53 protein-coding genes and 3 pseudogenes (1 of these 56 cut by a window edge) are annotated in these 55,355 nt (G+C 72.6%); 29 read left to right on the plus strand and 27 right to left on the minus strand.

All coding sequences use genetic code 11. The features are described from left to right. The 3 genes from ABZZ79_RS10215 to ABZZ79_RS10225 all read left to right on the plus strand — a co-directional run. Nucleotides 1-546: the 3' portion of a succinate dehydrogenase/fumarate reductase iron-sulfur subunit gene (locus ABZZ79_RS10215; protein ID WP_356688461.1), read on the plus strand. It extends 201 nt beyond the left edge of the window; only the last 546 of its 747 coding nucleotides appear in the window; its start codon lies off the left edge, out of view; the stop codon is at nucleotides 544-546. A 333-nt stretch (nucleotides 547-879) separates the two neighbouring features. Further along, the gene (locus ABZZ79_RS10220; protein ID WP_356688462.1) at nucleotides 880-1,653 is read left to right on the plus strand and encodes a GNAT family N-acyltransferase; all 774 of its coding nucleotides are present in this window, start codon (nucleotides 880-882) and stop codon (nucleotides 1,651-1,653) included. Next, nucleotides 1,653-2,465, plus strand: coding sequence for a lysophospholipid acyltransferase family protein (locus ABZZ79_RS10225; RefSeq protein ID WP_356688463.1), 813 nt, complete (start codon nucleotides 1,653-1,655; stop codon nucleotides 2,463-2,465). Before ABZZ79_RS10220 ends, ABZZ79_RS10225 begins: the two co-directional genes overlap by 1 nt. Before the next feature lie 58 nt (nucleotides 2,466-2,523). On the opposite strand, the pseudogene ABZZ79_RS10230 reads toward ABZZ79_RS10225, so the two are convergent. Continuing rightward, a pseudogene (locus tag ABZZ79_RS10230) lies at nucleotides 2,524-2,811 on the minus strand (ABC transporter); the annotation flags it as partial. A gap of 174 nt (nucleotides 2,812-2,985) precedes the next feature. On the opposite strand from ABZZ79_RS10230, the gene ABZZ79_RS10235 reads away from it, so the two are divergent. From ABZZ79_RS10235 to ABZZ79_RS10245, 3 genes are read left to right on the plus strand one after another with little or no spacing between them, the layout of a single operon-like run. Continuing rightward, nucleotides 2,986-3,309, plus strand: a complete 324-nt coding sequence (locus ABZZ79_RS10235) for a TROVE domain-containing protein (RefSeq protein ID WP_356688649.1) — start codon at nucleotides 2,986-2,988, stop codon at nucleotides 3,307-3,309. After that, complete coding sequence (locus ABZZ79_RS10240; RefSeq protein ID WP_356688655.1) at nucleotides 3,228-3,815, plus strand: hypothetical protein; 588 nt, start codon at nucleotides 3,228-3,230, stop codon at nucleotides 3,813-3,815. Before ABZZ79_RS10235 ends, ABZZ79_RS10240 begins: the two co-directional genes overlap by 82 nt. 43 nt (nucleotides 3,816-3,858) lie before the next feature. Beyond that, nucleotides 3,859-4,350, plus strand: coding sequence for a hypothetical protein (locus ABZZ79_RS10245; RefSeq protein WP_356688464.1), 492 nt, complete (start codon nucleotides 3,859-3,861; stop codon nucleotides 4,348-4,350). Between the two features lie 6 nt (nucleotides 4,351-4,356). Here ABZZ79_RS10245 and ABZZ79_RS10250 read toward each other — a convergent pair whose 3' ends face one another. Then, nucleotides 4,357-4,572 (minus strand): dodecin, encoded by a 216-nt coding sequence (locus ABZZ79_RS10250; RefSeq protein WP_356688465.1) that lies wholly within the window; start codon nucleotides 4,570-4,572, stop codon nucleotides 4,357-4,359. Between the two features lie 217 nt (nucleotides 4,573-4,789). Here ABZZ79_RS10250 and ABZZ79_RS10255 point away from each other — a divergent pair, with 217 nt between their 5' ends. After that, a complete protein-coding gene (locus tag ABZZ79_RS10255) occupies nucleotides 4,790-6,049 on the plus strand; it encodes an extracellular solute-binding protein (protein ID WP_356688466.1) in 1,260 nt (419 codons plus the stop codon). A 93-nt stretch (nucleotides 6,050-6,142) separates the two neighbouring features. Here ABZZ79_RS10255 and egtD read toward each other — a convergent pair whose 3' ends face one another. Genes egtD through egtA form a run of 4 tightly spaced genes read right to left on the minus strand, consistent with a single transcriptional unit; the run spans nucleotide 6,143 to nucleotide 10,534 of the window. Then, nucleotides 6,143-7,105, minus strand: a complete 963-nt coding sequence (gene egtD / locus ABZZ79_RS10260) for an L-histidine N(alpha)-methyltransferase (protein WP_356688467.1) — start codon at nucleotides 7,103-7,105, stop codon at nucleotides 6,143-6,145. Continuing rightward, nucleotides 7,102-7,893: an ergothioneine biosynthesis protein EgtC gene (gene egtC / locus ABZZ79_RS10265; RefSeq protein WP_356688468.1), complete on the minus strand. Its 792-nt coding sequence runs from the start codon at nucleotides 7,891-7,893 to the stop codon at nucleotides 7,102-7,104. Before egtC ends, egtD begins: the two co-directional genes overlap by 4 nt. After that, a complete protein-coding gene (gene egtB, locus ABZZ79_RS10270; RefSeq protein ID WP_356688469.1) occupies nucleotides 7,893-9,212 on the minus strand; it encodes an ergothioneine biosynthesis protein EgtB in 1,320 nt (439 codons plus the stop codon). The genes egtC and egtB overlap by 1 nt, the downstream gene beginning before the upstream one ends. After that, on the minus strand, nucleotides 9,209-10,534 hold the full coding sequence (gene egtA, locus ABZZ79_RS10275; RefSeq protein ID WP_356688470.1) for an ergothioneine biosynthesis glutamate--cysteine ligase EgtA: 1,326 nt from the start codon (nucleotides 10,532-10,534) through the stop codon (nucleotides 9,209-9,211). Before egtA ends, egtB begins: the two co-directional genes overlap by 4 nt. Before the next feature lie 371 nt (nucleotides 10,535-10,905). On the opposite strand from egtA, the gene ABZZ79_RS10280 reads away from it, so the two are divergent. Beyond that, the gene (locus ABZZ79_RS10280) at nucleotides 10,906-11,712 is read left to right on the plus strand and encodes a TIGR02452 family protein (protein ID WP_356688472.1); all 807 of its coding nucleotides are present in this window, start codon (nucleotides 10,906-10,908) and stop codon (nucleotides 11,710-11,712) included. Between the two features lie 59 nt (nucleotides 11,713-11,771). On the opposite strand, the gene ABZZ79_RS10285 is transcribed toward ABZZ79_RS10280, so the two are convergent. The 4 genes from ABZZ79_RS10285 to ABZZ79_RS10300 all read right to left on the minus strand — a co-directional run bounded on the left by ABZZ79_RS10285 (nucleotide 11,772) and on the right by ABZZ79_RS10300 (nucleotide 15,818). After that, the gene (locus tag ABZZ79_RS10285) at nucleotides 11,772-12,218 is read right to left on the minus strand and encodes a type II toxin-antitoxin system PemK/MazF family toxin (protein ID WP_356688473.1); all 447 of its coding nucleotides are present in this window, start codon (nucleotides 12,216-12,218) and stop codon (nucleotides 11,772-11,774) included. A gap of 399 nt (nucleotides 12,219-12,617) precedes the next feature. Then, on the minus strand, nucleotides 12,618-14,003 hold the full coding sequence (locus tag ABZZ79_RS10290; protein ID WP_356688474.1) for an SPFH domain-containing protein: 1,386 nt from the start codon (nucleotides 14,001-14,003) through the stop codon (nucleotides 12,618-12,620). Nucleotides 14,004-14,148: 145 nt separating this feature from the next. Beyond that, nucleotides 14,149-14,373 (minus strand): hypothetical protein, encoded by a 225-nt coding sequence (locus ABZZ79_RS10295; protein ID WP_356688475.1) that lies wholly within the window; start codon nucleotides 14,371-14,373, stop codon nucleotides 14,149-14,151. Nucleotides 14,374-14,393: 20 nt separating this feature from the next. Next, entirely contained in the window at nucleotides 14,394-15,818 is a 1,425-nt protein-coding gene (locus tag ABZZ79_RS10300) for an amidase (protein WP_356688476.1), read from the minus strand. A gap of 642 nt (nucleotides 15,819-16,460) precedes the next feature. Between ABZZ79_RS10300 and ABZZ79_RS10305 the strand changes: the two genes are divergently transcribed. From ABZZ79_RS10305 to ABZZ79_RS10320, 4 genes are all read left to right on the plus strand, one after another. After that, nucleotides 16,461-17,066, plus strand: a complete 606-nt coding sequence (locus ABZZ79_RS10305) for a LysE family translocator (protein ID WP_356688477.1) — start codon at nucleotides 16,461-16,463, stop codon at nucleotides 17,064-17,066. Between the two features lie 2 nt (nucleotides 17,067-17,068). Beyond that, complete coding sequence (locus ABZZ79_RS10310; protein WP_356688650.1) at nucleotides 17,069-17,785, plus strand: phenylalanine--tRNA ligase beta subunit-related protein; 717 nt, start codon at nucleotides 17,069-17,071, stop codon at nucleotides 17,783-17,785. A gap of 13 nt (nucleotides 17,786-17,798) precedes the next feature. Continuing rightward, a complete protein-coding gene (locus tag ABZZ79_RS10315; protein ID WP_356688478.1) occupies nucleotides 17,799-19,277 on the plus strand; it encodes a PLP-dependent aminotransferase family protein in 1,479 nt (492 codons plus the stop codon). Nucleotides 19,278-19,455: 178 nt separating this feature from the next. Next, nucleotides 19,456-20,631 carry a magnesium and cobalt transport protein CorA gene (locus ABZZ79_RS10320; protein WP_356688479.1) on the plus strand — a complete coding sequence of 392 codons (1,176 nt, stop codon included), beginning with the start codon at nucleotides 19,456-19,458 and terminating at the stop codon, nucleotides 20,629-20,631. Here ABZZ79_RS10320 and ABZZ79_RS10325 read toward each other — a convergent pair. From ABZZ79_RS10325 to ABZZ79_RS10335, 3 genes are all read right to left on the minus strand, one after another. Then, a complete protein-coding gene (locus tag ABZZ79_RS10325; protein WP_356688480.1) occupies nucleotides 20,609-21,070 on the minus strand; it encodes a hypothetical protein in 462 nt (153 codons plus the stop codon). The two genes, ABZZ79_RS10320 and ABZZ79_RS10325, sit on opposite strands and share 23 nt — an antisense overlap. Beyond that, nucleotides 21,031-21,390 carry a hypothetical protein gene (locus ABZZ79_RS10330; RefSeq protein ID WP_356688481.1) on the minus strand — a complete coding sequence of 120 codons (360 nt, stop codon included), beginning with the start codon at nucleotides 21,388-21,390 and terminating at the stop codon, nucleotides 21,031-21,033. Before ABZZ79_RS10330 ends, ABZZ79_RS10325 begins: the two co-directional genes overlap by 40 nt. 150 nt (nucleotides 21,391-21,540) lie before the next feature. Further along, on the minus strand, nucleotides 21,541-22,104 hold the full coding sequence (locus ABZZ79_RS10335; protein ID WP_356688482.1) for an NAD(P)H-dependent oxidoreductase: 564 nt from the start codon (nucleotides 22,102-22,104) through the stop codon (nucleotides 21,541-21,543). Between the two features lie 190 nt (nucleotides 22,105-22,294). On the opposite strand from ABZZ79_RS10335, the gene ABZZ79_RS10340 reads away from it, so the two are divergent. Beyond that, nucleotides 22,295-22,978 carry a helix-turn-helix domain-containing protein gene (locus ABZZ79_RS10340; RefSeq protein ID WP_356688483.1) on the plus strand — a complete coding sequence of 228 codons (684 nt, stop codon included), beginning with the start codon at nucleotides 22,295-22,297 and terminating at the stop codon, nucleotides 22,976-22,978. 110 nt (nucleotides 22,979-23,088) lie between these two features. Then, on the plus strand, nucleotides 23,089-24,123 hold the full coding sequence (locus ABZZ79_RS10345) for a LacI family DNA-binding transcriptional regulator (protein ID WP_356688484.1): 1,035 nt from the start codon (nucleotides 23,089-23,091) through the stop codon (nucleotides 24,121-24,123). Nucleotides 24,124-24,255: 132 nt separating this feature from the next. Here ABZZ79_RS10345 and trxA read toward each other — a convergent pair whose 3' ends face one another. After that, nucleotides 24,256-24,636 (minus strand): thioredoxin, encoded by a 381-nt coding sequence (gene trxA, locus ABZZ79_RS10350; RefSeq protein ID WP_356688485.1) that lies wholly within the window; start codon nucleotides 24,634-24,636, stop codon nucleotides 24,256-24,258. A 130-nt stretch (nucleotides 24,637-24,766) separates the two neighbouring features. Between trxA and ABZZ79_RS10355 the strand changes: the two genes are divergently transcribed. The 4 genes from ABZZ79_RS10355 (at nucleotide 24,767) to ABZZ79_RS10370 (ending at nucleotide 30,387) form a co-directional block, all read left to right on the plus strand. Next, nucleotides 24,767-24,916 (plus strand): hypothetical protein, encoded by a 150-nt coding sequence (locus ABZZ79_RS10355; RefSeq protein ID WP_356688486.1) that lies wholly within the window; start codon nucleotides 24,767-24,769, stop codon nucleotides 24,914-24,916. A gap of 101 nt (nucleotides 24,917-25,017) precedes the next feature. Further along, nucleotides 25,018-25,230 carry a hypothetical protein gene (locus tag ABZZ79_RS10360; RefSeq protein WP_356688487.1) on the plus strand — a complete coding sequence of 71 codons (213 nt, stop codon included), beginning with the start codon at nucleotides 25,018-25,020 and terminating at the stop codon, nucleotides 25,228-25,230. Nucleotides 25,231-25,418: 188 nt separating this feature from the next. Beyond that, on the plus strand, nucleotides 25,419-27,818 hold the full coding sequence (locus ABZZ79_RS10365; protein WP_356688488.1) for a M4 family metallopeptidase: 2,400 nt from the start codon (nucleotides 25,419-25,421) through the stop codon (nucleotides 27,816-27,818). A 295-nt stretch (nucleotides 27,819-28,113) separates the two neighbouring features. Further along, entirely contained in the window at nucleotides 28,114-30,387 is a 2,274-nt protein-coding gene (locus ABZZ79_RS10370; protein ID WP_356688489.1) for a M4 family metallopeptidase, read from the plus strand. A gap of 413 nt (nucleotides 30,388-30,800) precedes the next feature. On the opposite strand, the gene ABZZ79_RS10375 is transcribed toward ABZZ79_RS10370, so the two are convergent. Continuing rightward, on the minus strand, nucleotides 30,801-33,236 hold the full coding sequence (locus tag ABZZ79_RS10375) for a M4 family metallopeptidase (protein ID WP_356688490.1): 2,436 nt from the start codon (nucleotides 33,234-33,236) through the stop codon (nucleotides 30,801-30,803). A gap of 441 nt (nucleotides 33,237-33,677) precedes the next feature. Next, nucleotides 33,678-34,243, minus strand: a pseudogene (locus ABZZ79_RS10380) (hypothetical protein); the annotation flags it as partial. A 78-nt stretch (nucleotides 34,244-34,321) separates the two neighbouring features. Between ABZZ79_RS10380 and ABZZ79_RS10385 the strand changes: the two are divergent. Then, nucleotides 34,322-35,755, plus strand: coding sequence for an NAD(P)/FAD-dependent oxidoreductase (locus ABZZ79_RS10385; protein ID WP_356688491.1), 1,434 nt, complete (start codon nucleotides 34,322-34,324; stop codon nucleotides 35,753-35,755). Between the two features lie 137 nt (nucleotides 35,756-35,892). Here the strand turns inward: ABZZ79_RS10385 and ABZZ79_RS10390 are convergent, their stop codons facing one another. The 3 genes from ABZZ79_RS10390 to ABZZ79_RS10400 form a co-directional block, all read right to left on the minus strand. Then, entirely contained in the window at nucleotides 35,893-36,549 is a 657-nt protein-coding gene (locus tag ABZZ79_RS10390) for a peptide deformylase (RefSeq protein WP_356688492.1), read from the minus strand. Nucleotides 36,550-36,821: 272 nt separating this feature from the next. Continuing rightward, nucleotides 36,822-37,277 carry a MarR family transcriptional regulator gene (locus ABZZ79_RS10395; protein WP_356688493.1) on the minus strand — a complete coding sequence of 152 codons (456 nt, stop codon included), beginning with the start codon at nucleotides 37,275-37,277 and terminating at the stop codon, nucleotides 36,822-36,824. After that, nucleotides 37,274-37,771, minus strand: a complete 498-nt coding sequence (locus tag ABZZ79_RS10400; RefSeq protein WP_356688494.1) for a MarR family transcriptional regulator — start codon at nucleotides 37,769-37,771, stop codon at nucleotides 37,274-37,276. Before ABZZ79_RS10400 ends, ABZZ79_RS10395 begins: the two co-directional genes overlap by 4 nt. A 113-nt stretch (nucleotides 37,772-37,884) precedes the next feature. On the opposite strand from ABZZ79_RS10400, the gene ABZZ79_RS10405 reads away from it, so the two are divergent. Beyond that, the gene (locus tag ABZZ79_RS10405; RefSeq protein ID WP_356688495.1) at nucleotides 37,885-38,850 is read left to right on the plus strand and encodes a pirin family protein; all 966 of its coding nucleotides are present in this window, start codon (nucleotides 37,885-37,887) and stop codon (nucleotides 38,848-38,850) included. 117 nt (nucleotides 38,851-38,967) lie between these two features. Here the strand turns inward: ABZZ79_RS10405 and ABZZ79_RS10410 are convergent, their stop codons facing one another. From ABZZ79_RS10410 to ABZZ79_RS10420, 3 genes and pseudogenes are all read right to left on the minus strand, one after another. Further along, nucleotides 38,968-39,606 carry a hypothetical protein gene (locus ABZZ79_RS10410; RefSeq protein ID WP_356688496.1) on the minus strand — a complete coding sequence of 213 codons (639 nt, stop codon included), beginning with the start codon at nucleotides 39,604-39,606 and terminating at the stop codon, nucleotides 38,968-38,970. A gap of 42 nt (nucleotides 39,607-39,648) precedes the next feature. After that, nucleotides 39,649-39,815, minus strand: a pseudogene (locus ABZZ79_RS10415) (esterase); the annotation flags it as partial. 119 nt (nucleotides 39,816-39,934) lie between these two features. Further along, nucleotides 39,935-40,645: a helix-turn-helix domain-containing protein gene (locus ABZZ79_RS10420; protein ID WP_356688497.1), complete on the minus strand. Its 711-nt coding sequence runs from the start codon at nucleotides 40,643-40,645 to the stop codon at nucleotides 39,935-39,937. 118 nt (nucleotides 40,646-40,763) lie between these two features. Here ABZZ79_RS10420 and ABZZ79_RS10425 point away from each other — a divergent pair, with 118 nt between their 5' ends. The 5 genes from ABZZ79_RS10425 to ABZZ79_RS10445 all read left to right on the plus strand — a co-directional run bounded on the left by ABZZ79_RS10425 (nucleotide 40,764) and on the right by ABZZ79_RS10445 (nucleotide 47,740). Further along, complete coding sequence (locus tag ABZZ79_RS10425) at nucleotides 40,764-41,663, plus strand: NmrA/HSCARG family protein (protein WP_356688498.1); 900 nt, start codon at nucleotides 40,764-40,766, stop codon at nucleotides 41,661-41,663. Between the two features lie 396 nt (nucleotides 41,664-42,059). After that, nucleotides 42,060-43,391: a hypothetical protein gene (locus ABZZ79_RS10430; RefSeq protein ID WP_356688499.1), complete on the plus strand. Its 1,332-nt coding sequence runs from the start codon at nucleotides 42,060-42,062 to the stop codon at nucleotides 43,389-43,391. Continuing rightward, a complete protein-coding gene (locus ABZZ79_RS10435; protein ID WP_356688500.1) occupies nucleotides 43,388-44,803 on the plus strand; it encodes a radical SAM protein in 1,416 nt (471 codons plus the stop codon). The genes ABZZ79_RS10430 and ABZZ79_RS10435 overlap by 4 nt, the downstream gene beginning before the upstream one ends. A gap of 10 nt (nucleotides 44,804-44,813) precedes the next feature. Beyond that, nucleotides 44,814-46,697, plus strand: coding sequence for a LodA/GoxA family CTQ-dependent oxidase (locus ABZZ79_RS10440; protein ID WP_356688501.1), 1,884 nt, complete (start codon nucleotides 44,814-44,816; stop codon nucleotides 46,695-46,697). Next, nucleotides 46,694-47,740, plus strand: coding sequence for a hypothetical protein (locus ABZZ79_RS10445; protein ID WP_356688502.1), 1,047 nt, complete (start codon nucleotides 46,694-46,696; stop codon nucleotides 47,738-47,740). Before ABZZ79_RS10440 ends, ABZZ79_RS10445 begins: the two co-directional genes overlap by 4 nt. 32 nt (nucleotides 47,741-47,772) lie before the next feature. Here the strand turns inward: ABZZ79_RS10445 and ABZZ79_RS10450 are convergent, their stop codons facing one another. Next, nucleotides 47,773-48,462, minus strand: coding sequence for a GntR family transcriptional regulator (locus ABZZ79_RS10450; protein ID WP_356688503.1), 690 nt, complete (start codon nucleotides 48,460-48,462; stop codon nucleotides 47,773-47,775). A 290-nt stretch (nucleotides 48,463-48,752) separates the two neighbouring features. Between ABZZ79_RS10450 and ABZZ79_RS10455 the strand changes: the two genes are divergently transcribed. The 4 genes from ABZZ79_RS10455 to ABZZ79_RS10470 all read left to right on the plus strand — a co-directional run bounded on the left by ABZZ79_RS10455 (nucleotide 48,753) and on the right by ABZZ79_RS10470 (nucleotide 52,115). After that, nucleotides 48,753-50,837 (plus strand): SpoIIE family protein phosphatase, encoded by a 2,085-nt coding sequence (locus tag ABZZ79_RS10455; RefSeq protein ID WP_356688504.1) that lies wholly within the window; start codon nucleotides 48,753-48,755, stop codon nucleotides 50,835-50,837. A gap of 118 nt (nucleotides 50,838-50,955) precedes the next feature. Continuing rightward, on the plus strand, nucleotides 50,956-51,642 hold the full coding sequence (locus tag ABZZ79_RS10460) for a TetR/AcrR family transcriptional regulator (RefSeq protein ID WP_356688505.1): 687 nt from the start codon (nucleotides 50,956-50,958) through the stop codon (nucleotides 51,640-51,642). Between the two features lie 147 nt (nucleotides 51,643-51,789). Continuing rightward, on the plus strand, nucleotides 51,790-51,981 hold the full coding sequence (locus ABZZ79_RS10465; protein ID WP_356688506.1) for a hypothetical protein: 192 nt from the start codon (nucleotides 51,790-51,792) through the stop codon (nucleotides 51,979-51,981). After that, nucleotides 51,978-52,115, plus strand: a complete 138-nt coding sequence (locus ABZZ79_RS10470; RefSeq protein ID WP_356688507.1) for an SDR family oxidoreductase — start codon at nucleotides 51,978-51,980, stop codon at nucleotides 52,113-52,115. Before ABZZ79_RS10465 ends, ABZZ79_RS10470 begins: the two co-directional genes overlap by 4 nt. Before the next feature lie 19 nt (nucleotides 52,116-52,134). On the opposite strand, the gene ppk2 is transcribed toward ABZZ79_RS10470, so the two are convergent. From ppk2 to ABZZ79_RS10490, 4 genes are all read right to left on the minus strand, one after another. Next, nucleotides 52,135-52,950, minus strand: a complete 816-nt coding sequence (gene ppk2, locus ABZZ79_RS10475) for a polyphosphate kinase 2 (protein ID WP_356688508.1) — start codon at nucleotides 52,948-52,950, stop codon at nucleotides 52,135-52,137. Between the two features lie 43 nt (nucleotides 52,951-52,993). Then, nucleotides 52,994-54,307, minus strand: a complete 1,314-nt coding sequence (locus ABZZ79_RS10480; protein WP_356688509.1) for a phosphoribosyltransferase — start codon at nucleotides 54,305-54,307, stop codon at nucleotides 52,994-52,996. A 51-nt stretch (nucleotides 54,308-54,358) separates the two neighbouring features. Continuing rightward, the gene (locus ABZZ79_RS10485) at nucleotides 54,359-54,943 is read right to left on the minus strand and encodes a hypothetical protein (RefSeq protein ID WP_356688510.1); all 585 of its coding nucleotides are present in this window, start codon (nucleotides 54,941-54,943) and stop codon (nucleotides 54,359-54,361) included. Between the two features lie 108 nt (nucleotides 54,944-55,051). Then, nucleotides 55,052-55,327: a dsRBD fold-containing protein gene (locus ABZZ79_RS10490; RefSeq protein ID WP_356688511.1), complete on the minus strand. Its 276-nt coding sequence runs from the start codon at nucleotides 55,325-55,327 to the stop codon at nucleotides 55,052-55,054. Nucleotides 55,328-55,355 lie beyond the last annotated feature (28 nt).

Below are 55,355 nucleotides of genomic sequence, written 5' to 3' on the forward strand. Positions count from 1 at the left end.
CTCGTGATCAACGGCGACGCGCACGGACCGGAGCGCACCACGACCTGCCAGCTGCACATGCGGTCCTTCGAGGACGGCGACACGATCGACGTCGAGCCGTGGCGGGCGTCGGCGTTCCCGGTGATCAAGGACCTCGTCGTCGACCGGTCGGCGTTCGACCGGATCATCCAGGCCGGCGGGTACATCACCGCGCCCACCGGCTCCGCCCCGGAGGCGCACGCCACCGCGGTGCCCAAGCCCGACGCCGACCTCGCCTTCGAGCACGCGGAGTGCATCGGATGCGGGGCGTGCGTGGCGGCCTGTCCGAACGGCGCCGCGATGCTGTTCACCTCTGCCAAGATCAACCATCTGAACGTGCTGCCGCAGGGGGCGCCCGAGCGGGAGACGCGGGTGCTGGACATGGTGGCGCAGATGGACGAGGAGGGCTTCGGGGGGTGCACGCTGGCCGGTGAGTGCGCGACGGCATGCCCCAAGGGGATTCCGCTGGTGTCCATCACGGGCATGAACAAGGAGTGGCTGCGAGCCGTGCGCAAGGCCAAGCGGTAGCACCCCGCGGGTTCTGCCCGCCGGCGCCGTAGGGGTTCCGCCGTCGTTCGGCCGCGGAAGCGCCGTGGCCGGCCGCGCCCCGCGGCGCAGCCGCACATCGGCACAGCCCCGCGCCCCTGAGGGCTTGATGTGAACGTTCGCCAGGACGTGCGGACGGGCGGGGCCGGGGACGGTGCTCATCCCCGGCCCCGTCTCGCGTCACGCCGCCCCGCCCCTGGCATTCAACATCCTCACATCCGCTCTCCCGGCACAGGTCACGTACACGACAACCGGTATCGGAAGAACAGGGGTGTCCCCAGCCCCGCTCCACCGGCCCGTGCCCAGGAGAGAGCCATGTCCGGCGTCACCACCCTCGACCGCCCCCCGCAGCAGGCGGCACCCACCCGCTACACCGTCACCCTGGCCCGCACCGAGGACGACGTGCGTGCCGCGCAGCGACTGCGTCACGAGGTCTTCGCGGGAGAGATGGGAGCCCACCTGACCACCGCGCAGCCCGGGCTCGACATCGACGAGTTCGACGCCTACTGCGATCACCTGCTGGTCCGGGACACCCTGACCGGCCAGGTCGTCGGCACCTACCGGCTGCTCCCGCCGGAGCGCGCCGCGGTCGCCGGGCGGCTGTACTCGCAGGGCGAGTTCGAGCTGTCGCGGCTGGACGGCATCCGCCCCGGCCTGGTCGAGGTCGGCCGCTCCTGTGTGCACCCCGACCACCGCGACGGCGCGGTCATCGGCCTGATCTGGGCCGGGATCGCCCGCTACATGGTCGACGGCGGCCACGAGTGGCTCGCGGGCTGCTGCTCGCTGCCCCTCGCCGACGGCGGCGCTCTCGCGGCCGGCACCTGGGACCGGGTGAAGGCCAAGCACCTCGCCCCGGAGGAGTTCCAGGTACGGCCGCTGGTGCCCTGGAGCGCCGAGGGCGTCACCCGGCCCGTGGGCCGCACCGAGCTGCCGCCCCTGCTGCGCGGCTATCTGCGCCTGGGCGCCTGGGTGTGCGGCGAGCCCGCGTACGACGCGGACTTCAAGGTCGCCGACCTGTATGTGCTGCTGTCGATGCGCCGGGTCGACGCGCGCTACCTCAAGCACTTCCTCTCGCTCGTCCCGGCCTGATGAGCGTCTGGCTGCCCAGCGCGCCCTGCACCTCGCGCGCGTGCGTGGCGGCGTCCGGGCCGTCCGCCGTGGCCGTGGCACGTGGTGTGCTGCGGCTCACGGCGGTGGTGGGGCTGATCCTCGCCGGGATCGTCGTGTCCCCGCTGGGCGGGCGGATCCCCGCCGCTCTGGTGCGGCGCTGGTGCCGGTGGATCGTGCGCTCGGCCGGGGTGCGGCTGCGCATCACCGGCGACGCCGCGTCCACCGGCGGGCTGCTGCTGGTCGCCAACCACATCTCCTGGCTCGACATCCCGCTGCTGGCCGCCGTACGCCCGGCCCGCATGCTGGCCAAGAAGGAGATACGCGACTGGCCCGTGGCGGGGCCGCTCGCCGCGCGCGGCGCCGTCTTCATCGACCGGGACCGGCTGCGGGCGCTGCCCGACACGGTCGCCCTGCTCGCCGACGCCCTGCGCTCCGGCGCGGCCGTCGGCGTCTTCCCCGAGGGCAGCACATGGTGCGGCCGCGCCCAGGGCCGCTTCCGGCGGGCGGTGTTCCAGGCGGCCCTCGACGCGGGCGTCCCCGTCCAGCCGGTCCGTATCCGCTACCGGCTCACCGACGGTTCGGCCACCACGCTGCCCGCCTTCATCGGCGACGACTCCCTGCTCACCTCGGTGTGGCGGGTGGTCACCACCCGCCATGTGACCGCCGAGGTCGACGTCCACCCGCCCATCGCCCCCCTGTCCCACCCCGACCGCCGCACCCTGGCCCGCGCGGCGGAACACGGCACGGTGGGCGGCGGCCCGGACTGGACCCACGCGACACTCGTGGCCTAGCCGCGCCCCCGGGGCCGGTGCCGGTTCCGGCCGGGCCCCCCGGGCGCCACGCCCGCGCCAGCGCGGCCGGCTCGGCGATCGTCCGGCCCGCGAAGGTCACCGCGAGCGCGTCGGGCCGCAGCCTGCTGCCATCGCAGAGCGCGCAGGGCGCCGCCGGGAAGCGCTCCGCCCTGGCCCGCGGTGTGGGGCTCCTGGAGTCGGAGAACGCCTTCATCACATAGCGCCGCGCGCTCATGTACGCGCCCTGGTAAGGGCGTTGGATGCGGTCCGCCTCCCTGACCGGGTGCACGGTGACGACCGGCTGCTCGTCCGTGAACAGGATCCACTCCCGCTGCCCGGCGGGCAGCAGGGCGAGCTGTTCCGCTACGCGCTGGACCGGCGGCACCATCTGGAGAGCGCCGAAGTGCCCGCCTCCGACGCCACCCTCACCGCGCACCGCGCGCTGATGGCGGTGCCGGCCGAGAAGCGCCGCGCGGTGCTCGCCTCGCCGCAGGGCCGTCGGCAGCTCGCGCGGGCGGGGATGACCTGGGAGTCGCTCGCGGGCTGGCTCCTGGGGCCGATGGACGCCGCCGCGTGGGAGGCCATCATCCGCTCCATGGGCCTGATGGCGCTCACCCGCAATCTGCGCAACTTCGACGAGGCCGGGGTGAGCGACGAGGCCGCCGAGCAGGTCGCCGCCCGGCTCGCGGACCCGGAGGAGGTGCGCCGCTCGCGGCAGTTCCCCTACCGGTTCCTGTCGGCGTACGGGCGTCAACCGCCAACGTGCCCGCGCTGCCGGGCCGCACGCTGGTGCTGGTGGACACCTCCGGCTCGATGCAGGGCGCGGTCTCGGCCAAGTCGATGATCCGGCACATCGACGTCGGCGCCCTGTTCGGCGTCGCCCTCGCGGCCCGTGGCTGTGAGGTCGACCTGTGGGGCTTCGCGGACCATGCCTTCCGGCACGAACTGGCGCCGGGCCGTGGGGTGCTGGGCCAGACCGAGGAGTTCTGCGGCCGCGTCGGCGAGGTCGGCTGGGGCACTCGGACCGTGGCCTCGCTGAGGCAGGCGTACCGCGGCCACGACCGGGTGGTGATCATCTCCGACATGCAGGCCTTCGCGTACCCGGGCGACGGCGGCCCGGGCACACGCGAGTGGGGTCCGCGCGGCTGGCAGAAGAAGCGGCTGTCCGTGTCCGAGGCCGTCCCGGCCGACGTGCCGATGTTCGGCGTCGACACCACCGGCTACGCCAAGGCGTCCATCGACAGCGGCGCACCGCACCGCTACGAGGTCGGCGGCTTCTCCGACCAGCTGTTCACCATGGTGGACCTGCTGTCCCGGGGCGTGGACGCCGGCCGGCCCCGGGAACAGTGAGTCCGGGCTCCGGAAGCCCTTGTTCCCCGCCTAGGGTGAGGGCGTGACCACCGACAGCCGACGGCCGCTCGCCGTGTTCGACCTGGACAACACCCTCGCCGACACCGCCCACCGCCAGCGCTTCCTGCAGGCCAGGCCGCGCGACTGGGACGCGTTCTTCGCGGCCGCGCCCCAGGACCCGCCGATCCCGCGGGGCGTGGCGCTGGCGGTGGAGAGCGCCGAGGAATGCGAGGTCGTGTACCTCACCGGGCGGCCCGAGCGCTGCCGCCGGGACACGCTGGAGTGGCTCGCGGCGCACGGACTGCCCGAGGGGCGGCTCCACATGCGGCGCAACGCCGACCGCAGGCCCGCCCGGCACACCAAGCTGGAGGTCCTGCGCCGCCTCGCCCGGACCCGCGAGGTGCGGATGCTGGTGGACGACGACGAGCTGGTGTGCGAGGACGCCCAACGGGCGGGCTTCCGGGTGGTACGGGCCCGCTGGACCGCCCCGTCGACCGAGCTCAGGGCGGCCCAGGAGGGCGAGGGGCGGACCTGAGCGGCCTCAGTCCGACTCCTCCAGGCGGAAGCCGACCTTGAGACCGACCTGCCAGTGCGCGATGTCGCCGTTCTCGATCTGGCCCCTGACCTGGGTGACCTCGAACCAGTCCAGATTGCGGAGGGTCTGCGAGGCGCGGGTGATGCCGTTGCGGACGGCCTGGTCGACGCCGTCGGGCGAGGTTCCGACGATCTCGGTGACCCGGTAGGTGTGGTTCGACATGCGGGTGCTCCTCCTGCGATGACGGCAGCGCCGCGTGTGGCGCGCGTCACTCCACCGTGCCCCAGGCGGCGGCGGAGCGCGAGGCGTCGACCTGTCGCCCCTTGACCTCCGCATTGGTACATACCAAAATCCTGCTTCACCCGTACGGGCTTCCTCGGCCCGTCCCCCCACGTCGGGTTCCTTTGCCCTGTCCGTCAGGCAGAACAGGACCGACCCCGTGAAACGCCGCCTCCTCGCCCTCGTCTGCGTGTCCGCCTCCCTCGTCGGGGGATGCGGTCTGCTGCCGGGCAGCACCGAACGGCAGACCGTCACCGTGTGGCTGATGAAGGACAGTGCCTCCGCCGAATACCTCAAACGCTTCACGGAGGACTTCGAACGCGCCCACGCCGACATCGACCTCGACATCCGCATCCAGGAGTGGACCGGCATCGGCGCCAAGGTCCAGACCGCGCTGGAGGCGAAGGGCGAGGACGCCGAGCCCGGACCCGATGTCATCGAGGTCGGCAACACGCAGGTGCCGCAGTACGTCGACGGCGGCGAACTCGTCGACCTCACCCTGGAGTCCGTGCGCGACTGGGGGAGCGCGCAGTGGCTGCCCGGCCTCGCCGAACCGGGCAAGCTGCGCGGCCACCAGTACGGCATCCCCTGGTACGCCGCCAACCGCGTGGTGATCTACCGCAAGGACCTCTTCGCCGAGGCCGGTGTCACCGCGCCGCCCAAGACCCGCGAACAGTGGCTCGACGTCACCGAGAAGCTGGACTCCGACGGCAACCAGGGCATCTACCTGGCCGGACAGGACTGGTACACCCTCGCCGGATTCATCTGGGACGAGGGCGGCGAGCTGGCCGAGGACACCGGGGGCACCTGGCAGGGCGCACTGGACAGCCCGGAGGCTCTGCGGGGCATCGAGTACTACCGCAGCCTCCAGGCCCTCGGCGACGGACCGATCGACGCGGACGAGGAACACCCGCCCCAGGCGGGCGAGTTCGCGAAGGGCGAGATAGCCCAGATCGTGGCCGTCCCCGGCCTCGCCCGGGTGATCCTGCAGCAGAACCCCGAACTGGAGGGCAAGCTGGGCTACTTCCCCGTGCCCGGCCGCACCGCCGCACAGCCCGGGGCCGTGTTCACCGGCGGCTCCGACCTCGTCGTACCCGAGAACACCGATGTGCGCGACCGCGCGATCGAGGTGGTCGAGGCGCTCACCGGGGCCAAGTGGAACACCGACCTGGCCCGCACCATGAACTACGTGCCCAACAAGACCACGCTCGCCGACGCCGTCGCGGGAGAGGAGGGCGTCGCCGCCATGGCGGCCGGGGCCGCACAGGGCCGGGCCACCCCCACCACGCCCGAGTGGGCCGAGGTGGAGGCGGACAACCCCATCAAGCCGTACATGACCCGGGTGCTCGGCGGCGCCGACCCCGCGACGGAGGCCCGCCGCGCCTCCGAGCAGATCACCGACCGGCTGTCGCTGTCCTGAGCGGGCGCCGCACCGGGCGGCCCCGCGGACTTCCGTCGGCCGCCCCGGCGCCGCACCGGGCGGCCCAAGGACCGGACCGCCCGGTGCGCGCTCTCACCGTGCCGTGCTCAGGGAGAGCGCGAACCGCCCCTCGGAGTCCGTCCACCAGTGGCTCAGGTCGAGTCCGGCGGCCGCGAGTTCGGTCCGCACGCCCTCCTTGCGGAACTTCGCCGACACCTCCGTGCGCAGCTCCTCGCCCGCCGCGAAGTGGACCACGAGGTCGAGCGCCGGGATCTTCACGGTCTGGTCGGCCCGCGAGCGCAGCCGCATCTCGATCCACTCCCGCTCGGCGTCCCACAGCGCCACGTGGTCGAACGCCGCCGGGTCGAAGTCGGCGCCCAGCTCCCGGTCGACGACGGTCAGCACGTTCTTGTTGAACGCCGCCGTCACCCCGGCCGCGTCGTCGTACGCCCGGACCAGCACCCCCTCGTCCTTGACCAGGTCCGTGCCGAGCAGCAGCGCGTCCCCGGGGGACAGCAACGCCCGTACGGAGGCCAGGAACGCGGCCCGCTCGGCGGGCAGCAGATTGCCGATGGTGCCGCCGAGGAAGGCCAGCAGCCGCGGCCCCGGCGTGTCCGGCAGGCTCATCCCCGCCGTGAAGTCGGCGATGAGCCCGTGCACGGCAAGCCCCGGGAACTCCTTAACGAGCCCCTCCCCGGCCTGCGCGAGGGCGCTCTCGCTGACGTCGACGGGGACGTAACTCTCCAGCGAGGTCAGCGCGGCCAGCAGATGCCGGGTCTTGTCGGACGACCCCGAGCCGAGCTCGATCAGCGTCCGGGCGGGCAGCGCGGCGGCGATCTCGCCGGACCGGCCGAGCAGGATCTCCCGCTCGGCGCGCGTCGGGTAGTACTCGGGCAGCTCGGTGATCTGCTCGAACAGGTCACTGCCGTGGGCGTCGTAGAACCACTTGGGCGGCAGCGTCTTGGGCTGCGCGGTCAGACCGTGCAGGACGTCGGCGCGCAGCGCGGCGTCCATGGCGTCCTCGGCCAGCAGGCGGGTGAGAAGGAACGGGCTCACGTACGGGGCTCCTTCGGAGTCGCGGGGGCCGAGGCGTCGCTCGGTTCCTTGAGCGCGGAGAGCTGCACGTCCGTGGCGGTCGCCACGAGCAGCGTGCGGTCGGGTACCTCCTGCCAGAGCGGATCGTCGTCGTACGGCTCGGAGGCCACGGCCGTGCCCCGGCCGGGCTCCGCGCGGTACCACAGGCTGTCGCCCCAGGCCGTCGCGGCGATCGCGGTGCCGTCGGTCAGGAGCAGGTTCAGCCGTGAGTCCGGGGCGGCCGCGGCCACCTCGGGCACGGTGTCGCCCAGCGCCCGGCCGAGGTCGTCGCCGGCCCGGAGCCGGGCCAGGACGAGCGCCCAGACGACCGCGGAGTCGCTGCGCGCCGCGAGCCGCAGCAGATCGACCGGGGGCAGGCCCGTGGCGAGCCGGGCCAGCGAGTCCGGCCAGCCCGCGACCGCGCCGTTGTGGCTGAACAGCCAGCGGTCTTCGGCGAACGGCGCCGCCGCCGCCTCCCCGTCCGCGCTCGGCACGGTCGCGTCCCGGACCGCGGCCATCAGCGCGGTCGTCCGCACCACCCGGGCGAGGTCGGTGATGCCGGTGTCGGCCCAGATCGGCCCGAAGCGCCGGTAGCGGGCCGGCACCGGATCGCCCTCGGCGTACCAGCCGACCCCGAAGCCGTCGGCGTTCACGGTGCCGTGCCGCTGCCGTCCGGGCGCCCAGGACTGCCGGTACAGCGAGTGCGGTGGCTCGAACAGCAGTCGGCCGATCGGCAACTCGGCGCCCAGATAGGCCAGATGACGGCACATCAGATGTCCTCCGAGCGGGCCGTGCGGAACCCGGAGAAGATCTGGCGCCGGATCGGATGGTCCCAGTTGCGGAAGGTGCCCCGGCAGGCGACCGGGTCCACGGCGAACGAACCGCCGCGCAGCACCTTGTACTCGGGGCCGAAGAACACCTCGGAGTACTCCTTGTACGGGAACGCGGCGAACCCCGGGTACGGCAGGAAGTCGCTCGCCGTCCACTCCCACACGTCGCCGATCAACTGCCGTACGCCGAGCGGCGACTCACCCGCCGGATAGCTGCCGGCCGGGGCCGGGCGCAGATGGCGCTGGCCGAGGTTGGCGTGCTCGGGCCCCGGGTCGGCGTCGCCCCACGGGTAGCGCCGGGAGCGCCCGGTGGCCGGGTCGAGGCGGGCGGCCTTCTCCCACTCGGTCTCGGTGGGCAGCCGCCGACCGGCCCAGCGGGCGTAGGCGTCGGCCTCGTACCAGCACACGTGCACCACCGGCTCCTCGGGCGGCACCACCTCGGTGACCCCGAACCGGCGGCGCAGCCACTGCCCGCCCTCGCGGCGCCAGAACAGCGGCGCGTGCAGGGAGCCTCGGCGCACATGCGCCCAGCCCTCCGCCGTCCACCAGCGCTCGGAGTCGTAGCCGCCGTCCTCGATGAACTGGAGATAGGCGCCGTTGGTGACCGGCGTGGTGTCGATCCAGAAGGGTGCCGTCTCGCGCCGGTGCGCGGGGCGTTCGTTGTCCAGCGACCACGGCTCGGTCGAGGTGCCCATGGTGAACGGGCCGCCGGGCACGAGGACTTCGGCCGGTCCGGTGAACAGCGGCACCGGCTCCGGGTCCGGGGCGGTCAGGGCCTGCGGTCCCGTGCGGAGCTGATGGGTGATCAACATCGTCTCGTCGTGCTGCTGTTCGTGCTGCGCGATCATCCCGAAGACGAACCCCGCCTCGGTCAGCCGGGTGCCGTGCAGCGCGGCGCCCTCCAGCACGTCCAGGACCCGGCCGCGCACCTCGGCGGCGTACTTGCGGGCCTCGGCGGGCGGCAGCAGCGGCAGTCTGGGCCGTTCGGCCCGGGGATGCTCGAAGGCGTCGTACAGGCCGTCGATCTCGGGCCGCATCGCCTCCTGCCCGGCGACGGCCCGCAGCAGCCACTGCTCCTCCTGGTTGCCGATGTGCGCCAGGTCCCACACCAGCGGCGACATCAGCGGCGAGTGCTGGGCGGTCAGGTCGGGGTCCTCCACACAGCTGGTCAGCAGCGTGGTGCGGGCGCGGGCCGTGGTGAGCGAGACCAGCGCCCGATCGCGCAGGGCATCGGCGTCGTGGGCGGGCTCGGTGGTCATGCGGAGATGTCCTTCCCGTGCGGCACGGACCTGCCCCCGGCGACCGGGGGGAAGTCCGTGTCATGGACGCGGTCGAGCAGATCGTCGGCGGGGCAGCGCCCCCTGGCCACATAGCGGTCGGTGTACGCCGCGACGGCGTCGGTGATCTCCCGTCCCGCCCCGAGCCGGGGCAGCGCGTCGAGCGCGGCGGCGAAGCAGACCTCGGCCACCTCGCGCAGCTCCGGGTCGGCGAGCCCGTCGCGGGCCGCGTCGCGCCAGAGCGGATTGTGCGGGGCGGGCTGCGACCGCGACCGCTCGGCCAGCGGCTTCACCGCCCGGTAGGCGGTCTCCGCGGCCTCCGGATCGTCGAACAGGGCCGTCGTCACCGCGAGCGGCACGATCCAGCCGTCCTCGCCCGGCTGGGCGTCGATCATGCGCAGTTCCAGATGCCCCCGCGGCCGGACCGGCGGGAACAGCGTCGTGATGTGGTAGTCGAGATCCTCGCGGGTGGGCGGCCGCGGCACGCCCGAGCGAGTCCACTCCCGGAAGCTGAGGCCCTCGGGCACCTGCCAGGCCCCGTCGTCCCCGCGGACGCACATCACCGGCGCGTCGAGCACATGGCGGGCCCATGCCGCGCGCGGATCGCCGTCGAGCACGGGCGCGCCCGCCCGGCCGGGGCCGATCCGGGTCCAGGTCAGCTGCCGGGTGGAGCGCCAGCCGGTGACCTTCCGGCCGGCCAGCGGCGAGTGGGCGAACGCGGCCACCAGCACCGCGCCCAACTGGTGCGCGAGCCACCAGCGCCGCCCGAGCCCTAGCGGACCGGGCTCCTCGTAACCGGCGTCGAGGCACACCTGGACGGACGCCGAGGTGCACATCATGGCCCGGCCCGCGGGGCCGGTGCGGTCCAGGCAGGTCTCCATCGCGTCGTAGCGCGGGGAGTGCAGATAGCGGCGCGGCGGACGCCAGGGGTCCTGGCCGACACCGAGGAGCGCGAGTCCGTCCTCACGCAGAGTCGCCCGTACGGCGGCGAGGTCCGCGGAGACGAGGGCCACCGCGTCCGTCAGGGACGGGGCGGGCGGCGAGCTCAGCTCCAGCTGGCCGCCGGGTTCGACGGTGAGCGCCGAGTTCAGCGGGACGGCGCGCAGTGCGGCGTACGCCGCGGAGAGTCGTTCTGATGCCACCGGGTGCTGCGGCCGGAGCGGCTCGTGGACCAGCCACTCGACCTCCACGCCGACCGTGCGGGGTGGACCGGTCTTGAAGCAGATGCCGCGGACGAGCGCCTCGACCTCTGCCTCCGTGATCGCCGTACGGTCCCCCGTACAGTCGCCTACCGAATCGGACACGCCAGAATCCTCCTGAGATTCCCGTATGCCGCCGACCCGGTTCCCTGAGGCTCCCGGCCGGCATCACCCGTCCCACCCAAGACCCCCATGACGATTTGCACAAGGGCGCCCATCGCGACTTACAGGACGCTGAACCTCCGATTCCGGGGTCTCGCGGTGATCCTTCCGAGGTGATTCGGGGGTCGGGGCCCGAGGTGCCTCCGTCCGTTTCCGGTCCGTTCTCCCCGCGCTCGCGCAATGTTGCCCGGGGCGAGCGGGCGCGGCACGGAAAATCCTTTGCCCGCCCTGTCCAGCATCGCGCAGGATCTCTCCATGAGCACGACGGGGGAGGGCGCGCGACGCGCGTCCACGGCGGTCACGGGGGTGGCGCCGTGAGCGCGCGCCTGCGTGGAATCGCCCGGCAGACCGAGGACATCGTCGCGGCCGGGGCCTACCGCTCCCGCACCGGACAGCAGGTCGAGCTGGCCGCGGCGATCGCCGCAGCCAGGGCGGGCACCCGGATGCGCGGACCCGCTCCGGTGCCCGTGCCGCCGGCCGACCCGGTACCCACGAAGACCGAGGTCACCGGCGAAAGCAGCCTTGAGGCGGCCCGCCGCGTCGGCGGCCGCGTGGCCGTGCTGAACTTCGCCTCCGCCCGCAACCCGGGAGGCGGCTTCCTCAACGGTGCCCAGGCCCAGGAGGAGGCCCTGTGCCGCGCCTCGGCGCTGTACACCTGTCTGCGCGAGGCCCCGGAGTTCTACGACCACCACCGCGCCCACCGCGACGTGTTCTACACGGACCGTGTCATCCACTCACCCGCCGTGCCCGTCTTCCGCGACGACAGCGGGGACCTGCTGGACGAGCCCTTCCTCGCGGGCTTCCTCACGGCCGCCGCGCCGAACGCGGGCGTGGTCCTGCGGACGTCCCCGGAGCGTGCCGCCGAGCTCCCGCGCGCCCTGCGCACCCGGGCCGAACGCGTCCTGGAGGTGGCCGCCGCGCAGGGATACCGCCGCCTGGTGCTCGGCGCCTGGGGCTGCGGGGTCTTCCAGAACGATCCCGCGCAGGTGGCGGGCGCGTTCCACACGCTGCTGCGGGCCGGTGGCCGGTTCGAGGGGCGTTTCGAGCACGTGGTGTTCGGGGTGCTGGACCGTACGCGCGGAGCGCTGGTCAGGAGCGCTTTCGAACGCGTGTTCGCGTAAGGGCGCGGCTTGGGGCCGCCCGTCCCGGCTTCGGCGGTGCACCTGCCGCGCCGAGGTCCTCAGGTCCAGCCGTAGCGCTCCCGCAGCCGATGACGCACCAGGTCGAACCGCATCCGGTCCAGGGCACAGGCCTCGCGCCGCATGCCCCGCTCGTGCAGCCGCAGCACCCGGTCGACGTCCACCCAGGACTCGCGCCCGGAGCGGTCCCAGGGGCCGCTGCCGATCGGGACCCAGTCGCGCCGGCCGTCGTGCCGCTTGCTGGACAGCCGCACGGCGAGCAGCGTGCCCGCCGCCTCGCGGGCGACGACCAGCACGGGCCGGTCCTTGCCCCGCCCGTCGTTCTCCTCGTACGGCACCCAGGTCCAGACGATCTCCCCGGGGTCGGGGTCGCCGTCGTGCACGGGCGCGTACTCCGTGCGCACCCGGCCCACCGCGCGCGGCTCGGCGTCGGTGGTCGCGTGGGGGCCGTGGCGGCCTGGGGTGTTCTCTTCGGTGGACGCGGTCACGGGGGCACCCTACGGGCTGCGGGGAACCCGGTCGCGGGCGCACCCCCGAGTCGTCGGCAGCGACCGCCCGTGGCCAGGTGGCGGGCGACGGCCCCACAGCCCGGCAGAAGGCAACTCCGCGACGGACGCGCCTCGTACCCGACACGCGCCTCGTACCCGACGCGCCTCGTGCCCGACGCGCCTCGTGCCCGACGCGCCTCGTACTCGACGCGCCCACGAGCGCCGACGCGCCCACGAGCGCGGACGCGGCCCGTGGCCGACGCGGCCCGTGCCCGACGTGCCCACGAGCGCGGACGGGGCCCGTGCCCGACGGGGCCCGTGCCCGACGCGGCCACGGGCGGGGACGCGGCCACGGGTGCGCCCTCGAACGCTCCCGTGACCGCGCGGGCCGACCAAGGATCAGGCTCCGTCGGCCCCGACCTTCTTCACGGCCGGTGCCGCGGTCCCGTTCAACGGTGAAGTCCCTTTGTCCGCAGGCGAGTTCTGCGTGTTCATGGACGCGAGCAGTTGCCGGGCCAGACCCAGCCCGGTGCCTCCCATGGTGAGTGCCTTGGCGAACAGGTCGGCCATTCCGTCGGCGCCGTTGAGCAGCACCATGTTGTCGACACTGCCGAAGGCGGACGCGCCTGCCCGGACGATCTCCGGCCACTGCTCGGCGAGTTGCTGGGCGACCACGGCCTCCTGGTTCTCGGCGAGCGCCGCGGCCCGTGCCTTGATGCCCTCCGCCTCGGCGAGTCCCTTGGCCCGCAGCGCCTCGGCCTGCGCCAGGCCCTTCGCCTGGGTGGCGGCGGCCTCGGCCTCACCGGTGGTCCGGGTCTCGCGCGCCTTGGCCTCGGCCACCGAGATCCGCGCGTCGCGGTCTGCCTCGGCGAGCGTGCGCTGCTCGTAGGCCCTGGCGTCGGCGGGCTTGCGCACATCGGCCTGGAGCTGCTGTTCGCGCCGGCGGGCCTCCAGTTCGGCGACCCGGGTCTCCTGGACGACGACCTCCTGCCGGGCCCCGGCCTCCGCGAGCGGCCCCGCCTGCCGGGCCGTCGCGGCGGCCTTGTCCTGCTCGGCCTGATAGCCGGCCTTGAGGATCTCGCTGTCCCGGGTGGCCTCCGCCATCCGCGCGAAGGCCTGTTGCTCGGCCTCGGTGGCCAGCCGGTCGGCCTCCGCCTGCGCGATCCGCGCGTCCCGCCGCACGGCCGCGGTGTGCGGGGCGGACAGGTTCTTGATGTAGCCGGTCGGGTCCTCGATCTCGTGGATCTGCAGCGAGTCGACGATCAGCCCCAGCTTCTCCATCTCCGTGCCACAGGCGGCCCGCGCCTGCCCGGTGAGCTTCTCGCGGTCGCGGATCATGTCCTCGACCGTCAACCCGCCCACGATGGCCCGCAGATGACCGGCGAACACCGTGTGCACCCGCTCCGCCATGAGCTTCTGCTGGTCCAGAAAGCGGCGGGCGGCGTTGGCGATCGACACGAAGTCGTCGCCGACCTTGAAGATGACCACGCCCCGCACCTTCAGCGGGATGCCCTGGTGGGTGACGCAGTCCACGTGCAGCTCGGTCTGGTTCAGGTCGAGCGAGAGCTTGCGCACGGCCTGCACACCGGGCAGCACGAGTGTGCCCCGGCCGGTGACGATGCGGAATCCCATGCCGTCCTCCAGGCCCTCCACCTTGTGCTTGGAGCCGGAGATGATCAGGGCCTCGTTGGGTTCCGCGACGCGCCACATCAGCTTGAACAGACCGATCAGAACGAGCAGGGCGGCAACGGCCGTCCCCGCGATGACGCCGACGAACATCGGCATACACCCCCTGTTCCGGGTGCCGTGAGGGCACCGAACGTACCGGGAGTGTGAGGCAGACCAGAGCCGGGTGTACAGACACCGCAGAGCCCCTGTTGCCCGCTTGGTACACAGGGCGTGATCCCCGGGGCCCGGGGGCCGCCGGTCCTCAACTGCCGTACACGGCCGAGACGTAGACCGTGCGGGGCGGCAGGTACTCCACGACCGTCACCACCGTGCCGCGCTCGATGCGTTCGGTCCCGGAGGCCGGGTAGGCGAGGAAGTGCTCGGCGCCGCCGCGTACGCGGACGATCACCTCGCCGACGAGGCCGGGCCCGATCGTGCCGGTGACCCGCCCCAGGAGCCCGACCATCGTGGTGTCGTCCATGGTCACAGAGTACGGGTCCGAACCGCTCACGCGGCCGGTGAATCCACGGTCGGCTGCTGCGGCGGCCACCGCTCGTGCCAGCGCAGCTCCGCCTCCAACTGCGCGGCCAGGGACACCAGCAGGGGTTCGCTCGCCGCGGGCCCGAGCAGTTGGGCGCCGACCGGCAGTCCCGCGGCGGTGAACCCGGCCGGGACGTTCACGCCGGGCCAGCCGAGCACGTTCCACGGCCAGGCGTACGGACAGGCGGCGATCATCGCCCGGTCGGTGGCGAACCCGCCGAGGTTCGCCAGCGCGCCGATCCGGGGCGGGGGAGCGGCCGTCGTGGGCGCGAGGATCGCGTCGTACGACGTGAAGAAGCCGCCGATCCGGCGATGCAGCGCGGCCTCCGCCCGGCGGGCGGCGCGCAGCGGGGCCCCGGACAGCAGCCGGCCCAGCCGGGCCGCCTCGCGCGTGCGCGGGTCCAGCAGCGCGGGGAAGGGCACCTCGCCCGCCCGCTCGGCCACACCGGCGGTGGCACGCGGCACGAAGGTCAGTCCGATCTGCCCGTAGGGCGGGTCGGCCTCCTCGACGGTGTGCCCCGACGCGGCCAGTCTCTCCGCGAGTTCGACGACGCGGGCGCGGATCTCCGGGTGCAGCCGCGCGGGCAGGGCGGTGAACGGCGGCTTCAGCGACAGGGCGATGCGCAGCCGGCCGGGGTCGCGGCCGGCCGCCGCCGAGATGTCGAGGGGCGCGGGCCGGTGCGGGTCGAGGGCGTGGTTGCCGCTGGCGGCGTCCAGCAGCAGGGCGGCGTCGGCGACCGTGCGGGCGAGTGTGCCGTTGACGGTGATGCCGTGGAAGGACTCGCCGCGCGGCCAGGTCGAGATCCGTCCGCGCTGCGGCTTGATGCCCACCAGGCCCGTCCAGGAGGCGGGGATGCGCACCGAGCCCGCGCCGTCCGAGCCGAGCGCGGCGGGCACCAGTCCCGCGGCGACCGCGGCCGCCGACCCGCCCGACGAACCGCCGGGCGTGTGACCGTGGTTCCACGGGTTGCGGGTCGCGCCGAAGGCGGGCCCCTCGGTGAACGGCCACTGCCCCAGTTCGCAGGTGTTCGTCTTGCCGACGACCACGGCTCCGGCCGCCCGCAGCCGCCGGACCGCCTCCCCGTCCTCGGCGACGGCCGGGAACTCACCGGAGCAGCCGAACGCGGTCGGCTCCCCGGCCACGTCCATGTCGTCCTTCACCGCCACCGGCACCCCGAGCAACGGCCCCCGCGCACCGTCCGCCAGCGCCCTGTCCGCCGCGTCGGCCTCGGCGAGCGCCGCCTCGGCGCGCACGATCCGGAAGGCGTTGAGCGACCCTTGCGTCGCCTCGATGCGCGCCAGGGTCCGCTCGACGAGCACCCGTGCGGTCACCTCCCCGGCGGCCAGCGCGCGGGCGGTCTCCGCCAGTCCGGCGGAACGGTCGAGCGTCATACGGGACACCTCCGGGAACACCGTTGTCCTACCGAACGGTAACGTCAGAAGCGGGTCCTTGGAACGCCCTCGGCCGAGATCCTGGGACGGCACCCCGGGCGGGCGCGTGTGACGTATGGCGTGCCCGAGAGGGCCGGTCGGACCGTGTCCGGATGCGACCGCCGACGCGTGGCGCCGAGGTGTGCGCGCCCGCACGGCCGAACACGGCCTTGCCACGGGCGAATCGCCGGCCCGATCGGCCGGCAGGCGGCGCCCGTATCGCCAGGGGCCCCCGGCACGACATCTCCGACAAGGACCCGCCCGGCCCGTATCCTCCAGCGCCCGGCCCGCATCCCCCAGCGCCCGCATCCCCCAGCGCCTGGCCCGCATCCCCAGCGCCTGGAGCGCCTCCACCGCACCGCCCGGCCCGCGGGCCCGGCGGTGAAACCGAGCCGCTCCTGCGACCTCATGGTCGGTCCGGCCGTCCTGACGGCCGTCCTGACGGACACCGGCTCGCCGGACCCGGCGGAGGGCCCGCCCTGAGCCGTCCTGAGCCGTCGCCGAGCGTTATGGACCACTGGACACCGCACCCTTTGGCCCTGTCAGCCGTACCAACACCTCGGCACAGTGAGAGGGACCCGAAAGCCGTAGCGGAGGTCCCCCTTGAGTGTCGCGTTTCTGCTGACCACCCTGATCGTGGTGGTCACCCCCGGCACCGGCGTGGTGTACACGCTGGCCGCCGGGCTGTCCCACGGCCGCAGGGCGAGTGTGATCGCCGCCCTGGCCTGCACCCTCGGCATCGTGCCCCACCTGCTGGCGACGGTCACCGGCCTCGCGGCGCTGCTGCACACCAGTGCCGTCGCCTACGAGACGGTGAAGTACCTCGGCGTCGGCTACCTGCTGTACATGGCCTGGACGACGCTGCGCGACCGGGACGCCCTGACCGTCGCACAGGACTGCGAGCCGCGCTCCGCCGCCCGCACGATCGTCTCCGGTGTGCTGCTCAACCTGCTCAACCCCAAGCTCACGATGTTCTTCGTGGCGTTCCTGCCGCAGTTCGTCCCGGCGGGCCCCGAGGGCTCCACCGCCGCGATGCTGCGTCTCGGCGGCGTGTTCATGGCGCTGACCTTCGTGGTCTTCGCCGCGTACGGCCTGTGCGCCGCCGCCGTACGCGACCGCGTCCTGGCCCGGCCCGCCGTACTGACCGGCCTGCGCAGGGTGTTCGCGCTCTGCTTCGTGGGCCTCGGCGCCCGGCTGGCGGTGGCGTGACCATGCGCTTCCGCCATGCCGCCGCCCTGTGGGACCAGTTCCCCGAACTCACCGCCGGAGTGCTCCACGCCACCGGCGTCGACGCCCACGCCGACACCGGCCCGGCCGTCGAGGGGTACATCACCCGGGCGCGGGCCCGGCTCGCCGAGGCCACAGAGGGCGAGTTCCCCGAAGTGCTGGCCTGGCGGCGGGTGTTCGCCCGCACGGGCCTGAGGCCCACGCAGTACCGGTGCGCCTCGGAGTCCCTGCTGCGACGGCTCCGCAAGGAGGGCGGCCTCCCGCGCATCCACCCCGTGGTGGACCTGTGCAACGCCCTCTCGGTCGCCTACGCCGTCCCCGTCGCGGCCCTCGACGCGGACCGGATCAGCGGCACGCTGCTGGAGGTGCGCCACGCCCGAGGGGACGAGATCCACACGCCGTTCGGCGGCGGCACCGAGCACCCCGCTCCCGGCGAGGTGACCTTCGTCGACTCGGCCGGACGCGCCCACGCCCGCCGCTGGACCCACCGGCAGAGCGGCCACTCCGCGGTCGGCCCGCACACCCGGCGGATCCTCGTGGTCACCGAAGCCGTGCACGAGGGAGGTGCCGAGACCGTGCCCGACCTGCTCAAGACGCTCTCCGCGCAACTCGCCGCGCACTGGCCCACCGACCCGGCGGCCGCCGTACTCACCGCCGCCCGGCCGGAGTTCACGCTGCCCGGCCGGGGGCGAAACCCGTGACACCATCGGCGGCGTGAACGACGAGGCGGCGACGGACGCCGAACCCCCGGGCCGCGGCTCCGACTTCCTCCAGCTGGACGCCGCCGCCGTACCGGCCGCGGGCAAGGCGGACTGGCTGGCCGGGCGGCTGCGGCAGGCGATCGCCGACGGACGGCTGACGGTCGGCAGCAGACTGCCCTCCACCCGTCTGCTCGCCACCGAACTGGGGCTGTCGCGCGGGGTGATCACCGAGGCGTACCGCAGGCTCGCCGAGGACGGCCATGTGGAGGGCCGCCGGCGCGGCGGCACGGTCGTCGTCGCCGTGCCCCGCCCGGCGCCCCGGGCCCCCGCCCACCGGCCGCACCGGGCACCGCGCAGCCTGTTCACCGAACCCGCGTCCGACGTCTTCGACGCGCTGCGCGCCGCACCCGCCCGCGTCGACTTCACCCCGGGCCGCCCCGACCTCGCCGTCTTCCCCCGCACGGCCTGGCTGCGCGCCGAACGCGCCGTGCTCGCCGAGCTGTCCGCCGACACCCTCGGCTACGGCGACCCGCGCGGTGCCCTGCCCCTGCGCCGGGCCGTCGCCGACTGGCTGGCCCGCGGCCGGGGCATCCGGGTGACACCGGACGAACTGATCGTCGTGTCCGGCACCGCCCAGGCCCTCACCCTGGTCCACCCCGTGCTGCACTCGGACGGCATCGACGCCGTCGCCGTGGAGGACCCCGGTTCGCTCGGCGCCCGCCAGCACCTGCACCACGGCCGTCTGGCCACTCCGCCGGTGCCGGTCGACGCCGACGGCGTACGTGTCGACGCGCTGCGGGCCACCGGGGCGGGGGCGGTGCTGCTCACACCCGCCCACCAGTTCCCCATGGGTGTGGTGACCAGCGGGGAGCGACGGCGGGCCCTGCAACGCTGGGCACAGGAGGGCGGTCTGATCCTGGAGGACGACTACGACGCCGAGCACCGCTACGACCGGCCCCCGGTGCCCGCCCTGCGCGCGCTCCTCGCCGACCGGGTCTGCTACCTCGGCAGCGTGTCCAAGCTGCTCGCGCCCGCCCTGCGGATCGGCTGGATGGTGCCGCCGCCCCGGCACCGGGAGGCACTGACCGACGCCAAGCGCTTCACCGACCTCGGCAATCCCGTACTCCCGCAGCTCGTGCTGGCCCGGCTGATGGAGTCCGGGGACCTGGAGCGGCACCTGCGGATGCTGCGCGCCCGGCACCGGCGCCGCCGTGACGCGATGATCGCCGCCGTCGCCGCACATCTGCCGGACGCGGTGGTGCACGGCGCCGCCGCGGGCCTGCACCTCACCGTCACCTACCGGGCGGACGTACCGGACACCGACCTGGCCGCCGCCGCGCTGGCCCGGGGCGTGAAGTGCCAGCCCCTGTCCTGGCACCGCCAACTCCCCGGCCGCCCGGGCCTGGTCCTCGGCTACTCGGCCACGCCACCGGGCGTCATCGCCGACGGAGTGGCCGTACTGGGCCGTGCCTTGCGCGAACTCTCGGCCTGAGCGGCCGTATCCCCCAAGGGGTGCGACACCCGGCGACCGGGTCGCGCGCGATCCCCGGCCCGGGGCTAGCCTGAAGCACAGGGACAAGGCGCAGGCGCGCCGGTATCGGCGCGCCCTGGTGCCACGACGCCTTCTCCCCGTCGCCGGCACAGCGTCTGTCCCACGGGAGGTAGCGGCCATGGCCGACTGGCGCGGACGCGCGGTAAGAGCGGGCAAGCGGCCCTTCACCCGGCCGGCCGCCGCGCCCGTCGGCGACGAGTCGGAGGCGCCCGAGCACACCATGGACCCGCGCGCCGACGACGAGGAACAGGAGCAGGCGTCGGTGTCCCTGGCGCACAGCGTCGTCGACGCCGCCCTCTACCGCAACGGACACCGCATCCCATCGCCCTCCTCGCTCGCGGAAATCTACGCCAAGCTGCCCGGCGAACCCGGCACCATGGCCTGGATCGGCCTCTTCAGGCCCGCCGCGAGCCAGCTGCTGTCCGCCGCCGAACAGTTCGACCTGCACGAGCTGGCCGTCGAGGACGCCATCGTCGCCCACCAGCGGCCCAAGCTGGAGCGCTACGGCGACACCCTGTTCGTCGTACTGCGTGCCGCGCGCTACCTCGACGAGGCCGAGGAGGTCGACTTCGGCGAGATACACCTCTTCATCGGCCCCGACTTCGTGCTCACCGTCCGCCATTCGCAGGCCCCCGACCTCGGCGCGGTGCGCGCCCGCCTGGAGAAGGACCCCCAGCTGCTCGCCCTCGGGCCCGAGGCGGTGCTCTACGCCGTGCTGGACGCGGTGGTCGACGGCTACGCGCCCGTCATCGGCGGTCTGCAGAACGACATCGACGAGATCGAGACCGAGGTCTTCGGCGGCGACCCGAAGGTGTCCCGGCGCATCTACGAACTCTCCCGCGAGGTGATCGAGTTCCAGCGGGCCGCTCGCCCGCTGCTCGGCATCATGCGGGACCTGGAGGCCGGTTTCGAGAAGTACGGCACCGACGAGGAGCTTCAGCGCTATCTGCGGGACGTCGCCGACCACGCGACCACGGCCGCCGAGCGCGTCGACGGCTTCCGGCAGATGCTGGTGAACATCCTCGCCGTCAACGCCACCCTGGTCTCCCAGGGACAGAACGAGGAGATGAAGCTGCTGGCCGAGGCGAGCCACGCGCAGAACAACGAGGTCAAGAAGATCTCCGCCTGGGCCGCCATCCTCTTCGCCCCGACCCTGATCGGCACGGTCTACGGCATGAACTTCGACCACATGCCGGAGCTGCACTGGATCCTCGGCTACCCCTTCGCCATCGCCCTGATGGCCCTGGTCTGTCTCGGCCTGTATCTCGTGTTCAAACGCCGCGACTGGCTGTGAGCGCCTGCCGCGGCCGCGCCGCCGGGAACGGCGTCCGCCTGCTCCGGGTCGGCAGCCGGTGCGGGAAGTCGTCCATGACGAGCGCGGTCTCAGCCTGGCGGTCGACGAGTTCGGCGATCTGCGGCGGGACACGCGCACGAGCGTCGCCCCTGGCCCGGGCGCGCGGGAAGTCCCCGTGCGGGGTCCCATCGCGCAGCCGGTCGAGCAGATGGTGACGCAGCAGGCGGGCGGGCGCGTAGGCGCGGTCGTAACCGAGGTGGCCGGTGAGGAAGGCGGCCTCCTCGGGGCTCAGCTCGAAGTCCCGGCTCAGCGTCAGGCCGAGGTCGGCGAAGTAGATCCGCTGCCTGTCGGTGAGCAGGTTGTCGAAGTGCGCGTCGAAGTGGACCAGGCCCCGGGCGCTCAGGAACGCCGTGCCCCGCGCCAGGTACCCTCCACCCACTCGTAGACCCGCGCGTCCGCCGTCGCGGCCGTCCCCCGCGCCGGCGTCGGCCAGGCGCCGAAGGGTGTGGGGCACTCCCGAAGGGCCGCACCCCCGACGAGAGTGCGGCCCTTCGGCGTGTGCGGACCCTTGACGAACACCCGGGCCCCGGCCACCTCCAGCCGCGCCGACCGGCCGCCGATCCCCGACCAGACCCGAGCCGAGCCGAGCGGCTCGGCCGCGGCCACCGCGTCGGCGAGGTGCCGGTCACCGAGCAGCGACAGCCGCGCCGCCACCGCCATGTGCTCGGCCGGCCGCTCCCGGTACGCCCCCGTCGCCACACGCCCTCCCGGCTCCGCCCACCTCGACCGCGGCCGATCATGTCAGCGCCGGGCGGAGGGCCGCCCGAAGTTTGCGCGCGGGTCACCCGCACATACGGAAGGGGGCCGCGGTCCGAGGACCGCGGCCCCCTTCCGGGGCTGTGGCGCCGCTCAGGCCGCAGCCACCTCGCCCGCGTGGCCGTACACGCGCGCGAGAACCTCGGTGAGCTGCTCGACGACCTCGGCGTCCTCGGACGGGTGGGTCTCGGCGAAACGGGTCACGGAGCCGGGGATGGACAGCTTGACGTCCTCCAGGACCTTGGCGCCGGCGATGCCCACGGCCTTGCGGGCCTCGTCCTGCGCCCACACGCCGCCGAACTGGCCGAAGGCGGTGCCGACCACGGCGACCGGCTTGCCGGAGAGCGCGCCGGCGCCGTACGGGCGGGACAGCCAGTCGATGGCGTTCTTGAGGACGGCCGGGATGGTGCCGTTGTACTCGGGGGAGAACAGCAGGAGGGCGTCGGCGGTGCCGGCGGCCTCGCGCAGCGCCACGGCGGCGGCCGGGACGGAGCCCTCGACGTCGATGTCCTCGTTGTAGAAGGGGATCTCGGCCAGGCCCTCGAAGAGCTCGACCTGCGCGCCCTCGGGAGCGTGCTTCACGGCCGCCTCGGCGAGCTGGCGGTTGTGCGAACCGGCGCGAAGGCTGCCGACGAGCGCGAGGATGCGGACAGACATGACTACTCCCGATGGCTGAAAGCTATGCCGCTTTTATGGGGTCCGACCTGGATCGAGAAGATCCGGACGGGGTCCGTTGAAAGTTGTACCACTAGAACCGGACCGCGGTCCAGTTGCCCGTCCGAGGGATCCGGACTGCGGTCCACTTCTGTCTACCAGCTAACCGGACCGTGGTCCAGTTTCATTCCCGATGGTTTACGCTGTCTTCATGTCCGCCGACCTCCCCCTCCTTCCGTCGCCTCCGCCGCAGCTGGACACGGGTGTCGAACTGATCCAGCTCGGAGCGCCCGAGGACGAGCCCTGCCTGCGCGCCGACGCCGCGCGCAACCGCGCCAGGCTGCTGGACGCGGCCGCCCGGCTCATCGCCGAGCACGGCGCGGCAGGCGTCACCATGGAAGCAGTGGCGGCGGCGGCCGAGGTGGGCAAGGGGACGGTTTTCCGCCGGTTCGGCGACCGTACGGGTCTGCTCACGGCGCTGCTCGACCACTCCGAACGCCAGTTCCAGGCCGCCTTCATCGGCGGCCCGCCCCCGCTCGGCCCCGGCGCCCCGCCGGTGGAGCGGCTGCACGCCTTCGGCAACGCCGTACTGCGGCGCACGGTGGAGCAGTTGGACCTCATGCTCGCGGCCGAGCCGAGCAGCGACCGCCGCTTCGCCGCGGCACCCGGCCGCGCGCTGCACGCCCATGTCGCGATGCTGCTGCGCCGGCAACTGCCCGAGGCGGACAGCGAACTCCTCGCCCACACCCTGATGGGCTATCTCAACCCCGTCCTGATCCACCACCTCACCAGGCAGTGCGGCATGCCCATGGAACGCCTGGAGACGGGCTGGACCGATCTCGTCGCACGGGTGACCGGTACCCAAGCGACTTGCTGAGGCCGTCCCCGAGCCTCAACCACCGTCTACGCGCGGCACGTTCGTAGAAACCGCAAGGACCAGGTCCCGCGCAAAGACCCGTCTCCCGGCTCTGCCAAGATGCCTGAGTCATGGTGCAGATACCGAAGCAGTCCACGCCCTCGTCGCCCGCACAGCCCGCCGTGCCCACGAGTGCCGACGTGGCCCGTCTGGCCGGAGTCTCGCGCGCGACCGTCTCCTACGTCCTGAACAACACCAGCGCCGTCCGCATCAGCGAACCCACCCGCCGAAGAGTGCACGAGGCCGCGAAGGAACTCGGCTACGTCCCGCACGCCGCGGCCCGCAGTCTGCGCGCAGGCCACAGCCGAACCGTCCTCATGCCCGCCCCGACCGTCCCCGTCGGCCCGCTCTACAGCCAGTTCCTCAACGACCTCCAGTGGGCCCTCGGCCGCCTGGACTACACCGTCGTGCAGTACGGCACGGTCGGCCTCGGCGGCGACGACGCCGCCCGCGCCTGGGCCGAACTGCGCCCCGTCGCCGTCCTCGTACCGGGCACGGGCCTCGGCCCCAAGGGCGTGGCCGTGCTCAAACGCTCCGGCGCCCGGGCCGTCGTCACCATCGGACCGGCCTCGGTCGACGGCGCGCACGCCTTACTCATGGATCACGAAGGGGTCGGCCGCGCGGCCACCACCCATCTGCTCGAACGCGGCCGCCGCCACATCGGCGTCGTCGTCCCCGCCGAACCCGGCCTCGACGAATTCTCCGCACACCGCCTCACCGGGGTCCGCCGCGCCCTGCACGGCACCACCGCCACCCTGCGCGAACTGCCCCTCGCCTACGAGGAGGACTCCGCCGCCCGGCTCGCTGCCCGCTGGCACCGCCTCGGCCTCGACGCGGTCTTCGCCTACAACGACGAATACGCGATGCTGCTCATGCGCGCCCTGCAGGACGAAGGCATCGCCATCCCGCACAACACGGCCGTCATCGGCGCCGACGACCTCATGCTCGGACGGCTGCTGCGCCCCCGCCTGAGCACCGTCCACATCGAACTGCCCTCCGGCCGCGACCTCGCCGAACTCGTCGACCGCGCCGTACGCAACCCCGGAGCCGCGCCGGAGACCCACCGCGTGCTGGGAGCCACGGTCGTGCACCGCGACTCCAGCTGATCCGGGGGCTGTCGTTCGGAACAGGCCGGCCACGAAACGGACAGCACCTCGCGGCCGACGACGCGGACATGGTCCGAACGACAGTCCCTGAGCCGCTTCGCGGGGCCCGCCGTCCGGAACCAGTACCTCAGATCACTCGCCCTGGGCCCCGGCCGCCTGCTGCGCGGCCACCGCCTTGCGCACCTCGTCCATGTCCAGCTTCCGCGCCTGACCGATCACATCCGTCAGCGCGGCCTCCGGCAGCGCGCCGGGCTGCGCGAAGACGGCCACCTGGTCCCGGACGATCATCAGCGTCGGGATCGACTGGATGCCGAAGGCCGCGGCCAGCTCCGGCTGAGCCTCGGTGTCGACCTTCCCGAACACCAGGTCGGGGTTGTCCTGCGCCGCCTTCTCGTAGACCGGCGCGAACATCCGGCAGGGGCCGCACCACGACGCCCAGAAGTCGATGAGAACGAAGTCGTTCTCCTTCACCATCTGGTCGAAGTTCTCCTTGGTGAGCTCTACGGTGCTCATGCTTTCCTGCCTCCGACCTGCATAGACGATGCCATCTCGGCTGGTTCCCGAGACGGCGCGGGAACACTGTGGCCCCGTGACGAGCGTAATCCCCCCAACGAACAAAGACGGCGTCGTTATCAGCCACCGGGTGAAGTGGCGCATGGACGGCGAGTGGCGGACAGAGCGCTTCATGCCGGAGGGCGGGGAAGCGGCGAAGATCTTCGAGGCCGCGGCCGAGGAGGCCGCCACGGGTGGCCGCCGGGGTGGGCGGTGGCCGTGGCCGGGTTCGCGATGGTGACGTGACCGATCCGCGGTTCCAGTCGACCACGCGGTGGCCGGGGTTGAGGGGCTCGGTCATGCCGCCACCTCGGCGCGCTCGACGGTCCTGCCACGCCGACCGTGGACACGGTGGACGCCTCCTCGGAGGTCGCGAACGGTGCCTGGACGATCGCGGTCACGGACGGGAACTTCGCAGACGCCGAGGCCGGCTGCATCAACAGCTGGAAGCTGGACCTTCTGACGAATGTGGCCGACGACCCACTCTCGCGAGTCCGATTATCGGACGCCCGGTCTGCCGAGTGTATGGATTTCAGCCAGCTCCCATCAGTTTGAATGACATGTTCACGTAAGCATGGCACTCTTTTCGAGCATTCTGTTGCATGGAGCGTGCGCATAACGCGCATGCTCCCAGCCTCAGTTGATCGCGCGTCACTTTGTCCGTACCGCCCGGGCGGCTCGATCCCGATCCGCCCTGTTTCTCAATCGGCCGAGACCGTCGGCCGTCATGCAAGGAGTTCAGAGTGAGACGTTCCCCCCGAAAGGCTGTCGCCGCGGGAGTGCTGATAGCCAGTGCCGCGATGGTTGCCGTGGCACTTCCCGTCGGCGCTGCCACCGCCGGCACCGGCTCTCCGGCTGCCCCGGCCCAGGGCGCCTCCGTCAGTGCCACCCCCCGGGCCGGCGCGCTGCAGGTCAAGCTCAGCCCGGCCGAGCGGGCCGCCCTGATCGCCGACGCCACCGCCACCCGCGCTGCCACGGCCAAGGCCCTGGGCCTGGGCGCGCAGGAGGCACTGGTGGTCCAGTCCGTCCTCAAGGACGCGGACGGCACGGTGCACACCCGCTACGACCGCACCTTCGCCGGCCTGCCGGTCCTCGGCGGCGAGCTGATCGTGCACGCCGGCGCGAACGGCGCTGTCAAGGACGTCACCAAGAACACCAAGGCCACCATCACCGTCGCCTCCACCACGGCCGCCAAGAGCGCCGCGTCGGCGAAGTCCGTCGCGCTGGGCAAGGCCAAGGCCGAGGGCTCCAAGGCCCCGAAGGCCGGCCTGGTCCGCAAGGTGGTCTGGGCCGGCTCCGGCAAGCCGGTCCTGGCCTGGGAGACCGTGGTCGGCGGGCTGCAGCACGACGGCACCCCCAGCCAGATGCACGTGATCACCGACGCCACCACCGGCGCCGCGCTCTTCGACTACGAGGAGATCAACACCGGCGTCGGCAACAGCCAGTACAGCGGCCAGGTCACCATCGGGACCTCAGGGTCCGCCGGCAGCTACACCATGAACGACGCCCCCCGTGGTGGTCACAAGACCTACGACATGGGCCACTCGACCAGCGACAGCCAGCAGGGCACGCTGTTCACCGACGCCGACGACGTCTGGGGCAACGGCCAGCCGGCCAACACGCAGACCGCCGGCGTGGACGCGCAGTACGGCGCCCAGCTGACCTGGGACTACTACAAGAACGTCCACGCCCGCAGCGGCATCAAGAACGACGGCGTGGGCGCCTACTCCCGGGTCCACTACGGCGACGCCTACGTCAACGCCTTCTGGGACCCGTCCTGCTTCTGCATGACCTACGGCGACGGTGACGGCAACGCCAAGCCGCTCACCTCGATCGACGTGGCCGCGCACGAGATGACGCACGGTGTCACCGGCAACACCGCCCGCCTGATCTACAGCGGCGAGTCCGGCGGCCTGAACGAGGCCACCTCCGACATCTTCGCCGCCGCGGTGGAGTTCTGGGCGAACAACTCCTCCGACGTCGGCGACTACCTGGTCGGCGAGAAGATCGACATCCGCGGCAACGGCACCCCGCTGCGCTACATGGACCAGCCCTCCAAGGACGGCAAGTCCAAGGACTACTGGTACTCCACCCTCAGCGAGGTCGATGTCCACTACTCCTCCGGCCCGGCGAACCACTGGTTCTACCTGGCCTCCGAGGGCAGTGGCGCCAAGACGGTCAACGGCGTCAGCTACAACAGCCCGACCTACGACGGGCAGCCGGTCACCGCGATCGGCCGGGACGCCGCGATGAAGATCTGGTACCGCGCGCTGACCACCTACATGACCGGCTCCACCAACTACGCCGGCGCCCGCCTTGCCACCCTCCGGGCCGCCGCCGACCTGTACGGCGACGGCAGCGCCACCTACGTCCACACCGCCAACGCCTGGGCCGCCGTCAACGTCGGCGCCCGCCTCCCCCTGGGCGTGCGGATCACCGACCCGGGCAGCCAGTACACGGCGGTCAACACCGCCGGGAGCCTGCAGATCCAGGCCATCAGCACCAACTCCGGCCCGCTGACCTACTCGGCCACCGGCCTGCCCGCGGGCCTGTCGGTCAACGCCTCCACCGGCCTGATCTCCGGCACCGCCACCACCCTGGGCACCAGCAACGTCACGGTCACGGTGAAGGACTCCACCAACGCCTCCTCCACCGCCACGTTCACCTGGAAGATCTACACGCCCGGCCCCTGCAACCCGGTGCAGAAGCTCGGCAACCCCGGCTTCGAGTCCGGTAACACCGTGTGGACCGCCGGCGCAGGCGTCATCGACAACGGCATCTCGACGCAGCCGCGCACCGGTACGTGGAAGGCGTGGATGGGCGGCTACGGCCAGACGCATACCGACACCCTGTCGCAGACGGTGACCATCCCGGCCGGCTGCCCCGCCACCCTGACGTACTGGCTGCACATCAACACCAACGAGATCATGAACACCGCGTACGACACCCTGAAGGTCCAGGCCAACGGGACCACGCTGGCCACGTACTCCAACCTGGACAAGAACACGGACTACGTGAAGAAGACTTTCAACCTCTCCGCCTTCGCCGGGCAGAGCGTCACCCTGAAGTTCACGGCCGCGGAGGACTACGGCATGCAGACGTCCTTCATGCTCGACGACGTCACGCTCAACGTCACCCCCTGAACTCCTGCCCACGGCTGAGGCCCTGACGGGCCGCCACACGGCACGGAGTTGAAGGACGAGGTCCGCTCCCCTGAAGGGGGCGGGCCTCGTCGTCGCTGGGCTGCCCTCAGAGGCGTTCGCTGCCGATCCAGGCCGCGGCAGGTGGTCTCGGCGGCTGGAAGCGTGCGCACAACTCGTCTGCTCCCGGCGACGGTTGATGGCACATCACTTCGTTCATTCCGCCCGGGCGGCTCGATCCCGATCCGCCCGGTTCGTCATCGGCCGAGACCGTCGGCCGTCATTCAAGGAGTTCACTGTGAGACGTTTCCCCCGTAAGGCTGTCGCCGCGGGTGCCCTGATAGCCGGTGCAGCGATGGTCGCCGTCGTGCTTCCCGCCCACGCCGTCACCGCCGGCACCCAGGCGCCGGCTCGGGCCGTCTCCGTCGGCCCGGCGCCCCGGGCCGGTGCCCTTCAGGTGCGGCTGAGCCCGGCCGAGCACGCGGCGCTGCTGGCCGGCGCGCAGGCCGCCCGTGCCACCACCGCGAAGGCCCTGGGCCTGGGCGCGCAGGAGGCGCTGCTGCCGAAGTCCGTCCTGAAGGACGCCGACGGCACGCTGCACACCCGCTACGAGCGCACCTTCGCAGGCCTGCCGGTCCTCGGCGGCGACCTCGTCGTCCACACGGCCGCGAACGGCAGCGCCAAGGGTGTCACCAAGAATACGAGTGCCACGATCACGGTCACCTCCACCACCGCGGTCTCGAGCGCCGCGTCGGCGAAGTCCCTCGCGCTGGGCCGGGCCAGGGCCGAGGGGGCCAAGGATCCGCAGGCCGACTCGGTCCGCAAGGTGGTCTGGGCCGCCGCCGGCAAGCCGGTGCTGGCCTGGGAGAGCGTGGTCGGCGGCGTGCAGCACGACGGTACCCCGTCCCGGCTGCACGTGATCACCGACGCGACGACCGGCAAGGAGCTCTTCCACTACCAGGCCGTCCAGACCGGTTCCGGCACCAGCCAGTACAGCGGCACGGTGACGATCGGCACCACGCTGTCGGGCTCTGCCTATCAGATGGACGACCCCACCCGGGGCGGTCACAAGACCTACGACATGAACAACAGCACCTACGGCGGCGGCACGCTGTTCACCGACGCCGACGACACGTGGGGCGACGGTCTGGCCTCCAACCGCCAGACCGCTGCCGTGGACGCGCACTACGGCGCGCAGTTGACCTGGGACTACTACCAGAGCGTCCACGGCCGCAACGGCATCAGGAACGACGGTGTGGCCGCTCCCTCCCGCGTCCACTACGACAGCGCGTACGTGAACGCGTTCTGGGACGACTACTGCTTCTGCATGACCTACGGGGACGGCAGGAACAACCTCAAGCCGCTGACGCAGATCGACGTGGCGGCCCACGAGATGACGCACGGCGTCACCTCCAACACCGCCGGACTGGTCTACAGCGGGGAGTCCGGCGGCCTGAACGAGGCGACCTCCGACATCATGGCCACCGCTGTGGAGCTCTGGGCGAACAACCCGTCCGACCCGGGTGACTACCTGCTCGGCGAGAAGATCGACATCCGCGGCGACGGCAACCCGCTGCGTTACATGGACCAGCCGTCCAAGGACGGCAAGTCCAAGGACGCCTGGTACTCCGGCATCGGCGGCATCGACGTCCACTACTCCTCCGGCGTGGCCAACCACTGGTTCTACCTGGCCTCCGAGGGCAGCGGAAGCAAGATTCTCAACGGGGTGACCTACAACTCCCCCACCTCCGACGGCCTGTCGGTCACCGCGATCGGCCGTGACGCGGCGGCGAAGATCTGGTATCGGGCGCTGACCACGTACATGACCTCCTCCACCAGCTACGCCGGCGCCCGCACCGCCACCCTCCAGGCGGCGGCCGACCTGTACGGCAGCGGCAGCGCCACCTACAACAACGCCGCCAACGCCTGGGCGGCCGTCAACGTCGGCAGCCGCGCCGGCGGCGTGAAGCTGACCAACCCCAACCCCCAGACCACGCTGGTCAACACCGCTGCCAGTCTCCAACTCCAGGCCACCGGCGCCACCAGGAAGAGCAAGCTGACCTACTCGGCCGCCGGCCTGCCCGCGGGTCTGTCGGTCAACGCCTCCACCGGCCTGATCTCCGGCACCCCGGTCAACCCGGGCACCAGCAATGTCACGGTCACCGTCACCGACCCGGCCAGCGCCACGGCCACCGCGCAGTTCACATGGAGCGCCCTGAGCTTCTACAACGTCTTCGAGAACACCGCTGACGTGTCGATTCCGGACAACGGCCCCGCGGTCTCCTCCAGCATCGACGTCACCGGGGTTCCCGGCAACGCGTCGGCCGCCCTCAAGGTGGGCGTCGACATCAAGCACTCTTGGCGCGGTGACCTGGAGGTCGACCTGGTCGCCCCCGACGGCACGGTCTACCGGCTGAAGAACGCCGACTTCTACGACGGGACCGACAACCTGATCACCACCTTCACGGTGGACGCCTCCAGCGAGGTCGCAGACGGCACCTGGAAGCTGCAGGTCCGGGACACCTCCAGCGGTGACACCGGCTACATCGACAGCTGGAAACTGACCTTCTGACGAGATGTGTCGGGGTTCCACGCATCCGTACGACGGCTCACGGGCGAAGCCCGCACTCTCCGGAGTGCGGGCTTCACTCGTCCTGACCCGGGACGGGACGCGACCTCCACTGACCGCAGCGTCGACCGGCGGGAGGGCGCCCCCCGAGAATTGTCCGGCCGAGCTGCGGTTCCCCGTGGTCCGCGAGTACTTCGTCACCAGATCCGAAAGGACCGTCGGTTCATTCGTGAACCCTGGAGCGGCCGTGCCCACCAGCCACAGCCGCGGCCTGACGACCGTCCGGGAGGGCCACCGTGCGCCCCTCCGGGAGTCCCGCGAACGGCGGCGAGGCCCGCACCCATCGGGGGTGCGGGCCTCGCCCTTGTACCGGCGCCTCGGCCCGTCAGGGCGTCAGCGTCGTCTCAGCGGGTGGTTCAGTTGTGGACCGTGAGCGCCGTGTCGTCGACCAGGAAGTAGGTCGGGGCGGTCGAGTCCTCCGTGCTCGCGAACTTCAGGGTGACGTCCTGGCCGGCGACCGGGGCGAGGTCGACCGTCTTCTGCACGTAGCCGGCGGTCGCGTTCAGGTTGGAGTACGTGGCCAGGGTGGTGCCGTTGGCCGTGACGGTCAGCTTGTCGTACGGGTTGGTCGTGGTGCCCTCGTTGGTGACGACGCGCAGCCAGAAGCTGACGGTGGCCTTGCAGCCGTAGGGGACGAACACCTTCTGCGACAGCGTGTCGGTGGACGTCTGGCCGTTGCCGCCCACCACCGCCTTCCAGGTGCCGGTACGCGAGAACAGCCAGGAGTTGTCGTTGCTGATGATGGTGCCGCTGCCGGTCGTGGTCCACACGGTGTTGCCGGACTCGAAGCCGGGATTGCCGAGCAGCTGTGTCGTGGTGCAGGCGCCGACGGTGTAGGTGAGCCAGGAGAACGACACGATGTCGAGGGCCCCGGTGGAGTCCGTGACGGTGAGCGTGACGGTGCTGGTGCCGGCCGTGGTGGGCGTGCCGGTGATCTTGCCGGTGGAGGCGTTGAGGCTCAGGCCGGCGGGCAGGCCGGTGGCCGTGTAGTTCATCGGCCCGCTGTTGCTGGTGACGGCCTGGACCTGCAGGGTCAGCGCCGTGCCGGTCTGGGAGACCTGGTTGCCGGGGTTGGTCAGCGTGACGCCCTGGGTGATGCGGGGGCCGACGTTGACCGCGGCCCAGGCGTTGCCGACGTTCTTGTAGGTGGGGCTGCTCGCCCCGTACAGGTCGGCGGCGGCCTGGAGGGTGGCCGTGCGGGCGCCGGCGTAGTTGGTGTTGGAGGTCATGTAGGTGGTCAGCGCCCGGTACCAGATCTTGGCAGCCGCGTCGCGGCCGATCGGGTTGACCGGCAGGCCGTCGGAGGTCGGGCTGTTGTAGCTGACGCCGTTGATGGTCTTGGCGCCGTTGCCCTCGGAGGCCAGGTAGAACCAGTGGTTGGCCACGCCGGAGGAGTAGTGGACGTCGACGTTGCCGACGCCGGAGTACCAGGCGTCCTTGGACCAGCCGTCCTTGGAGGGCTGGTCCATGTAGCGCAGCGGCTTGCCGTCGAGGTCGATGTTGATCTTCTCGCCGACGAGGTAGTCACCGGCATCGGCGGAGTTGTTCGCCCAGAACTCCACGGTGGTGCCCATGATGTCGGAGGTGGCCTCGTTCAGGCCGCCGGACTCGCCGCTGTAGACCAGGCCGGCGGTGTAGCCGGTGACGGCGTGCGTCATCTCGTGCGCCGCGACGTCGATCGAGGTGAGCGGGTTGGTGTTGTAGTACCCGTCGCCGTAGGTCATGCAGAAGCAGACTTCCCACCAGAACGCGTTCCGGTAGATGTTGCCGTAGTGAACGCGGGAGTGGGGGGCCACGCCGTCGTTCCTGACGCCGTTACGGGCGTGGACGTTCTTGTAGTAGTCCCAGGTCAGCTGCGCACCGTAGGCGGCGTCCACACCGGCGGTCTGCGCGTTGGTGGCCGAGCCGGTTCCCCATGTGTCGTCGGAGTCGGTGAACGTCGTGCCGACGGGGATGTTGCCGCCCCAGGGGTCGTCCTCGGCGTGGTTGAGGTCGGTGGTCTTGTGGCCGCCGCGGGTGTTGTCGATCAGGCTGTAGTTGCCGGCGGACCCCGTGCTGCCGATGGTGACCTGGCCGGCGTACTGGCTGTTGCCGATGCCGGTCTTGACGGCCTGGTACTCATACAGCTTGGCGCCGGTGGTCGCGTCGGTGATGACGTGCAGCTCGGAGGGGGTCTTGTCGTGCTGCAGGCCGCCGACCACGGTCTCCCAGGCCAGGGTCGGCCTGTCGGCGGCGGCCCAGACGACCTTGCGCACCGAGTTGGCCTTCGGGGACGTGGCGTTCTCGGCCTTGGCCCGGCCCAGCGCGAAGGACTTCGCCGAGTCGGCGGTCTTGACCGCGGTGGTGGAGGCGACCTTGACGGTGGCCTTGGTGGCCTTGGTGACGCTCTTCACGGCACCCTTGGCGTCCGCGTGGACGACGAGGTCGCCGCCGAGGACCGGCAGTCCCGCGAAGGTCCGCTCGTAGCGGGTGTGCAGCGTGCCGTCGGCGTCCTTCAGGACGGACTTCGGCAGCAGCGCCTCCTTCGCGCCCAGGCCCAGGGCCTTGGCGGTGGTGGCGCGGTGCGCCTGGGCGTCGGCTACCAGCGCCGCGTGCTGGGCCGGGGTGAGCTTGACCCCCAGGGCTCCGGCTCGGGGGGTGGCGCTGACGGAGGCGGCCTGGGCCGGCGCCTGGGTGCCAGCTGTGCCCGCGGTGCCGGCGGTGGCGGCGGTGGCGGGAAGCGCGACGGCGACCATCGCGGCGCTGGCTATCAGGGCACCCGCGGCGACAGCCTTGCGGGGGGAACGTCTCACAGTTGACTCCTAAGACGGAGGCCGAGGGGCTCGGCCCGAGACCGGACGGACCGTGGAGCCGCCCGGGCAGGACTGACCAAGGAGGTGCACAAACGAACTTCCATGCGCTGGATGCGCATTGATGCTTCGTTCGATGCACCGAGTTGCGCGTAAGGCTGCCCTGATTGCGTGAACATGTCATTCTGACTGCGCGGAAATGGCTGAAAGTGTAAGTTCGGTGAGCGATTCCGTCCGATAGTCGGACGCGCTTCGGGTCGGGCTTGTGGTTTCACCCAGGGCGTTGCGCGGCGGCGACACGTCAGCGGTCAGGTGAGGCCGAGCTTGTCCGGCCGCGGTGCGGCGCCGATGTTCGGCGCCGGGCCGGCGACTGTGCTCGAAAGTCGTTCCATGTGCAAATGTCCGGACAGGGCATGGCCTCCCTGAGGGCGCGTGGCGCGCGGCTTCCGAGTTGAGCAGGGCGGCGGCGTACCGGCGGGTGGTCTCGTGGAGGCCGTCGCGTGTCTCTGGCGGGCCTTCGACGGTCCCCTTGAACCGGGAGGCGACGGCGGGGAACTCGTGGTCGCGCGGAATGTCGAGTGGGGTGCGGTCGGCGGGGAAGGCGAGCCAGGCCATGACGTCCGTGATCGGCCGCTCGTCGAGTGCCGAAGTCAGGAACAACCGGGCGAGGATGTCGCCGTCGGCCTTGGACCAGAAGTCGCCCCGCTGGGAGGCGTCCACGCTTGTGGCGGCGAAGTGCCCGGCCAACCTGCCTGCCCCGTCGGGCGACTTGGCGACGGCGAGCGGGTTCCACCACATCGTCCGCCCGGCGTGAGCGATCTGCCGCGGGTCCGTCGACCACAGCCGCCCCACCCGGCCCGGGGTGTCGTCAGCGCGCCGTGAAGGCGTCGCCTTCGGCCTTTCGAGGTCAGCGGCACCGGGCCGGGCGCCGCGAGGATCGAGGGGATGGCGAGGGAGGTGGTCTTGCCGGATCGCGGTGCCATGATCGCGACGGCGACATCCTCGAACCCGCATTCCGTGCGCGCACAGTCACGTACCGCGCGCGTACCCGTGTGGCCGCGGCGCACACCACCCGTAAGACTGACCTCATGACGGAATCGGATTCCCATGCGTACGACGTCGTGGTGCTCGGAGCCGGGCCCGTGGGGGAGAACGTCGCCGACCGCACCCGCGCGGCCGGCCTGTCCACCGCGGTCGTGGAGAGCGAGCTCGTCGGCGGAGAGTGCTCCTACTGGGCCTGCATACCGAGCAAGGCCCTCCTGCGCCCGGTCATCGCCCGCGCCGAAGCCCGCCGCCTCCCCGGCCTGAGCGGTGCGGTGCGGGGCCCACTCGACACACCGGCGGTGCTCGCCCGCCGCGACTACTACACCTCCCACTGGAAGGACGACGGCCAGGTCCGCTGGATCGAGGGCGTCGGCGCCGACCTGTACCGGGGCCACGGCCGCCTGGCGGGACCCCGCACGGTGCAGGTCACCGCCCCGGACGGCACCCGCACCACACTCACCGCCCGGCACGCCGTCGCCGTGTGCACCGGCACCCGCGCCCAGCTGCCCGACCTCCCCGGCCTCGCCGACGTACGCCCCTGGACCAGCCGCGAGGCGACCAGCGCCAAGGCGGCGCCCGGCGCTCTCCTCGTCGTGGGCGGGGGAGTCGTGGCGACCGAGATGGCGACCGCCTGGCAGGCCCTGGGCTCCCGGGTCACCCTTCTCGTCCGCGGCAAGGGCCTGCTGAACCGGATGGAGCCCTTCGCCGGAGAGCTGGTCGCGGAGGGACTGAAAGAGGCGGGCGTCGAGGTCCGCACGGGCACCTCCGTGACGTCGGTGACCCGCCGGGACGGCACGGTGACCGCCACCACCGACACCGGGGAGCACCTGGAGGCCGACGAGATCCTCTTCGCCACCGGCCGGGTGCCGCACACCGAGGACATCGGCCTGGACACGGTCGGCCTGGAACCCGGCTCCTGGCTGACCGTCGACGACAGTCTGCGCGTGACGGGCACGGACTGGCTGTACGCCGTCGGTGACGTCAACCACCGCGCCCTGCTCACCCACCAGGGCAAGTACCAGGCCCGGATCGCGGGTGCCGTCATCGCGGCCCGCGCCGCGGGGGCACCCATCCTGGAGTCGGACCCCTGGGGCGCCCACGCCGCCACCGCCGACCACGACGCCGTGCCGCAGGTGGTCTTCGCCGACCCGGAGGCGGCGGCCGTGGGCCTGTCCCTGGCCGAGGCGGAGCGGGCCGGGCACCGGGTGCGGGCCGTCGACGTCGAGTTCTCCTCGGTCGCGGGCGCGGGCCTGTACGGCGAGGGCTACCGGGGCCGTGCCCGCATGGTCGTCGACCTCGACGACCGGATCCTGCGCGGGGTGACCTTCGTCGGTCCCGGCGTCGGCGAACTCATCCACTCGGCGACCGTCGCCGTCGCGGGACAGGTGCCGGTCGAGCGGCTCTGGCACGCGGTGCCGTCGTATCCGACGCTCAGCGAGGTGTGGCTGCGGCTGCTGGAGGCATTCCGGGACGCGTGAGTCCCGGCTCCCGCCCGCGCTGGGACGCCATGTTCCGTGGGCGCCGGGGCGCTCCCGCCGGGCTCGGGCCGGGCGGGAGCGCGTCGGGAAGCCGACGTGCGGGACGGCGCGGGCGCAGGCTCACCGCCGGGTCGGTCTCAGCCGTCCCCGTCCGGCAGGTCGAACCCCAGGCCCCGCGCCGCCGCGACCGGTGTGGGCTCGCTCCAGCGGTCCGCCATCGCCTGCGCGGAGGCCAGTGAGCGCAGCTCCGCGCGGTCGAGGTAGAGCGTGCCGTCGAGATGGTCCGTCTCGTGCTGGACGATCCGCGCGGGCCAGCCCGTGAAGACCTCGTCGAGCGGCCGGCCGTCCTCGTCCTGGCCGGTCAGCCGGACCATCGCCGGGCGCGCCACCACCGCCTGCCAGCCCGGCACGCTCAGACAGCCCTCGTAGAACGCGGCACGCGCGGGACCGATCGGCTCGTAGGAGGGGTTCACCAGCACCCGGAACGGCTGCGGCACCCGCCCGCGGGCCAGCCGCACCTCCTCCGGTACGGTCGCCGGGTCCTCCATGACGGCGATCCGCAGCGGCACACCCACCTGCGGCGCCGCGAGCCCCACGCCGGGCGCCGCGCGCATGGCCGCGCGCATCGCCTCGACGAGCCGGGCCAGCAGCGTGGGCCCCAGCTGTCCGTCGTACGGCTCGATGCCCTGCCGCAACACCGGGTCGCCCGCCGCGACGATGGTCAACGGGCCTTCGGTGAGAAGGAGTTGCTCGACCTGCTCGGCAAGGGGTGCGCGTGCGCCGGGAGTTGTCATCCGGCCAGCATGTCACGCCGGGTCTGACACCTGTCACCCGAACCTGACACCTGTCACCCCCTCACCAGGCCTGTGGCGCAGGCGACTTCACCTGCCGGGAACGCGTCCTTCCGCTCTCTCGGCCACTGGAGCGCGATCGCGTACCGGCGGGGGAGGCGGCGCTGCGGGTGGGACGCGGCCGCGCGGGGGTGACAGTGGCGGGCCTCCAGGGCGAAGCGCCCGGCATCCGGGGGGATGCCGGGCCCTTCGTCGTGCCTGCCTCGGCGGGCCCGTTACTTCCGCGTCGCCTCCAGCGCGGCCAGCTCCGCGTCGGCGCGCTCGGTGATCACGGTCAGGACGCGGCCCGCGACCGCGAGGTCCTCGGCCGGTATCCCGGCGTAGATCCGCGCGGAGATCGGGCCGGTCTCCGCGCTGACGGTGGCGTACAGCTTGCGCCCGGCGTCCGTCGCCCGGACGGCGGTGCCCTCCGCGGCGGCCAGGCCCTGCCCGATCAGCCCGTCGACGACGGCCAGGACCTCCGTCTCGGGGATCTTCAGCGACGCGGTCACCTGCGCGGCGAGCGCGTCCCGTTCGAGGGGGGTCTCGGCGGTGACGACCAGGCGCAGCGTGATCTGCTGCTGGAAGGTGGCGCCGTGGCGGCCCAGGACGTGCTCCAGGACGGCTCGTCCGGCGTAGTGGGCGAGCCCGATGACGCGGGGGTCGACGGAGGGGGCTGCGGTGGTGGTCATGACTGCTCCTGCCTGTTCTCGTGGGTCCCGGTCTGCGGGGGTGGATCAAGCGGTGCGTCGAGCAAGGTGGCGAGGTCGCGGCTGAGGCGCCGGGTGCGCTCGTCGTCGAGCCCGCCCAGCGGGGCCAGCAGTCGCTCCAGCAGGGCGTGTACGACCTCGATGGCGGCCCGGGTGGTCTCCTGTCCCTGGCCGGTGAGCGAGAGCTGGACCGCACGCGGGTCGCGCGGGTCGCGTTCGCGCCGCACCAGACCGGCGCTCTCCAGGGAGCGCGCCAGCTTGGACACGTACAGCGGTTCGAGCCCGGTGCGGTCGGCGAGCTGTCGCTGACTGGGCCGCTCACCGGTGCGGTGCATGCCGTGCAGCGAGGCCACCAGGGAGTACTGGGCGTGGGTGAGCCCGAGCGGGGCCACCGCGCGGTCCACGGCGGTGCGCCACTTCATGGACAGTCGCCACACCAGGAATCCGGGCGTCGCGCCCTCGGAACCGTTGCTCATGACGAATACATTACATGGCTACTATGTCCATGGCTACTATTTCTGTTCGAAGGCCGCCCGTCGCCCGGACGACGCACTGACGGAAGGGACCCGGCGGGGCTAGGTTGTCCGTCATGAGCAATCTCGACCGCGAGGCGGTTCCCGCCGTGTGCGGCGGCCGCGGCTTCGTGGTGGCGGAGCCCGTACGCGAACTCCTCAGCCCCCGCACCGTCAGGCTCGGCGAGTCGACCGAGGTCCGCCGGCTGCTGCCGAACCTGGGCCGCCGGATGGTCGGGGCCTGGTGCTTCGTCGACCACTACGGCCCCGACGACATCGCCGACGAGCCCGGGATGCAGGTGCCGCCGCACCCCCATATGGGCCTGCAGACGGTGAGTTGGCTGCACGAGGGCGAGGTGCTGCACCGCGACTCCACCGGCAGCCTCCAGACCATCCGCCCGCGCGAGCTGGGCCTGATGACCTCCGGCCGGGCGATCAGCCACTCGGAGGAGAGCCCCCGCACGCACGCCCGCTTCCTGCACGGGGCCCAGCTGTGGATCGCCCTGCCCGACAGCCACCGCCACACCGACCCGCACTTCGAGCACCACGCCGAACTCCCAGTGGTGACGGCACCGGGGCTGCGGGCCACGCTCGTCCTCGGCTCCCTGGACGGAGCCGTCTCGCCCGGCACGACCTACACCCCCGTCGTCGGTGCCGACCTCGCCCTCACCCGCGGCGCCGACGTCCGCCTCCCCCTCGACCCGGACTTCGAGTACGCCGTGCTGTCCATGTCCGGCGAGGCCCACGTCGACGGCGTGCCCGTCCTGCCCGGCTCCATGCTCTACCTCGGCTGCGGCCGCACCGAACTCCCGCTGCGCGCCGACTCCGACGCCGGCCTGATGCTCCTCGGCGGCGAGCCCTTCGAGGAGGAGCTGATCATGTTCTGGAACTGGATCGGACGGTCCCAGGAGGAGATCGTCCAGGCGCGGCGGGACTGGACGGAAGGGACACGGTTCGGGGAGGTGAAGGGGTACGACGGGGATCCGCTCCCGGCGCCCGCGCTGCCGGTGACGCCTCTGAAGCCACGGGGGAGGGTCCGCTGACCCGCGGGAACAGCCGGCTGACAGCGTTGGACGGGTACGCGGGCAGCCGCCGTCCGGCTGCCCGGCCGTCGCCGGGCAGCCGGACGGTCTGTCGCTCAGAGGCGTCCGCGGGAACCGTCAGCCTCTGGCGGCGGCGTAGTCACGCGCCCATGCGATGAACTCGTCCGCCACCGGGTAGTCGGTCTCCACCCGCGCGAGCAGTGGCTCCAGCGCCGCCGGTTCGAGCCGGTCGACGTTCAGGAGCACCTCCGCCCAGCCAGGTGGCCGGCGGTGATGGAAGCCGGGCGAGCGCCGCTTCATCTCGGCGAGCAGTTCCTCGCGGTCGAGAAGCCGGCGCATCTGCGGGAACGTGTGCTCCCGGAGCATCCCGACGAACTCCTCCGCACACGCACCGGGATCGGTTCGCGCGCCGTAGGCCCAGTAGCCGCGGGCCGGCATGTCCGCCGCCGGGTCCCACGCGACGGTGTCGGGCGGGATCAGATCCCAGTGGAGCATCGCCTCGGCGGACGTCGGCGGCAAATCCTTGGCCTGGTCCCAATGCTGACGGTAGGCCCACGCCCGCTGCGGGGAAGGGACGACGGAGACCCGGACGAAGAAGACGTCCATCTTCGGATCGATCCGGTGCGGATGGAACTCGATCAGTGCGCAGTCGCCGTGTTCCCCCGTCAGCCGGAAGACCTTCCCGTCCGGAACGAGCCCGGCGGCCTGTGCCACCGGCGCGACGTACCGTCGCCGCCAAGTGCTCTGCGAAACCATGACTCACCTTCAGCGAGCTCATGCTGCCAGCTCGAAGAACCTGTCCACCCACGGCCCGAAGGCGGACTCGTCGGGGTCGCGGGAGCCGGACGACGAGGCGCACATCGCGCCCAGCGCGTCGATGACGGAGGCCGCGACGGCGTGCGCAGGTCCATGGAGTTGGCCGACAGGTCGACGTCTCCCGACAGGGACGCGGTCTGGCTGAACATGCTTGTTTGCGGGGTGGGTGTGTCCGGCGCTGACATCACGCTCCACCTTCACGCCGTGACGGCGAGCGCGTGCTCCGCCCCGCGCTCGCCGCGCACTGCATCGCACCAGGTGTTCGCGCTCAGACCTCGGGCAGCCCGAAAGCGGCGCGGTCCGCGTCGATCAGGTCGTCGAGCAGCGCGACCGTGGCGGCGGCGAGCTGCTTGACGGGGAGGCCGGATGCCGCCTCGTTCTCCAAGGCGCGCCGGACGGTTAGGGCGAGCAACTCGGCATGCTGCTCCGGGCTGCCGATCGGGGTCGAGCCCTCGGCGCGCAAGAAGCCCTCGAACATCGCCTGGTAGGTGTAGCCGATCTCGTCCACGCTCAGGTCGTCGCGGACCAGGTCGTGCTCGGCGAGCAGCGCGAGGTAGCTGTGCGTCAGCGCGGCGTGCCGGTCGTCGCGCGCCGGGTCGGGCGAGCCGGTCAGCTTGCCGAGCAGATGGGGATCGCCCAGGAGCAGTCCGCGCAGCAGCGGACGGTCCACGATCGCCAGGTAGTACACGCGGGCGAAGTTGTGCAGCAGGCAGGTTTGCGGGTCGCGCTGGAGCGCCTGGCGCAGGTCGTCCACCGCACGGAGCACCTCGCGCGCGAAGACAGCGCCGAACAACTGCTCTCGGGTCTTCCAGTGCAGGTAGACGGTGCCCTTGCCGATGCCTGTCTCGGAAGCCACATCGTCCATGGTCACCCGCCGGTAGCCGTGCCGGGTCAGCAGGCCCGCCGCCGCGTCGAGGATGCGCGCGGCCCGTTCGGCGCGCTGTTGCGGGTCGCGGAGTCGTTCGGTGCCGGCGCTCACGCCCCAACTGTATGACCGGTTGCGAGACACCGCCAAACGAAACTTGCAGTTGACGAACTTTCGTTTTTCGTCATACCGTCAATATCGATGATGCCCAACCGACGACAGGAGCCGAGACATGAACACCCGCAAGTCCCCCCGCGGCAAGACGGTCCTGGTCACCGGCGCGACCGGGAACCAGGGCGGTGCCACCGCTCGCCACCTGCTCGCGGACGGCTGGCACGTCCGCGCCCTCGTCCGGCGCGACACCACGTCTGCCGCCGCCGCGCTTGCCGCCGCCGGAGCCGAACTCGTCCGCGGCGACCTGGATGACCGCGCCTCCATCGAGGAGGCGGCGCGCGGCGCGTACGGTCTCTACAGCGTTCAGTCCGCGAACGACAACGAGCTGTACCAGGGCGTCAACGTCGCGGATGCCGCGAAGGCCGCAGGTGTGCGGCACCTGGTGTACTCCTCCGTCGGCGGCGCGGAGAGCCAGAACCGCTACTACGAGGAGCGGGGCTGGGGACAGATCGAGAAGTGGCGGATCGAACAGCACATCCGCACGCTGGGCATACCCGCGACGATCCTGCGCCCCGCCGGGTTCATGGAGGACTTCACCAGCCCCGCGCGCTTCTTCCAGAACGGATCACTGAACGTCCCCTGGCGTGACGACCTGGTCGTGCAGCTCATCGCCATCGACGACACCGGAGCGTTCGCCGCACTGGCCTTCGCCGACCCGGACACCTATCTGGGCAGGGCCGTCGAGATCACCGGCGACCGGCTCACCGCCCCGCAGATCGCCGAACAGCTCAGCGCGGCAGCCGGACGCCACGTCCCGCACACGCAGATCCCGGTCGGTCTTCTGTGGGAGCACGACCCCGAGGTCGCGAAGGTCTTCACCTGGGCGAACGCCACCTACTACGACACCGACCTCGCCCCGCTGCTCGGCGCCCACCCCGGTGTCATGGACTTCCGCACCTGGCTCGACCGCTCCGGCAAGGCCCGCCTCGCGGCACAGCTGGAGGCCACCGCGGGCTGACGGGGCCGCGTGCCCAGGGCGGTGTGCTCGGCGCGGCGGTGGTGCGCCAACGAGGCCGCGCGTCGGCAGGGTGTCCATGCCCTCCACCCGATCCGCGACGGTATCGAAACGCGGGTCCGCGGCCGGCTCGCCGAGATCCTTCCCACGCGGTGAGCCTTCGCCCGTGCGTCGGTTGCACCCGGTGGTTCCGTGTGCGGCTTCCGGGCGGTTCGGCGCCCGCCGTCGCCCGGCTCCCCGCCGTACGCACCGGGGACGGGCCCCCGCTGCCGAACTGCCCGCATTCCACTGCCTCCTGACCCCGGGGCGCCGCCCGCCCACGGTCCATGACCGAGAGTGACGAAACTGCTAGGCTCGATGACGTTGCGTCATCTTGTCGCCGACCGCTAGGAGATGCCGGTGATCGAGCAGCTCTGGCTCCAGCCCCCGCTCGCCTTCGCCCGGCTGGGCCCGTCCCGCACCCCGTGCGACAACCACAGCTGGGGGCCGAGCGATCTCACCCCGCGCGGCACCGGCAAGACCACGGTGGTGCCCCAGCCGACCCTCGACCTGGCCGCGAACGGCACACTCTCCCAGCGGACCCCCGAACATGTGCGGTTCAAGGACGCTCAGGGGTGGCGCCCGATCTGCCCGTACTTCGAGGTCCACGGCAGCTGGACGGTGGACGGTGAGCGCCACGACGGGCCGGTGACCGAGGACGTGCTGCGGGAGTTCGGCCTGAGCCTCGCCGACGTGACCTGGACCGTTGCGGTCGCCAACCTCAAGGCGCATCACCTGACCCAGAGCGAGGGCGACCGCATCGAGGCGCGGGTCGAGGTGCGGGGCGACGACCACCAGCGCCACCGGCTCGACGGCACCTCCCCGCAGGACGCGCCCGAACCGCTGGTCCCGGCCGGCCGGAGCGTGCCGCTCGGCTCCGTCCAGCTCCCCGCCCCGAACCCCCGACTGCCCGAACTGCGGCTGCGGTTCACGCCCGCGGCCGGATTCGTCTACGGCCCGTCCGACCTCCCCTCCGACGGCAACTACCAGGTGCCGCAGGAGCGGCGCTTCCTCAACCCCGACGCGCGATGGTCCGACTGGCAGCTGACCGGCGAGGACCCCCGGACCGTGCCGGGCGGACTCTTCGCGGGCGCGGAGCGCGGCCGGTCGGTGGGTCTGGTGGACGACGTCTGCGACGGACTGGTGACCGTCTCCCTGCGCGGCGGACCGAGCGCCACCGGCCGAGTGGTGGCCTGCCCGCCCGTGTTCTCCCCGGACCGCAGACCCTTCGTCTCCATCGCCGACGGACTGACCGACCGCGTCCGCCGCGGTGACGTACGCCGACCCGAATACCTGGCCGACACGGAGCTGACGGCCCGGGAGACGCGTGATCTCTTCGAGCGCATCCTGGAGACCATGGGCAACGTCAACCTGGACGTGATGAACGGCATCTTCGAGGCCCTGCCCCGAGCTGTGCCCCTGACCGGCGTGCTGCTCGGGCTCACCGAGCAGGGCCGGCGCAGACACCGCCGCTTCGTGGCGCTGGAGATGCTGGAGGACCTGCTGCGGGAACGGCCGGACCTCATCCGGGCGGTCGTCCGGCAGCCCGGCGCGGACCCCTCGTTCAACGCGCTGATGCCGGTGGACATGCGTGGCGCGGACGGTGCCGCGCTGCATCTGACCCGCCGCCAGTACGACCTGCTGGAGGGCTGGGCCCGCTCGCTGCGCGAGTCCACGGAGGCGGGCACATGACCGTACTGCTCCAGATCGGCAGGCGCCCGCCCGAGCAGCCGCGCCCCCATGCGCCCGACCCGGCCCCGCCCGCCGCCTCGGCGGAGGTCAAGGTCTTCCGCAGCGCGCACGGCGCGCACCTCTTCGTCGCCGACGGCAGCCGCGTCTACGACCTGCCCGAGGAACTGGCCGCCCGGCTGGAGCGGTGGACGGCCGCACCCAACGGCTCGTCGGCCGACCTGGCTGACGCGCTGGACCTCCCCCTGTGGGGCGAGCGCCGCATCGACGGGCCGCTCGCCGAGCCTCCGCCGCCGGCCTCGATCTCGCTGAACGTGATGCAGGCCTGCAACCTGAGCTGCGGTCACTGCTACGCCGACGAGGGCCGCTTCGGCGGCACCGCGCGCGTCATGCCCCGCGACACCGCCTTCGCCGCGGTGGACCGGCTGCTGGCCGAGGCCGCACCCGGCGCCGACGTGGTGGTCGGCTTCATGGGCGGCGAACCCCTGCTCGCCCGGGACCTGATCCACGAGGTGGTCGCCCACGCCACCGGGGCGGGAGCGGCCACCGGCCATCAGGTCCGTTTCGCCCTGACCACGAACCTCACCACGGTCCGCCCGCAGGACGCCCGGCTGTTCGCCGACCACCCCTTCACCGTCACGGTCAGCCTGGACGGCGACCGGGCCGGCCACGACGCGCTGCGGCGCGCCCCCGGCGGAGGCAGCGCCTACGACCGGCTGCGCGCCGGGCTGGACACCCTGGCCCGGCACGGCCGCCCGCGTCATCTCAGCGCCCGCGTCAGTGTCACGCCGTACACCGGGCGGCTGCTCGACATCCTGGAGCACGGGATCGGGCTGGGCTTCGACGAGGTCGGCTTCGCCGCCGTGGTGAGCGCTCCCGATCCCGCGTACGAGATCGGCACGGGCGCGTTCCAGGAGTTCCTGGCCCAGATGACGGAGTGCGGCGAGCGAGCGCTGCGCGAGCTGTCGGCCGGACGGCACTACCCCTTCGGCAACTTCCAGACCGCCCTGCGCCAACTGCACCGGGGAACCCACCGCCCCTACCCCTGCGGGGCGGGCGCCGGCTACCTCAGCGCCTCGGCCGAGGGCCGGCTGTACGCCTGCCACCGGCTCGTCGACGACCCCGCCTTCGCCATGGGCACCGTCGCCGAGGGCAGCGACACAGCCCTGCGGCAACGGCTCCTGACGGAACGTCATGTCGACCGGTCGGAGCCGTGCCGCTCCTGCTGGGCCCGCTATCTGTGCGGGGGCGGCTGCTACCACGAGGTGAGCCGCCGGGGCCGCCCCGGCTGCGACTACATCCGCGGCTGGCTGGCCTTCTGTCTGCGTGCCTACGTCGAACTCGCGCAGGCAGCACCCGAGTTCTTCCAGCAGTCCGCCCCGTACCCCGCCGTCGGCACCGTCGGCACCGTCTGAAGGACCAGCCATGCCCGACCTGCCGCCGCCCGGCGAGAAGATCTTCCCGCGCAACCTCACCGCCCGCGCCGACCACATCGTGCGGGGCAACCCGTCCGGCACCCGCCCCGAGAGCGGGGTCGACAACTGCTTCCCCGGGCTGGAGTTCGACCAGCGCAACATGGACAAGCGGTTCCTCCCGGGACTCGTGGTGGACTTCCACCGCGGCGAGGGATCGCGGGTGCTGGAGATCACCGGGGGAGTGCCCGAGGCCGAGGGCCTCACCAACGCCGACCTCCCCGCCGAACGCCCGCTGTACGTCTGGGCGGTGTGCGGGCGCACCACCGTGGACCAGACCGACGGGCAGGTCGCCCCGGTGGACTGCCGCGGCGCGTCCGGACTTCTGGCCTGGCGTGCCGTGCACGACCTGCTGCCCGGCCCGATCGCCGTCCTCATCGGCCCCGGCCCCGGCGACCCGTCCACCGGGTCGACCGCCGTCGCCGCGCTCGACCAGCAGTGGGCAGCCGGCGACAGCTTCGTCCTGCGCGGCCCGAACGGCCGCGTCAGGCTGGCCGTCCTGGTCGCCGACCGGGCCGAGTACCTCACCGAGGACGGGGTGATCGACCCGCGGGCCTACGAACCCGGGGACCTCACCCGCAGCATGTGCGCACCCTGGCAGTACGACTTCCGCGACTGCATGTGCTTCTACTGGGCCTCCTCCAAGCCCGACGTCACCAGCAGCGCGGACGGCAGCGTCCCGCAGATGAACTTCCTGCGCGCCGACCGTACGCCCGTGCCCGACCTGGACAACGACGACAGCCCGCCCAACCAGGAAGGCCCGCGCAGAAGAAGCGAGTTCACCTACTCGGGCCTCATCCAGGACTGGAACGTCCTGCCCGTCGTGCTCAACGACCGCGAGGACGACAGCATCGGGCTCGTCGAGCCCCCGCCGGTGACCCTGCTGGACCGGCCGCAGGTGATCGACAAGCTCAGGACCCTGGCCACCGTCGAGCACGCGCTGTGCATGGAGTACCTCTACGCGCACTACTCGCTCAACGCCCCGAGGGAACTGCCCGCCACACCCCAGCCCAGCCGGCTCACCCGGGCCGTGCACCGGGCGGGCCAGGAGGTGTTCCAGGTGGCCGTCGACGAGATGCGCCATCTGCGCTGGGTCAACGAGGCACTGGGCACCCTCGGACAGCAGCCGGTCGTCGGCCGCGCCGCCGAGATCATGCGCGGCGGAGAGACCCACACCGTCGAGCGGCGCCTGCTCACCGCCGAGCAGTTGCAGTGGTTCATCGACGTCGAGTCGCCGAGCCAGGATCAGGGCACGGGCGTCGACGGCATGTACGTCCAACTGCACCAGAGCCTCGTGCGGCAGAAGGACCTGTTCCCCGAGCACGACCGGCTCTCCCACCTCATCAAGCTCATCATCGACGAGGGAGGCGACCACTTCCGCCGCTTCACCGCGGTCAAACGGCACCTGTCGCCATTCACGCCCGCCCAGTACCTGCGGCCCCTCGGCGCGGGCGACGGCAGCCCTCTGCAGACCCAGCTGCTGACCCTCAGCGACCAGTACTACGCGCTGCTGCTCGGGCTGCTGAACAGCACCTTCGCCCTGCAGGACCGGGCCGGCGGCGTCCTGATCGAACAGTCCCGGGTCACCATGGAGAACCTGCACCAGATCAACCACATGCTGGCCGCCCGCGACGTCGGGCCACGCTTCACGCTGCCCGCCGCCTTCGCGCAGCCGGCGGCCCTCGGGGCGGCCGACGGACAGGTCGCCCGGTCCGCCGCGCTCGCCGCGATCGAGGCACAGCAGGAGATCCGTGCCCTCGCCGACCTGCCGACGCGGCGGATCATCATCGCCCAGCAGACCCAGACCGAGTCCATGCTCTCCCTGCTCGACGCATGACACCGTCCGCGGTCGCGGTCACCGGGTCCGGACTGGCCGAACTGACCTGCGCCCGGCTCCTCGCCGGGCGCGGTCACCGCGTCCGCCTCGCCCCCGAGGCTCCCGCGGCGGCGGCAGGCCCCCGGCCACTGCTGCTCAACGGGCCCACCCTGGAACTGCTTCGGTCCCTGTGGGGCGACGGGCTGCTCGACGGCACCTGGGGGCTGACCGAACGCGAGGTGGTCTGGGGTGCCGCGGCACCGGCCCGCTTCCCGCAACCCGCCGTCGTCGTGGAGGGCGTGCGGCTGGCCGCCCGGATACGGGCCCGGCTCGAAGCCCGCACGCCCCCGCCGGGCCGCACCGAGTGGACCGTGACGGCCCGGCCCCCCGACGAATCCCACCGCACCCACGGGCGGCGCACCCTGCTGGCCGGGACCGCGCCGCTCGCCGCCGGCCAGGACCAGCGCACCGCCCGACTGGCCACCGCCCGGCTGGGCTGGGTGCATCTGACGCCCCTCGGAGACGGACAGTGCCTGGCACAGGCCATGGTGCCCGGTCCCGCCGCCGAACCCGCCGCACTGCTGGCCCGGCTGCTCGACGAGAGCGGACTGGGCCACGTACCGCGGCAGCCGCCGGACGCGGCCGTCGCCGTCCCCGCGGCCCCGCGCCTGCATCCGGCTCCGGCCAGGCCGCCGTCCGACGGAACCGGCGGAGTGCTGACCGTCGGAGCCGGCGCCCTGCGCTGCGATCCGCTCAGCGGCACCGGCACCGCCCAGGCCCTGCGCACCGGCATTCTCGCCGCCGCCGTCATCGACGCGGCGTCCAAGGGCACTCCGGCCGACGCCCTGTGCGCCCACTACGCCGAGCGCCTGCGGGCCGCCTTCCACGAGCATCTGCGCAGCTGCGCCCTGCTGTACGCCCCTGCCTTCCCGGACCCGGCCTGGCGGGACGAGATCGCCGCCGCGAGACCGGGCGAGCCGGTCCACCGCGCCGCCGTGCCGACCACGGCCGTGTCGCCCGTGGCGATCACCGGGGCGATCACCGAGACCAGGCCGCCCGGATGACGGGCGCGCGTTGCAGCCGTCGAGGCGAGCCGTCAGGAGGCCGCCTCCTCATCGTCCTGCCACAGCCCCCGGGCCTCCAGCATCTCGATGAGGTGGTCGGCGCTGTCCAGGATGTGCTGCTCCATGAGCGAGCGGGCCATCCGGGCGCTGCCCCGGCGCAGGGCCTCGACGATCAGCGGGTGCTCCTCGCGGGTCGCGGCCGCGCGGCCCTCGATGGACACGTAGAAGTGGTTCGGAAGGTGCCGGACCACCGAGCGCAGCAGCAGGGCGAGGCGCTGGGAGTCGGCGGCGAGGTTGATCAGACGGTGGAAGGCGTGGCCGTGCTCGACCATGGCCTCCTCGTCGGCGGCCTCGGTGGCCTCCTCCTGCTGCTTGACGATCCGCTCCAGCTGGTCGAGCTGCTCGGGGGTGATCTGCTTGGCCGCGCGGGCGGCCAGCTCGCCGCCGAGCTGGGCCTGGACCCAGAACAGGTCGCGCACGTCCTGCCGGGAGAACGGGGTGACCACGAATCCCCGGCGCGGGACCAGCTCGATGAAGCCCTCGCTGCTGAGCGCCAGCAGGCCTTCGCGGACCGGGGTGTTGCTCACGCCGACCGCCTCGGCGATCGGCTCCATGCGCAGGAACTCACCGGGCCTGACCTGACCGGAGATGATCAGCTCACGGACGTAGCCGGCCACCTCCTCGGAGAGCTGCAGTCGCCTGGGGTCCCGGTCGCGCGCCATGTGTATCCCGTTTCCCGATGTCCGGCCGACAGTTGCGTTGATCAAACATCATATAACTTCGGCTGTCGCCGTCACCTGCCCTCGGTCCCGGATTCACCGGGCGGGGACGTTGCCGCGGACGCCTTGAGGGCGTGCACCACCCGCCGGTGCACCCGGGAGAGTGCCTCGGTGTCCGTCATGCCTTTCCGGTGGAAACCACCGATCACGCATCATATAAAAAATATCCATGGTGGGGAGAGGTCTGCGGACGTACCGTGAAATTCGGGGCAGTGGAGGTGGGAAGGAGCGAGATGGGCGGGTCCACCACCGGTGAAGCGGGCCCGGGGGTACCGCTCACGGCCGTCGCGACAGCTCTGCTTGACGCCCGCGGCACGGTCGTGCGCTGGTCGGCCGCGGCTGCCGCGCTGATCGGCCGGCCCGCCGACGAGGTCTGCGGCCGGCGCTTTCGCGCCCTGCTGGACGCCCCCGGCGAGGACGATCTCCCGACGGCGGGCCCCGTACGCCTGCGGCACCGCAACGGCGGCCGGGTCGACGTCATCCTCCGGCCCGTGCCCCAGGAGCCCTCCACCGACATCCTGGTCCTCCTCGCCCCCGCGAGTGCCGAGACGGGCGGGGGCGCGGGGACGGAGGCGGACGACTCGGAGGCCTTCCCGGGCGGCGGGAGCGTCCAGCGCCGCTCCCGCCGCGAACGGGACCTGCTGCACGCGGCGGCCACCCGGATCGGCGGCTCGCTGGACGCGGCCCGCACCGCCCAGGACCTGGTGAACGTCCTCGTCCCCGCCCTGGGAGACCTCGCGAGCGTCGAACTCGCCGACGGCGTCCTGGAGGGCAACGAACCGCCGAGGATCGCCGGCACCGGAAGCCTGCACCTGCGCCGGACCGCCGTGGCCGCGGTCGGCGGGATCTGGCCGGCCCACCTCACCCAGCCGGGCCAGACCATCCCCCCGGTGCTCTCCACCAGCGAACTGCGCGACGTCCAGCACGGCCGGGCCGCCGTCTTCTCCCGGGACAAGGTGGCCGCCCTCTTCGACTCACCCGAGCAGCACCGGCTGGCCATCCCCGAGCGCGGCCACTCCGCCCTCTGGGCGCCCCTCTTCGCCCGTGGCCTGGTCCTCGGCACCATCGCCGTCTGGCGCACCGACCAGCTCGACGAGTTCGACCACGTGGACGCCGACCTGCTGACGGAGATCGCCTCACGGGCCGCGCTCAGCGTCGACAACGCCCGCCGCTACACCCGCGAACACCGCTCGGTGCTCGCCCTCCAGCAGCGGCTGCTGCCCGAGCCGACCACCGACGCGCCCGCGGCCGAGACACACGGCCTGTATCTGCCCACCCGCAGCGGGGCCGGGATCAGCGGCGACTGGTACGACGTCATCCCGCTGCCCTCGCTGCGCGTCGCCCTGGTCGTCGGGGACGTCGCGGGCCACGGCCTGTACGCCACCGCCACCATGGGCCGGCTGCGCACCGCCGTCCGCACGCTCGCGGACCTCGAACTCGATCCCACCGAGCTGCTCACCCACCTGGACGACCTGGTGCAGCAGTTCGGCAAGGAGGCCGACCCGGCGGGCCCGTTCGTCGCCACCTGCCTGTACGCCGTCTACGACCCGATCACCCGGCGCTGTTCGCTGGCCAGCGCCGGGCACCCGCCACCGGTCGTGACCCGGCCCGACGGCACCACCGAGGCGATCGAGGTCACGCCCGGACCGCCCCTCGGCGTGGGAGGCATGCCCTTCGAGTCGACGACCGTCGATCTCGCGCCCGACAGCGTCCTGGCCCTCTACACCGACGGCCTGATCGAACGTCACGACACCTACGGCGACGGCGGGCTGCGCTGGCTGATAAACACCCTCGCCGACTCCTGCCGCCCCGGCCACCCCCTGGAGGACGCGGGCCGGGCGCTGCTCGCCGACCTGGACGGCGCGCCGCCGCGCGACGACATCGCCGTGCTGCTGGCCCGCACCCGTGTCGTCGCCGCGGAGCACATGGCGAGCTGGGAGTTCCCGGCCGAGCCGAGCGTGGTGTCCACCGCCCGCCGGGTCGCCACCGAGCAGCTGGCCACCTGGGGCCTGGAGGACATGGCCTTCACCACGGAGCTGATCATCAGTGAGCTGGTCACCAACGCCGTCCGCTACGCCGGTGGCCCCGTGGGCCTGCGGCTCATCCGCGAGAACGCGCTGATCTGCGAGGTCACCGACCCGAGCAACACCCAGCCGCGACTGCGCCGGGCCCGCTGGAGCGACGAGGGCGGGCGCGGTCTGTTCCTCATCGCCCAGCTCGCCCGCCGCTGGGGCAGCCGCTACGGCCGCCACGGCAAGACCATCTGGACCGAGCAGCCCCTGGCCCCGGCGGAGTTCGATCCCATGACCCTGCTGTGAGACCGCCGGTCAGGGAATCCACGAGACTGTCGGTACCGCGACTCTCGAATACGGTACTCAGTACCATTGCGTGGGGCGAGTAGTCCCGGTCCGTGAGATCACGAGAGGATGGGCGGTCATGAGCAAGCCACCCGCACGGATCCGCCTGGCCGACGCCGCCCTGGCGCTCTTCGACGAGCGCGGCTACGAGCAGACCACCGTCGACGACATCGCCGAGCGCGCCGGAGTCGGACGTACGACCTTCTTCCGGCACTACGGGTCCAAGGAAGCGGTGATCTTCCCCGACCACGACCGGCTGCTCGACCTCATCCGCGACCGGCTGGCCACCTCCAGCCACAGCACCGCCCTGGTCGCCGTCTCGGACGCGGTCCGGCTGGTGCTGCTGCACTACATCGACGAGGGCGATCTCGCCCGCCGCCGGTACGCGCTGACCAGCAAGGTCGCCGTGCTGCGCGACCGGGAGATCGCCAGCGTGGCGCGCTATCAGCGGCTCTTCAGGGAGTTCATCGCCGAGTGGATGGGCGACCCGACCGCGCGGGCCTCGCTGCGCGCCGAGCTGATGGCGGCCTCCGTCGTCGCTGCGCACAACCATGTGCTGCGGCGTTGGCTGCGCGGTGAGTCCGCCGACCCGGTCACGGAGATCGACGAGGCGATGCGCGAGGTGCTCGACCTGTTCCCGGCGCCCTCGGCGGGCGCGGGCGCCCTCGACGGCGGCACCACCGTGATCGCCTTCCGCTCCGGGCAGGACCTGGACGCGCTGCTGCCGTCACTGAGACGTGTCATGGAGGGCCCGCCCGGCCCCTGACACTCACCGGCGCGGCCGTCGGGGACCTCACCCCGCGGCCGTCGGGGACCTCACACGTTTCCGTCCCTTGTCGCGTCGCTGCGGGGCGTGTGAACGTCGAGAGCACGACGCTCCGAGGCCACCACCGCACCTGTCGTGGACCGGGCCGTGTTCCGGAGCCGAGCAGACAGCGACGCGCTCAGCTTCGCCGGACACGACCGCCTCACCTACGGCGCCCTGCGGGAGACCTCGCTGCGCCACGCCCGAGCGCTGCGCGACCTGGGGCTGGGCAGGGGAGACCGGCTGGGCCTGGCGGCGCGCTTCAGCGGAGGCACCCCCGAGGGGCGGGCCGTGCGATGACCGCGCTGGAGCCCATGGGCCGTCTCGGCAGACCCGAGGAGATCGCCGACGCCGTGCTCTGGCCGGCCTCCGACGCCGCGTCCTTCGTCACCGGCCACTGCCTGGCGGTCGAGGGCGGCTGGCTCGCCCGCTGACGGCCCGGAGCCGGGTGCTTCACAGACTCGCCGAGTGGTCCGGGACGTAGGTCTGCAGATCGCGCGGCGGGCGCTCGTACCCGGTGGACGACGGCCGCTGCGGCAGCTCCAGCACGGGCGGCGGGATGTCCTTGTACGGTACCGAGTCCAGCAGATGGGCGATCATGTTGAGGCGGGCGCGGCGCTTGTCGTCGCTCTCCACCAGGTACCAGGGGGCCTCGCTGATGTCGGTGTGGACCATCATCTCGTCCTTGGCGCGGGAGTAGGCCTCCCAACGGGTGATCGACTCCAGGTCCATGGGGGAGAGCTTCCAGCGGCGCAGCGGATCCTCCAGGCGGCGGCGGAAGCGGTCCTGCTGTTCGGCGTCGCTGACGGAGAACCAGTACTTGCGCAGCAGGATGCCGTCCTCCACGAGCATCCGCTCGAAGATCGGGCACTGGTGCAGAAAGCGCTGGTGCTCCTCCTTGGTGCAGAAGCCCATCACATGCTCGACACCGGCCCGGTTGTACCAGGACCGGTCGAACAGCACGATCTCCCCGGCGGCCGGGAGATGTTCGACGTAGCGCTGGAAGTACCACTGGCTCCGCTGCCGTTCGGTCGGCTTGGGCAGGGCGGCGATCCGGGCGACGCGCGGGTTGAGGTGCTCGGTGACGCGCTTGATCGTGCCGCCCTTGCCGGCCGCGTCCCGGCCCTCGAAGACCACGACCAGCCGCGCGCCCTCGGCCCGCACCCACTCCTGGAGCCGCACCAACTCGGTCTGCAGCCGCAGAAGTTCGGAGTAGTACGTCTTACGGTTCAGCTTCGCCGTCCCGCTCGCCGTCTTCTTGTCGCCCATGCGCCGCTCCCCGGCCGGTCGGACACCAGGACGCCACCGTACGTCACGCCGGACTGGGATGCCGTACGGCGGTGTCGGGCCTGGTGAGATGTGAGGTGAACCAGTCCCGGGCCAGGGAGGACACCGCGGCGAGGGTGCCGGGCTCGGTGAACAGGTGGGTGGCGCCGGGGACGACGGCGAGCCGGTGCTCGCAGTGCATCCGGTCCGCGGCGAGCCGGTTGAGGCTGAGCACCTGGGTGTCCAGGCTCCCGACCACCAGCAGCGTGGGCGCGCGGACCCGCGCGAGGACGGCGGTGGAGGCGAGGTCGGGGCGGCCGCCCCGGGAGACGATCGCCAGGACGTCGTCGTCGGCGGCGGCCTCCAGGCACGCGGCCGCCCCGGTGCTGGCCCCGAAGTAGGACACGGGCAGCCCGGTCTCGCGGCGCAGCCAGTCCGCGGCGGCCCGCAGCCGGCGGGCCAGCAGCACGGTGTCGAAGACGTTGCCCCGGTCGTTCTCCTCGTCCTCGGTGAGCAGGTCCAGCAGCAGGGTGCCCAGGCCCGCGCGGTTGAGCTCGGCGGCGACGTACTGGTTGCGGGGGCTGTGCCGGCTGCTGCCGCTGCCGTGCGCGAACGCCACCACGGCCGGGGCGCCGCCTGGCAGGGCGAACCGGGCGGCGAGCCGCATCCCGTCCGCGGGGACCTCCACCTCGGGATCGGGCGGCAGGCCGTCGGCGTCCGGCGCCGGACGGATGGCGCGGGCGAGCAGCGCGCCGACCTCCGCGTCGCCGGTCTGTTCGAAGTCGCGGTACCAGGCGCCGACCGAGCCGAACACGCTCGGTGTCTCCAGGCACACCAGCTCGTCGGCGGCCTCGCGCAGCCGCGCCGGGATGCGGTCGGGGGCCACCGGGACGGCCAGCACGATCCGGGCCGCGCCCTGTCCGCGCACCACCTGGCAGGCGACCGTCGCGGAGGCCCCGGTGGCCAGGCCGTCGTCCACGACGACGACCGTGCGGCCGCTCAGCGGGGCGGGCGGGCGTCCGGCGCGGTACGCGGTGACGCGTCGTACGAGTTCGGCGCGTTCGCGTTGCTCGACCTCGGCCTGCTCCTGCGGGGTCACCCTGGTCGCGTTCAGGACGTCTTCGTTGAGGACGCGGACGCCGCCCTCGCCGATCGCGCCGAAGGCGAGCTCCGGCTGCCAGGGAACCCCGAGCTTGCGGACGACGAGGACGTCGAGCGGTGCGTGCAGACAGCGGGCCACCTGGTAGGCGACCGGGATGCCGCCGCGCGGCAGGCCGAGCACGACCACGTCCGTGCCGCGCAGGCCCTCCAGGGCGTCCGCGAGCCGCAGTCCGGCGTCCACACGGTTCTCGAAGCGCATGTGGCACCTTCCTCGCGGTGTCGTCGGCCGGTCAGGTGGCTGCCCTGTCCGTCAGCCGGTCATGTGGCCGCCCCAGCGTGGGCCGACCAGCTCCCACTCACGGTCCCACCGGTCCATGCGCCGCTTGTCCATCCGCCACCGGGTGACGGCCGCGGCACCGAGCGCCGTGCCGGCGAAGGCCACGGACGCGGCAGTGCCGAGGAGTCCGGCCTCGACGGAGGCCTCGGCCCGGGTGGGCGGCGCGGCGGCGAGCGTGCCCTGGGTGTCCTGCCAGACCACGACCTGGGAGCCGGTCCTGTGCCCGGCGTCCACGAGGGCGATCCCGGTGCGTGCGGAGCCGTCCGGCGCGGTCCACCGGACCTTCGCCCTGACCTGGTCGGAGACGGTGCCGGCCCGTGGCGCGTCGGACGGCGCGCCGCCAATCACCACGGCCTGGACGGCGGTGCGCTCGGCGCGCTGCCGGGCGAACGTGGCGTCCGCGGCGCGGGCCGTGACGACCCCGGCGACGATCCCGCCGACGAGGGCGACCAGCCATACCGCGAGCAGGATCCAGCCCTCGACGACGTCGTCGTGCCGCCGCAGCGGGTTGTTCCGCCACCGCCACAGCCACTGAGTTGACTTCCTGCTGTCGCGCATCGGTTCGCACCTCCCTAACAGGGTCACACCGCGGGCGCGGCGGGGCCACCTCTGGGGGCCGGAGCCGTCGTGGGGTCCCCGCCCGGACGGGGTCGGTCACCCCACGCGTCACGCCCTGACCGGTCCGGAGAGCTGCACGATGTCGTCCGCGGCCACGTCGTGCAGCCGGATGGCGAGGTCCTCCAGGGCCCGGCTGGCGGCGAGTTCGTCGCCGATCTCGGGGACGGGCCGGTCGAGCGGGCTGCGCCGGGCCGTGCCCCGGCCGGTGACGGTGTCGGTCTCACCCGTGCCGCCGGTGTCGCCCGTGGTCAGGACGGCTCGTGCCCGTGTGTCGTCGCCGTCCTCGGTGATGTAGATCTGCACGTTCCACTGCTTGTCCGGCATCGCGATCACTCCCGTGCGGAATTCGCCC

Source organism: Streptomyces sp. NPDC006458, from assembly GCF_040612135.1.
Lineage (GTDB): Bacteria > Actinomycetota > Actinomycetes > Streptomycetales > Streptomycetaceae > Streptomyces.

Coding starts and splice junctions, on each gene's coding strand:
- ABZZ79_RS10460 (WP_356688505.1), top strand. CDS start 50,956: ATGAGCAAGCCACCCGCACGGATCCGCCTGGCCGACGCCGCCCTGGCG.
- ABZZ79_RS10450 (WP_356688503.1), bottom strand. CDS start 48,462: ATGGCGCGCGACCGGGACCCCAGGCGACTGCAGCTCTCCGAGGAGGTG.
- ABZZ79_RS10320 (WP_356688479.1), top strand. CDS start 19,456: ATGGCCGACTGGCGCGGACGCGCGGTAAGAGCGGGCAAGCGGCCCTTC.
- ABZZ79_RS10220 (WP_356688462.1), top strand. CDS start 880: ATGTCCGGCGTCACCACCCTCGACCGCCCCCCGCAGCAGGCGGCACCC.
- ABZZ79_RS10385 (WP_356688491.1), top strand. CDS start 34,322: ATGACGGAATCGGATTCCCATGCGTACGACGTCGTGGTGCTCGGAGCC.
- ABZZ79_RS10340 (WP_356688483.1), top strand. CDS start 22,295: ATGGTTTACGCTGTCTTCATGTCCGCCGACCTCCCCCTCCTTCCGTCG.
- ABZZ79_RS10435 (WP_356688500.1), top strand. CDS start 43,388: ATGACCGTACTGCTCCAGATCGGCAGGCGCCCGCCCGAGCAGCCGCGC.
- ABZZ79_RS10390 (WP_356688492.1), bottom strand. CDS start 36,549: ATGACAACTCCCGGCGCACGCGCACCCCTTGCCGAGCAGGTCGAGCAA.
- ABZZ79_RS10405 (WP_356688495.1), top strand. CDS start 37,885: ATGAGCAATCTCGACCGCGAGGCGGTTCCCGCCGTGTGCGGCGGCCGC.
- ABZZ79_RS10300 (WP_356688476.1), bottom strand. CDS start 15,818: ATGACGCTCGACCGTTCCGCCGGACTGGCGGAGACCGCCCGCGCGCTG.
- ABZZ79_RS10440 (WP_356688501.1), top strand. CDS start 44,814: ATGCCCGACCTGCCGCCGCCCGGCGAGAAGATCTTCCCGCGCAACCTC.
- ABZZ79_RS10395 (WP_356688493.1), bottom strand. CDS start 37,277: ATGACCACCACCGCAGCCCCCTCCGTCGACCCCCGCGTCATCGGGCTC.
- ABZZ79_RS10455 (WP_356688504.1), top strand. CDS start 48,753: ATGGGCGGGTCCACCACCGGTGAAGCGGGCCCGGGGGTACCGCTCACG.
- egtB (WP_356688469.1), bottom strand. CDS start 9,212: ATGACCACCGAGCCCGCCCACGACGCCGATGCCCTGCGCGATCGGGCG.
- ABZZ79_RS10225 (WP_356688463.1), top strand. CDS start 1,653: ATGAGCGTCTGGCTGCCCAGCGCGCCCTGCACCTCGCGCGCGTGCGTG.
- ABZZ79_RS10490 (WP_356688511.1), bottom strand. CDS start 55,327: ATGCCGGACAAGCAGTGGAACGTGCAGATCTACATCACCGAGGACGGC.
- ABZZ79_RS10345 (WP_356688484.1), top strand. CDS start 23,089: ATGGTGCAGATACCGAAGCAGTCCACGCCCTCGTCGCCCGCACAGCCC.
- ABZZ79_RS10335 (WP_356688482.1), bottom strand. CDS start 22,104: ATGTCTGTCCGCATCCTCGCGCTCGTCGGCAGCCTTCGCGCCGGTTCG.
- ABZZ79_RS10445 (WP_356688502.1), top strand. CDS start 46,694: ATGACACCGTCCGCGGTCGCGGTCACCGGGTCCGGACTGGCCGAACTG.
- ABZZ79_RS10235 (WP_356688649.1), top strand. CDS start 2,986: ATGACCTGGGAGTCGCTCGCGGGCTGGCTCCTGGGGCCGATGGACGCC.
- egtC (WP_356688468.1), bottom strand. CDS start 7,893: ATGTGCCGTCATCTGGCCTATCTGGGCGCCGAGTTGCCGATCGGCCGA.
- ABZZ79_RS10480 (WP_356688509.1), bottom strand. CDS start 54,307: ATGCGCTTCGAGAACCGTGTGGACGCCGGACTGCGGCTCGCGGACGCC.
- ABZZ79_RS10470 (WP_356688507.1), top strand. CDS start 51,978: ATGACCGCGCTGGAGCCCATGGGCCGTCTCGGCAGACCCGAGGAGATC.
- trxA (WP_356688485.1), bottom strand. CDS start 24,636: ATGAGCACCGTAGAGCTCACCAAGGAGAACTTCGACCAGATGGTGAAG.
- ppk2 (WP_356688508.1), bottom strand. CDS start 52,950: ATGGGCGACAAGAAGACGGCGAGCGGGACGGCGAAGCTGAACCGTAAG.
- ABZZ79_RS10290 (WP_356688474.1), bottom strand. CDS start 14,003: ATGCCGATGTTCGTCGGCGTCATCGCGGGGACGGCCGTTGCCGCCCTG.
- ABZZ79_RS10425 (WP_356688498.1), top strand. CDS start 40,764: ATGAACACCCGCAAGTCCCCCCGCGGCAAGACGGTCCTGGTCACCGGC.
- ABZZ79_RS10310 (WP_356688650.1), top strand. CDS start 17,069: ATGCGCTTCCGCCATGCCGCCGCCCTGTGGGACCAGTTCCCCGAACTC.
- ABZZ79_RS10485 (WP_356688510.1), bottom strand. CDS start 54,943: ATGCGCGACAGCAGGAAGTCAACTCAGTGGCTGTGGCGGTGGCGGAAC.
- ABZZ79_RS10410 (WP_356688496.1), bottom strand. CDS start 39,606: ATGGTTTCGCAGAGCACTTGGCGGCGACGGTACGTCGCGCCGGTGGCA.
- ABZZ79_RS10400 (WP_356688494.1), bottom strand. CDS start 37,771: ATGAGCAACGGTTCCGAGGGCGCGACGCCCGGATTCCTGGTGTGGCGA.
- ABZZ79_RS10250 (WP_356688465.1), bottom strand. CDS start 4,572: ATGTCGAACCACACCTACCGGGTCACCGAGATCGTCGGAACCTCGCCC.